Below are 56406 nucleotides of genomic sequence, written 5' to 3'. Positions count from 1 at the left end.
AAGCTAAAGGCTGGGGCAAAACGCTTGGGAATACAGGACTTCAAAACGTCCACCGTAATATGGGAGCCTTTGCGAATACCAAGACTTGTACACAGAAAACTCATCGAAATAATCAAATACAGAATCGCTTCTTCCGCCCAGAAAATCGAATCGTTAAGCGCATAGCGGAAAAAAACTTGGGTAATCGTCAGCACCGAAGCAAGGGCTAGAATACTGGCTATTAAAAAGCCTTCTATGGTGTCTAAGTAGGTATTAATTTTTTCGAACATAGTCTTCTCGGAGGCATTTTTAGAAATACACAAGGTGCAGATTGCGCTGCCTCAGCTTGGCTAACCAAGGCAGCATTAGTCATTAGTTAGACTTAATTTCTGCGTAGACAACGTCTAGTAGATCAGACGTAATGGTTTCACGGAACTCTTCATGAACAGGCTGGCTTGCTTTTACGAAGGCGGCCATTTGCTCTTCCGTTAACTCAGTAACTTGAGTGTACTTTTTGATGTTCTCAAGTGCTGACGCTTCCAATTCATCCGTTAATTTACGAGACAGGTCGCGGGCATTATCGAAGGCTGTGTTCATAACCGCTTGTAGGTCTGCTGGTAAAGACTCCCAAGCTTGCTTGTTCACAATAGCTGCATAGCCGTGGTAAGCATTAGACGTTAGGGTCATGTACTTTTGTACTTCATAAAACTTCTTACTAGTAATGTTGGCGATCGGGTTTTCTTGCCCTTCGATAACACTTTGCTGCAGGCCGTTATAAACCTCTGTGTAAGCCATAGCCGTTGGGTTGGCATCAAAGTTACGGTAAGTACTCAACAGAATCGGTGACTGCATGGTACGCATCTTGATGCCTTTAAGGTCTTCAGGCTTCTCAATTGGGCGAACGTTGTTGGTCATGTGTCGAAAGCCAGCGCCCCAGAAGTTAACAGCGTGCATATCGTGGCTTTCTAAGGTGTCGAGAATTTTACGGCCAGCATCGCCGTCTAGCACCTTCATCATTAAGTCTTTAGAAGGTAGTAGGAAAGGTAGGTCTAGAATTTGAACGCGAGGCTCAAAGTTACCAAGGGTTGCGGTCGGTGGAATCGCGATTTGTACCATGTTCATTTGTAACTGCTCGATGATTTCAACATCACCACCAAGTTGCGCCGCAGGCAAAACATTAATATTAATGCGACCGTCAGACTTTTCTTCCACTTCTTTTTCAAAGGCTAAAGCCGCTTGGCCATTTGGAGTTTCATCGATAAGGACGTGAGCAAAAGTGAAATTATAATCGGCTGCAAAAGTGGTTGAACCAACTAATAATGCTAACGTAGCGAGTAATGGTTTTTTCATCATGAGTTACCTATTTCAAAAAAATGATTGTTTATAGATTCTGATGAACGCTCAGAGGTTCTATGTCGAAGTTAAAAATTAGGCTTGATAAGGTTTAAAAACAATAGCATTTTGATTACATGGGTTGTAAAAAAAATTACAATGAATTGGCGAGTTTAGAATGCGTTCAGCGCTGCTAATCATAGTCAATACCTGTAAGTGCACCTATATTGTGCTCGTTTCGGGATTTCGCCCCATTTTAGTGGTTTTGATAGGCTGTATAAAATATAGGCTAATACTTGTTTTCTGAAATTTTTTTTACAATTTGGTGTTTTTTACTATAATTCGACGCACCAATGATGTGCTAAAGATTTAAACAAGAAACGAGTACTTGGCGATGATGAAATGAGTGGCTACAGATATTGTGAGGACAATCTGTGAATGAAAATTTAGATTTACTCGAAATAAATTGGAACGATTTAAAATATTTTCTGGCCCTGTGGCGATACGGACGCTTGTCATTAGCGGCCAGTAAGCTGGGTTGTACCCATGTAACGATTGCCAATCGGATTGAGCAATTGGAAAAAGCCATTGATACTCGACTTTTTTATCAAAACAGTAAGGGCTTTCACTTAACCAAAGCAGGGGAAAATCTCATTCCTTATGCCGAAAAGTGTGAGCGTACATTACGCTTAGCAAACGAGAATTATCGCAGCGGCAAAGAGATTCGTTCCAAAATTCGCATCGGCGTTACTGAAGGCTTTAGTAACTACTATCTTTCGGACCGACTGCCAGTTTGGGTAAAGGGTAAAGATATTGATATTGAACTGATCTCTCTGGCTGGCGTCACCTTTATTACCAGCGGTGAAGTGGACATTAGTATTACCATAGGCCCTCAAAAAGGCTCGAACATCATTCAAAAAAAGCTGACAGATTATACCTTAGGGCTGTTTGCTGCTAATGAGTACTTGGCGCTGAACAAAGCCATACAAAAGAAATCCGACCTTGAGAAGCATGCCTTTATTGGTTATATCGAAGACCAAGTATTCTCCGATCTATTAAAGTATCAACATGAAATTTCCCCAGATTTGCAGCTGATTTATAAATCCACCACGATTCACACTCAGCGTAAAGCCGTGCGGGCAGGGTTAGGCGTAGGAGTATTGCCGCACTTTGTTGCCTACGGTGACCCTGACTTATCCCCAGTGCTGCCAGACTTTTTGCTGCATAGAGAACTGTGGATATCCACCAGTAAAGATCTACACCAGTTTAAAGATTTAAAGCGCACTTGGGACTTTATCCTCAGTGCTTGCGCAGAAGAAAAGTACCGTTTTATTGAGTGATCCACCATGTATCAGTCTGTATGACAAAATTGTCGTGAGACATTAGGGATGAGAATGCGAAAGACAGATAAAAAATTAGAGCAACAATTACAAAAGGCCCTGACCCAAGTTTGCGAATTGGCGCTAGAGCACTATGAGGGTTTTGAGTGGCTGACTCATAGGGTGAACTATAAGGCCTTTCCTAACAGTTTAAAGATAATTTGTGTATTTGATACCAAGGAACAAGTGCAAGTCTTTCAGCAACAGGAAGGGCCAAAAGCACTAAACGCTGTGATTAAGGCTAAGTTGTTATCCATAGACATAGCGTTACCTAAAATCGATAAGCACATTGTTTATGATAGCGAGGAGCAATGCCGCCTTAGCCATGACGGAAATTGGGCCGCACGTTTATCAGCCTCCCATTAGGCTTGTTTTATCCTACCGCTAGGCTATTTCGCTAAGAAAGCTAAGGGGCGAGTTCAACAAACCAGTAATATGAGTAGCCTGTAATCAAGGCTGGCACGGTGGAATAAAGGGTGGCTAATAATGCTGCTCTAGGGGCTAGAGCGATGGCTGGAAACAGCGCGTCGCCGTCATTGCTGATAGCGTTGGCAAGTTGTGCCGACAGAGGGATAGCTCCTTGCAGATACAAGCCTGTCACCATGATTTGTGGTCCGCAGCCGGGTAATAAGCCAATAATCGTTGCTACTAAGACACTGGTGCTGCCCCAGTTTTTTAGAGCTTCTAAGAAACCATCCCCCATAAAAAATAACGCCAACTCAAAAATCAAGAAGGCCACTACCACCCAGGTGGTCACAAACTGAGTGTCTTGGGCAACTTTTCGAATCCAATGCTTGGGTAGAGCATTATCGTTTTCTTTGGTGATAATCGCATAGCTGTCACCCTTGGCAGAAAGTGCCCAGAGCAATAAACAAATAAAACCGGCGAGGGCTCCGATAAGCTCTACTGTGTTGGCGGGCAAATTTAATAACGCGTTCACCTCCACTTGGAAGGCAATTAGTATTGCTGTGATACCAGCAGGGATTAATAGTAGGCACCAAAAGGATAGGCTCAGGCGATTTACCCACAGATCCATTTGTTCATCTTGCTTTGTGGCTGGGGCTGGCTGAAAGTGGACAGGTTTGGGGTTGTCTTTTTTCGGTGCCGGCAAAAAGTATTCACAAATCAGTCCCGAAATGATGCCCACAAAGACACTAATAGAAAGAATGAGCACGGCATCATCGGGTTTTTGACTAATCAACAAGAAAGCGGCATCCCCCATGGTGCTGGTGAGGACAGCAACCACGGCACCAAAGCCAATTTTTCCTTGAGTGTATTGGGTAATAATGATGATAGCGCCACCGCAGCCCGGTAAAACCCCCATAAAGCCAGCAAAAATAATTTCTCGGTACGACTTATTCTGTAGCCATTGATGCAACGTGCTGGAGTTGAGGTTGTGGCTAATGCTGTAGTAAAGGCTTAGGGTCAACGCGACGAAGGCGGATACCTGTAAAAAAGCTTCCGCTAATACCGTTAGCACTATTTCATTTAAGCTAGGTGTTAGCAGAAATACCAGCAATAACAAAGGAATGGCCATACGCATAGAAACAATGCGCTGTTTAAAAAAAACGGATTGCTTGTTGGGGGAGGTGCTAATTTTGGAAGACACGTCAATCTCTGTATGTAAATGATATTTATTATCGTTCTCATGTGGTGTCTATTGCAAGCACTCTTGCCTAGAAAAGCGAAATTGAATTGGTTAAGCTGGTTTTAACTTTTTAGCCAAGAGATGAGTGATCATGACTAGACCTACATTGGAGCACCTCGTATTCATCGTAATATTTTCCTTGGGCTCTATGGTGTCACTGGCTGATACCCTTCATCATTTAGATTATGCCCAAGTTGAGAAAGTGGTGACTCGCCAAAGTATGCAAACCCAATGGTGTTTTGATGTGCAAGTTCGCCATAGGGATGAGGGCTGGTCTCACTACGCAGATGCTTGGCAGGTATTAGATAGTGAAGGTAAATTATTAGCAGAAAGAGTGCTTTATCACCCTCATGTGGAGGAGCAGCCTTTTACTCGTAGTCTGTGTAACATTGATATTCCAGAGCAAGTTGATCAGGTTCATGTCAGAGCGAAATGCAAACTCCATGGTTTTGGAGAGCCTTATTTGGTTCATCTAAAACGGTCTTGATGAATGAGAAGGCTTTGCTTTTTAGCTGGATAGGAGCGTTAACATGTTGAGCTGTCATGAGTACGATTACATTGAATTGGTGTGTACCTTCCAATATCCCCTACAGGTAACCTTGAAGTCTTCACAAGTTCGTCATGTGAAAGCCTTAGATACTGCCCGCAATGATCAGCATGATGAATGTTTAAAAGCGCTTGAAGAGGGTAAAGTCGTGCTGATCCGTTTAGACGATATCTTAGAAATTCGTTGTGAAGTCAAAAACCCTCACTTTGAAAGCGTCACTTTCGCCTAGTCTTTAATCTCTCGGATCCAGAAAATAATAGGACGTATTATGTTGTGGACAGTCGTGTTAGCGACGCTTTTTGCTGGCTTAGCCATGCCGCTTGGGGCGTCTATTGCCCGTTTTGAAAAAATTGCTGCTGAGTGGCTTGAACAAGAATTTCGTCATTCCGTTATCGCTTTTGGGGGTGGTGCACTGCTTTCAGCGGTGGCGCTGGTGTTGGTTCCAGAGGGTATTGAGCATCTGTCACCTCCTATGGCGTGCTTTTACTTTTTACTCGGCGCTCTGAGCTTTATGGGACTGGATATTTTGCTCTATAAACTCGATACCCCAGCCAGTCAGCTCGCCGCTATGTTGTCTGACTTTATTCCTGAATCCATTGCCTTGGGGGCGGCTTTTGCGATTGGCAGCAGTAGTGCTTTGGTGCTGGCATTACTCATAGCACTACAAAACATACCCGAGGGTTTTAGTGCCTATCGTGAGCTGAGTAGTAAGCCCGCCTTTCGAGCCAATAAACTGATTATGATCTTTTGTATGATGGCCTTACTTGGCCCGATGGCAGGTGCTGCTGGCTATTTTTGGTTAGCAACGCGACCGGAGATTCTTTCCGCCATTATGTTGTTTGCCGCGGGCGGCATTCTGTACTCGATCTTTCAAGATCTTGCCCCACAAGTAAAGCTAGAGAAACATTGGGCACCCCCAATGGGGGCGGTGTTTGGTTTTATGTTGGGCATGCTGGGGTTTATGCTGACCGCCTAGTGTTGAGCTGAATAAGCCTTTTAAAATCCGTTTTCAGACGCGTCGTAAATGAGCGATATAATTGACGCTCAGAACTCCCTTGTTAGCAGAATTCAGGGCATGATAGAGCCTAAAGTGAAATGACCGTTAAATTCTGGAGAAAGCTATTGAAAACCATGGCGCTAATTTTATTCTGGCTATTAGGTGTTGTGTGGGGCAGTAATTTCATCTATATGAAATGGGCCTCTGAATACATCAACGCACAGCAAATTGTATTGCTGAGGGTGGTTTTTGGCTTTCTTCCAGTGTTGCTTTATGCGCTTTTTAAAAGAGAGTTAAAAACAGCCCACATAAAACATGCAGGGCACTTTTTTGTCATGGCCTTAATTGCCACCGTAGTTTATTACTATGGATTCGTTAAAGGCGCTTCTTTACTGCCTTCTGGTATTGCTGGTGTGCTCAGTGGGGCGATTCCGATTTTTGCCTTTTTGATCGCCATGTTGGTATTGCCGGAAGAAAAGGCCACTTGGCGCAGAGTAATAGGGATTGCCACAGGCTTTGTGGGCATCGTTTTGATTGCTAATCCTTTTTCCTCCGACGTAGCCAGTACCAATCTTGAAGGGGTGTTTTACATGGTAGTCGGTTCTTTGAGCGTTGGCGTGTCTTTTATCTATGCAAAAAAATTCATCTCACCTTTGGCGATACCAGGTGCTGCATTGACGACTTACCAGCTGGGTTTTGCTCTAGTGATCTTGCTATTTTTTACCGATCTTAATGGCATCGAAGGTATTTTTGAGTCAACGCATGTGGCGTTAGGGGCAATCATAGGCTTAGGGATTTTAGGTACCGGCTTAGCTTACCTTATTTACTATTATTTGATTGAACAGCTTGGTGCGGTAGCCGCCTCTTCTGTTACTTATATTCCCCCTGTTGTAGCCTTAGCGATTGGGGTCTTGTTGGTGGGGGAAGCCATAAAATTGACCGACTACCTTGCCGTGTGTCTAATTTTTATTGGTGTTATATTGGTAAATAGTAAACAAAAGTCTCATAACAAATGAAAAAAAATGTGAGATAGTTTAGTAAACCTTCATAAATCAGCTTATATCATGTATCGAACTGATTTTTATCTCAAAGAACTGGAACTTGGTAGGAAAGCCTAATGGAAAAATTACGCGCTCAAATAGGAAATATTACTTTGCTGGTGGCTGTGCTCTCGGTTATTGCCGTAGCAATCATGATGCTTGGCGCTCGATTTAATTTATGGTTGCCAATCGTGGGTTTCGGCTTGGTTCGCCAATATATGAACCCATTGGGTTATGCTGTGCTGGCTTTAGGTGCGCTAGGGGTCCTTTACCATTTGTTTTCTGCCAACCGAGCGGGGATGGTGAAAACGGTACTGGCAACGCTAATCGGGATTGGCCTTTTATCGCCAATGATCATAGGTACTATCTCGCCAGCACCACGTATGCCACCAATCCATGACATTACTACTAACATCCAAACGCCACCGGAATTTTTAGTGTTAGATGACACTCGCGAAGGTGCGCGCAACAGTTTGGTATATGGTGGTCCAGAAGTGGCGGCCATGCAGCAGCAGGCATACCCAGATATCGCGCCAATCATGGTGTCTACCACCCCAGAGCAAGCCTTCCAAAAAGCCTTGTCTGTCGCCAAAGATATGAATTGGTCTATCGTGGCGGAAGACTCGCAAGCTTATCGCTTTGAGGCCAGTGCCAAAACCTCACTCTATCAATTTGTTGATGATGTGGTGGTTGTGGTCACACCAACTGAAAATCAGGTGCGAGTCGATATCCGCAGTGTTTCTCGTATTGGTCGTAGTGACCGTGGTGTAAATGCGGCTCGTATTCGTGCATTCGTGAGCGCGTTTCATCAAGGTTAATTGAACTTTGAGTAGGCAAGATAAGAAAGACCCGCTAAGTTAGCGGGCCTTTTGCTTTAGGGTATTAGTAAGCGCCAGCGCTGTAGATCAATTCATAGCTGTGGCTATAAACTTCTAAGATATTGCCGAATGGGTCTTCCATATAAATCATGCGGTAAGGTTTTTCGCCTGGGTAGTAGTAACGTGGCTCAGCCATGCGCTTTTTACCGCCAGCGGCAACGATACGATCGGCTAACTCTTCGACGTTAGGGTCTTGAACGCAGAAGTGGAAAATGCCGGTTTTCCAGTATTCAAAGTTGTTTTCAGGGTTTTCTTGGTTTTTAAACTCAAAAATTTCGACACCAATTCGATCACCGGTAGATAAGTGAGCGATGCGGAACTTTTGCCAGTTGGCACCAAAAACATCGGTACACATTTCGCCAATGGCACTGTCATCTTCGACAATTTCAGTGGGCTCCATAATCAAGTACCAGCCCATTACCTTTGTGTAGAATTTAACAGCGGCTTCGAGATCCGGTACTGAAATACCAATGTGTGAAAAACTTCTTGGGTAAGTTGAACTCATGGTCTAACTCCTTTGTTCGTTGTTGAATATAGAGCTAGGTTACAAGTGGCTATAAATTAAGTAAAATTATCAAATATCATAATAATGAGTATTTTTAGTAATGGTTAATCCGGTTTTCTTACGTAGCTTCTGTACTCTGGTGGAAACGGGGCATTTTACTCGAACCGCTGAGCGATTATTCATGACTCAGTCTGGGGTAAGTCAGCACATACATAAACTGGAAAGCCAATTGGCGACGCCATTGCTGATCCGACAAGGCAAGCAGTTCACCTTGACGGAAGCCGGTGAGCGCTTATACCGAGAATCCCTATCAATTCTTAAAGCCTTATCTGAGTTGGAAGTGCAGGTAGGTAACGACCCAGAATTCGAGGGCGTTGTGCGGGTTGTCTCCCCGGGGAGTATTGGTCTTAAGCTTTACAAACAACTGCTAAGTCTACAGCAGCTGCATCCTCAGCTAGTCATAGACTATAGGTTTGCGCCAAATCATGAGGTCGAACGCTTAATTGCCGACAACAAGGTAGATCTTGGCTTTATGACGTGTCGCCCCACTCGAAGGGATGTGCAGATCCAAACTTTAGCTCAAGAAGAGTTGCTGCTGGTCACTGGGAAACAAACGCCCCACGTAAATTGGCAAGATTTACAGCGGTTAGGTTTTATTGATCATCCAGATGGGGCTCATCACGCGGCCCTATTGTTAGGGGTGAACTTTGCGGAATATGAGCAAGGCCAAGCGTTTCGACACAGTGGTTTTTGCAACCAAATTAGTTTGATCTTGGAGCCTGTTTCTTTGGGGGTAGGTTTTAGTGTGTTGCCTCGCCATGCTGTAGAAGCCTACGGAGGGTTGGATAAGTTATGTATACATCAACTAGATACAAAAGTTTACGAACCAATTTACTCGGCAACGTATCTCAATAAAGTATTAACAAATCGTGTTAAAACTGTACTGAAAGCCGCTGAGCAATGTTTAAAATAGAGCCAACTAGCAAGGTCAGCGCAGCTTAAAAGTAGAAAGCTTCTGTATTGTTGAGTTTTGCTAACAATCATCACTCGTAGCAGAGAAGTACTTTCATGATTTTGGTTCATCGCAAAGAAAAGCAGTTATCAGGCATAGTGAAACGAATAGAAAATAAATCCGCATTACAAAATCAAAGTGACACTATTGAAGCTTTGCATTACTCCTTTATTGATAGTGTTAATGTGGATTACTCCCAAGGTGCGCGTCTATATGGTGTGTATCATCATTATCAAAATGGTCTTCATGGGGACTATTCTATTTTTGTTGGAACTGATACGGATCACATTGAGGAGCCAAAATCTCTGACTCAGATGACCATTCCTGAAGGAAAATATCTGGTCTTCTCAGGTCATGGCGAAATGCCTCTCGTGGTAATGGAGGTTTGGGAAAGTATTTGGCACTATTTTGAACAAGCAGATTGTAAGTTTGAGCGGGCTTTTGAGATGGACTTCGAGTATTACCGTAGTAAAAATACCGTGATCGTCTATGTTTCTGTTAATAATATAGAAGCTTCCTAAGGTGTCTTTGCTCAACAGTCAAACAAGCGTGACTGGTGAGCAAAGAGCTAGAAGCCAAGTGCTAGGAATTAAGAGAAGCAAGTTTATGGGCAATGGCATTTTCAATGCCTGCTGCATCGAGACCAACTCTTTTAAGCATAGCACTGTGGCTGGCGTGCTCTTCGTATTGATCTGGAAGTCCTAGATGCAGTACTGGGACATGAATGTTATTAGCGAGTAAGTATTCGCTTACGGCAGAGCCAGCACCCCCCATAATGGCATTCTCTTCAAGGGTGACGATTAACTTAGCATTCGCTTGCTTATTAAGGGCAACTTCATCCAGCGGTTTAACAAAGCGCATGTCGAGCAAAGTCGCGTCATATTGCTCTGCGGCTTGTAGCGCGTCATAAGTTGGTCGTCCAAATCCACAAATGGTAATACCAGATTGACCTTCGCGAAGCACGCGAGACTCACCTAGGGTTAAAGGTTCTAATGCCTCAGTAATGCTGATGCCACGTCCCGTACCGCGCGGGTAACGTACCGCCGCTGGGCCTTCATAGAGATAGCCTGTGTGCAGCATTTTACGGCACTCGTCTTCATCGGAAGGGGCCATAACCACCATATTTGGAATGCAACGTAAGTAGCTTAAATCGTAGACACCTGCATGGGTAGGGCCGTCTTCACCCACGAGACCGGCACGGTCGATGGCAAATAATACGTCTAGGTTTTGCAAAGCAACATCATGAATCAGTTGATCGTAGGCGCGCTGCAGGAAGGTTGAGTAAATGGCGACGACAGGTTTAAGCCCATCACAGGCCATGCCCGCGGCTAAGGTCACGGCATGTTGCTCGGCGATGGCCACGTCAAAGTAACGTTTCGGAAAGCGTTCGGCAAAAGCGATTAAATCCGAGCCTTCTTTCATAGCAGGGGTGATGGCGACAAGTTTGTCATCTTGTTCGGCGGCATCGCACACCCACTGGCCGAAAATATTGCAATATTTAGGACCGGAATCTTTGCCGCCTTTCGGCTTAGGGTCAGGCTCCACTTTATTGATGGCATGGTAACCAATAGGGTCGCCTTCAGCGGGCTCGAAGCCTTTGCCTTTCTTTGTGATAACGTGTAGGAACTGCGGGCCAGAGCGATCTTTTAAATTGGCAATGGTAGTGAGTAGGTGGTCCATATCATGGCCATCAATCGGGCCAATATAGTTAAAACCTAGCTCTTCAAACATCATGCCTGGAGACACCATGCCTTTCATGTGCTCTTCGGCTTTTCGAGCCAATTCTAGAGCGGAAGGTAGCCCAGAGAATACTTTGCGGCCACCTTCTCGAATATTATCGTAGGTTTTACTTGCCCAGATACGTGCAAAGTAGCTGGACAAAGCACCAACAGGTTTGGAAATAGACATTTCATTGTCATTAAGAATGACCAGCATGTCTGCGTCCACATCACCTGCATGGTTAAGGGCCTCAAAGGCCATGCCTGCCGACATAGCACCATCACCAATAATGGCCACGGCTTTACGGCCTGTGTTGAGCTGGCGAGCCGCTAGGGACATACCCAGTGCGGCGCCAATGGAGGTGCTTGAATGGCCCACCCCAAAGGTGTCGTATTCGCTTTCTTCACGCTTTGGAAAACCAGATATACCTTCTTCTTGGCGAATGCTTAACAGGGCATCGCGACGGCCAGTAAGGATCTTGTGCGGATAAGCTTGGTGGCCCACATCCCACACCAAACGGTCTTCAGGCGTGTTGTATAAGTAATGTAGTGCAACAGTGAGTTCAATAACGCCAAGCCCTGCGCCAAAATGGCCGCCAGTTTGTCCTACGCTATAGAGCATAAACTCTCGTAGTTCACGGACCAGCTTAGGTAGCTGCTCTTTTTTAAAGCGTCGCAGATCGGCCGGTGAATTGACCTGATCAAGTAAAGGCGTATTAGGACGCGTAGTAGGTATCGTTTCGAACATGGGCACCAGTTTGGTCACAAAGATTAAGTCTAAAAGCCAGTAAGTATATCAGTGGTTGCGCCCAATAATATAGTTAGCAAGTTCGACTAATGGTTGAGCCGCTTCACCAAATGGCGAAATGGCGGTAACAGCTTGTTTATGAAGCGCTTTTGCAAGTTCCTGAGCGCCGTCTAAACCGAGCAGTTTTGGGTAGGTTGGTTTGTTGGCATCGGCATCGGAAAACTGAGTTTTACCTAACGTTTGGGTGTCACTGGTAATGTCGATAATGTCGTCTTGTACTTGAAAAGCCAAACCAATGGCGTTTGCATAGGTGTCCAGTGCTTGTAATTGATCTTCTTTCAATTCAGTGTCACTGCTGATCGCACCCATGCGAACGCTGGCACGAATCAAGGCGCCGGTCTTATGCTGATGCATTTGTTCTAGGGTGGCTAAGCTAACATCGACACCAACATTGGCTAAATCGATCATTTGTCCTGTCACCATACCGTGGCGACCTGACGCTAAGCAAAGCTCTTTAATAAGGCGCAGCTGTGTTGCGCTCTGCTGATGCTCTGTTTGACTAAGTAGTTCAAAGGCGAAGGTTTGCAGCGCATCCCCTGCTAGAATGGCGGTCGCTTCGTTAAATTGAATATGGCAGGTCGGCTTACCGCGGCGTAAATCATCATCATCCATGGCTGGAAGGTCATCATGGATAAGAGAGTAGGCGTGAATCGACTCAATGGCGGCAGCACAAGCATCAGTTAGTGCATTGGCTTGGCCAAATAATGAGGCACTGGCGTAAGTAAGCATAGGGCGCACTCGCTTGCCACCGTTGAATAAGCTGTAAACCATGGCTTCTTGTAAACCTTCAGCCGGTGCATACTCGCTCATTTTTAGCTGTAAATATTGATCAACACGTTGTCGAGCGTACGAGGAAAAATCGTCTAGGGTCACAGTTTGGCTTCCGCATCAAAGGGTTCTAAGTGCTCACCATCTTGCTTTTCTAGCAGAATCTGAACTTTTTGCTCGGCTTGAGTGAGCACTGTTTGGCAGTCTTGGCTGAGTTTGACGCCTTTTTCGAAAGCTTTTAGAGCTTCTTCGAGTGACAGCTGATTAGACTCTAATTGGACGACTATGGAGTCGAGCTCATTGAGGTTATCTTCAAAGTGACGAACGCTGGTTTTTCGGGACATTTTGCTCTCTCAATTTATTTGCTCATGTTTTGTATCAGAAATTACTTTCTTGTTCGAGTGTAGTAATGGGAAAGTTACAAAAAATTCGGAGTAAGTTCTTAGCCTTATGCTTAGTTTCGTATAATATTGGTTAAACTCTGTCGTATTATAGCTTTTTTGGTAGGAGACGTGTGTGGATATCGCAACGCTGGTTGGGCTAGTTGGCTCTTTTGTGATTGTCTTAATGGCCATTCTCTTAGGTGGCTCTGCAGGGATGTTCTTGGATCCTGCCTCAGTATTGATTGTATTAATTGGTTCAACCTTTGTTGTTTTGGTGCAATACCCGCTCAAACAATTTCTTGGCGCAGGTAAAATTGTCGCTAAAGCTTTTATGTTTAAAAGTGTGCCTATGGATACCTTGATCGATGAGATCTATGGTCTGGCAGACGAAGCTCGTAAAGGCGGATTACTTTCTCTAGAAGGTAAAGAGGTGAGTCACCCTTTCTTATCGAAAGGCATTCAAATGCTGGTGGATGGACAAGACGGCAACGTGGTGAAAGCACAAATGTCGAAAGACATGAAAATGGCTTTTACCCGACACGAAGACGGCGCCAAAATATTTAAGGCCCTTGGTGATACCGGCCCCGCAATGGGGATGATAGGTACACTGATCGGTCTGGTACAGATGTTGGCAAACATGGATGACCCTAAATCCATCGGTCCTGCGATGGCGGTAGCCTTGTTAACTACCTTGTATGGTGCAGTATTGGCCAACATGGTGGCCCTTCCTCTTGAAGCTAAGCTTAAAAACCGTGCCGTGGAAGAGCTTATGTGTCAGCAACTTATTCTCGATGCTTTATTAGCCATACAAGCAGGCCAAAACCCGCGTGTATTGGATGGTGTACTGAAAACCTACATCGCCGAGAAGAAGCGTATTGAACGCGAATAATATTGAACAAGTAGCCGGATAATCAAATGAGTGATGAAGAAGAATCAGATTGCCCCGAATGTATAGAGGGCTTACCCGCCTATATGGGGACATTTGCCGACTTGATGTCGTTGCTAATGTGTTTCTTTGTACTACTGTTGTCGTTTGCAGAAATGGACGTGCTGAAGTTTAAACAACTGGCCGGCTCCATGCGGGCAGCTTTTGGTGTTCAAAAACAAATCGAAGCAGAATCCATTCCCATGGGGACATCGATTATTGCCCAAGAGTTTAGCCCTGGTAAGCCAGAGCCAACGCCGATTAACGAAGTTCGTCAGAAAACCGATGATGCCCCAGAAAATACTCTAGAGGTGTTGTGTAAACCTGAGTCGGCGGAGTTGAACGAAAAAGACGGTTCTGGATCCCAGTCTCCTGATAGCTTTGTGGATAAATCTTCTGCGGATCTTGCGCGGGAGCAAAAAATCCAACAGACCGAAGAAGATGCGCGACAAATTTCTTCTGTGATGCGTGAAGAAATTTCCAAAGGTACGGTGGAAATTGAAACTCAGGAACAAACCATCACCATACGTCTAAAAGACAAAGGCTCTTTTGAATCGGGTTCAGCAGAATTAAACTATGACTTTATTCCCATTATCGACATGGTGCGGGATGTATTAATAGGCATTCAAGGCACCATTTCAGTGGAAGGTCATACCGATAATGTGCCGATCGACAGTGCGCGTTTCCGTTCTAACTGGCAGTTGTCTTCTGCTCGCGCGATTGCGGTTGCCGAAGAGCTGTTTGCGACCGGTCAGTTGGATCAAGGGCGTTTTGCGGTAACAGGTTATGCGGATACGCGACCTCTAGTACCCAATGACAGCAGCCAAAACCGAGCGACTAACCGTCGAGTGGATATTGTTATCAAGCAAAATGATCTGTCTCGCCCGATCGTGCAACCTGGGGTGAGCGGACAAAACAATGATGACTTATTAGAATTTGGTCAACAAGGATTGGAAGGGTTGAACTTTGACTTGGCACCAAATGAAATTTTCTAATCAAAGAATCATTCCAAGAATAAAAAAATAGGAGCTTTTGCTCCTATTTTTTTATCGGCTAGCGGTTTAAATGCTGAGAAAAAGTCGGTTTTTTGCTATGGTTTGCGCAGATTTTTATAGAGGATAAGACAAAATGCGAGTTGCAGTGATTGGTGCGTCTGGACGCATGGGGAAAAACCTAATTAGTGCTATTGTCGATGAGCAAGGTGTTAGCTTAGGGGCGGCCATTTTAAAACCGGGCAGTAGTTTGCTGGGTGCCGATGCAGGTGAGATTGCTGGCGTCGGTAAATTAGGTGTAAGCGCCGTGGCAAGCCTTGCTGATTGTGTAGACGATTTCGATGTGCTGATTGATTTCACCACACCCGCGCTAACGCTGCAGAATGCCGCATTTTGTGCGCAACACAATAAAGCCATTGTTGTTGGCACCACAGGCCTAAATGATGCGGAGAAAGCGGCCTTAGACACTGCCTCAACAGACTCTGCTGTGGTTTTTGCACCTAACATGAGTGTTGGTGTCAACCTAACCCTTAAGCTCTTAGCCACGGCAGCACAGATCCTTGGTGATGACTACGATGTAGAAATTGTCGAAGCTCACCACAGACATAAAGTTGATTCCCCTTCCGGTACGGCTTTGCGTATGGGCGAAGTGGTAGCAGAAGCGTTAGGCCGTGATCTAAAAGAATGTGCTGTGTACGGTCGTGAAGGTCAAACTGGCGCGCGTACTCAGAAAGAAATTGGCTTCGAAACCATTCGAGCTGGAGATGTGGTGGGTGAGCACAGTGTTTGGTTTGCCACAGAAGGTGAGCGCATAGAAATCGTTCATAAGGCCAGCAGTCGCATGACTTTTGCTAAGGGCGCGGTACGTGCTGCGAAATGGTTAGAAGGTAAGGCCGTTGGCATGTATGACATGCAAGACGTGTTAAACCTGAAGTAGACTTTGCGTCCTAATTTGGGCAAAAGCTACCCATAAAAAAAGCGACTGTATGACTTCTCATACAGTCGCTTTTTTTGGAGCATACATTAGTTATCCAAAACCTTGGCTAACTTATGGGCTTCAATTTGACCTTTTAACTCGCCTTTCTTATTGGTGATAGGCAAAGAGTAAGGTGTCACCAGGGCTACCGGTACAATGTCTTGTAAAGGGCTTGCCGAGTGGAAGGTCTTAAGTGGCGTGAATAGGCTTTCTAGGCTGACATCGTCGGCCGCTTCTGCCACGGCTTGTGCCGGAATAACGCCCTTGTAAATACCTTGTTCAACCACGAACAATTGCTTGTTGCTATCCGTAATCTGCTCTTTAATCTGGCCGACTGTGCTGCCTTCCACCACGTTTTGGCAAGGGCTCATAATCGTGTGGGCCGTCAAAGCGCGGGCTCGGTTAACCCCTTTAGCAAAGGCTTTTACGTAGTCGTCAGTCGGTTTTAAAACAATATCTACCGGCGTGCCAACTTGAATCAATTTACCGTCCTTTAAGACCGCAATACGATCACCAATACGCAAGGCTTCATCCAGATCGTGGGTGATAAAGATGATGGTCTTTTGCAAAGTTTCTTGTAGCTCGATTAGCTGCTCTTGCATCTCATTACGAATGAGTGGGTCTAGGGCCGAAAAGGCTTCGTCCATCAGGAGAATTTCCGCATCCGTACACAAGGCGCGAGCAAGGCCGACACGTTGTTGTTGTCCGCCAGACAGTTGCGATGGGTACTGGTCTTCATAGCCTGCTAAGCCAACCGTTTCGAGCCAAGAGGTAGCTTTCGGCTTCCATTCGGCTTTTTTCTCGCCTTTTATAGCCAAACCATAACCTACGTTATCCAGCACGCAGCGGTGCGGCATTAGGCCAAAGTGTTGGAATACCATGGCCATTTTGTGACGACGGAAGGTCGTCAAATCCTTAAGGGAAAGCTCCATGATGTTTTCGCCATCTACCTTGATTTCCCCAGCGGTTGGGTCAATTAGGCGGTTAAAGTGACGAATTAGCGTGGATTTACCCGAGCCTGAAAGTCCCATGATAACGAAGATTTCACCACGTTTTACTTCCAGGTTGATGTCTTGCAAACCAACCGTGTGGCCAGTTTCTGCCAGAATATCGTCTTTCGATGCGCCGGCTTTTACTTTCGGCAGTACTTTGTCTGGCTGCTCACCAAAGATCTGGTAAAGGCCATTAATTTCAATCAATGTGTCTTTTTCTGTGTTATTCATGTCCAGACCCTTCTAAATGTTTCTGTGCACGTTTTGCATAGGTCTGTGAAACGCGGTCAAAGATGATGGCTAGGGCAACAATCGCCAAACCATTCAGTAAGCCAAGGGTGAAATATTGGTTGGTAATGGATTTAAGTACCGGTTGGCCCAGTCCTTTAACACCTATCATGGAAGCAACCACTACCATGGCCAGTGCCATCATAATTGTTTGGTTAATACCGGCCATAATGGTTGGCATAGCTAGGGGAAGCTGCACACCAAAAAGACGCTGTGTCGGCGTCGCACCATAAGCTGTAGCGGCCTCTAGCGTTTCTTTGTTTACTAGGCGGATACCAAGATTTGTTAGTCGAATAACCGGTGGGATCGCATAGATGATAACTGCGATAACCCCAGGGATTTTACCGATACCCAATAGCATAACCACAGGTATAAGGTATACGAATGCTGGCATGGTCTGCATTATGTCCAGCAGAGGCGTAATCACGGCTCGAGCACGGTCGGACCTGGCCATCCAGATACCTATCGGTATACCAATTATGATCGACATGAGAGTACAGACGGTAATGATACTCAAGGTTCGCATGGTATCTTCCCACATGCCAAAATAACCAATGGCTAAGAGGGAGGCAAATACCCCGGCACAGAGCTTCCAAGAGCGTGACGCAAAGTAAACAAGACCAATAATCGCGCCAAGCACCAGCCACCATGGGGTATCGATGAGTAGGTTTTCAAACCATACTAGAAAGCTGAGCAAAGGATCGAAAAGCGATTCGATCGTATCACCGTACTCACGAGAAAAATCTCGGTAAGCACCATCAAGAGTTTGTTTAACATTTAAAAGTTCCCGACGACTCATGTCGGGAAATTCTGTTAACCATGAAGAATTTGCCATAAATAAAACCGTTATTACAAAAAGAAATAGCCACGCACTAATGCAATAGATCAGGCGTGGCAGATAGTGCGAAGATTATAGGTCGTCTAATGCAGAAAGAAGTTTCTCTTTCACATCTTTGCTAACCCAAGCCGACCAAACAGATTCGTAGTTAAACATAAAGTTTTCAGCAGCGTATTGGCCGTCTGCTTGATTGTCTTCCATCCACGCCAACAAGCTGTTCATTTCACTGTTAGTGAAAGAACGTTTTGATAAGTATTCAAATGCTTGTGGGGCACGTTTTTGGAAATCTGTCGTCGTCACTGTATCCACAGGAGAAGGTGGGTACATAGTCGGTTTTGGATCAAGACAATTTTCTTGTGTTGTACAACCCGTAAATTCTTCTAGATCAATGCCTGAACCAAAATCTACTTTAACCATTTTGTATTTACCCAAAATAGCAGTAGGTGCCCAGTAGTAGCCTAACCATGGCTCTTGGCGTTCGTAAGCACGACTGATAGAACCAGACAGACCGGCAGCAGAACCTGGATCGATCAGTTCAAAACCTGCGTCTTCTAGGTTAAGCGCTCTGAAAAGGTTGCTGGTAGAGATTTGGCAGTTCCAGCCTGCAGGACAACCGTAGAAGCCAGAAACGCTATCATCTTCTGGGTGTGGGAAATCTTTGGCATGTTTAATAACGCCTTCGATTGTTGCCACTTCAGGGAATTCTTCAACCATGTACTCTGGAACCCAGAAGCCTTCTTCACCGCCATCACTTAATGATTGGCCAGCTTTAACTAAGCGGTTTTCAGCAATACCTTTATCCAGTGCATCTTTCAGTGCATTTGACCAAAGTTCAGGGGCAATATCAGGCTCGCCCTTTTCGATCATTGAAGTACCTGTTGGCATAGTGTCGCCTGGTACGAGCTCTGTGTCGCAGTCGTAGCCATGTTCCAAGATGAATTTATCGATGTTGGCAATAAAGGACGCTGAATTCCAGTTCATATCAGCAATTTTTACTGTTCCACAATCGCTATTTGCGGCAAAAGCAGACGTCGCAGAAATCATCATTGCAAACGCAGAGAGAGTCTTCAGGTGCATGTCTCAGTTCCTTATAGATGTGGTAAAAATAGAATGGTTAGTTCTCAAACTATAATCAGTTTATACATCAAATATTTATAGTTCAAATGTTTTAATTATAAATTTTGTGTGAGTGCAAGGTCTGAGTGTGCAAATAAAGACAAAATTAGTGTTAATTACACTGACTTTTAAGGAAGCAAAAAGAAGGCTTTTGTATGACAAAAATGTGTCGATCCAAAGCTTTTTTAAGGGGCTTTAGACCGACGGCAAAGCTAGGCGCTATAAGTGTTTGGGGAGTTTATGTCGAGAAGAGGAGCGGCATCGATTGTCTCAGCGTCCATCATCATGGCGATACGCTGTAGCGACGAGAGCATTTGGGTCTGTTCCCAACCTTCCAGAGACTCAAATTCGTTAATGAATTTTTCATGTAAAAGTGGTGGTGTGGTGTGCAAAATATTGCGGCCAGCTTCCGTTAAACGGGCATTTACAATACGTTTGTCCTTTTGCACCTTTACACGCTCAACAAATTTTCTGTCTTCAAGGCGATTCAAAATAGTGGTCACTGTGGCCTGACTCAACGAAACACTGTCAGAAATTCGACGTACCGTCACATCTCCAAGCTCTTCAATTGATCGTAAAACCATGATTTGTGGAATGGTAAGACCACAAGCTTTAACGACCCGCTTAGATTGAAGGTCGGTGGCGCGAATGATGCGACGCAAATGCACGAGAACATCATGTAAGTGTTGCGGATTAGACATAATAATTAGAACCAAAAAAATTTTGTCGATTATATTCTTTTGCTTAAAAGTAGCAAACTCATTCAGTGAATTTGTTTGAGAACCTAATTATCATAGACCAATTATACTTATAGCTCAAAGTTCTGCTTTGGGGGAAATAGGCTGGTGTTGAAAAGCGTGTTATTTGCCAAGCTTCTTATGGGCAGAAACTTGGCAAATAATGTTTAGAGGTTAGCGAAAGCGTCAATGGCGTATTGGCGTGCGCTTTTGTAGTCAATGACGGGTTCAGGGTAAGTACACGCCTGCCGCTGGGCTGAACTAGGTTCATGTATCGCCTTGTTATCTAAGCCTGCAAGTTCTGGCACAAAACGGCGGATAAAGTCCCCTGATTTGTCATAGGTTTGTGACTGGCGCGTGGGGTTAAAGACACGAAAATAAGGGGCGGCATCGCAACCTGTAGAAGCACTCCACTGCCAGCCACCATTGTTGGCGGCAAACTCTCCATCAATGAGTGTCTGCATAAAGTAGGCTTCACCTTTTCGCCAATCGGCAAACATCAGCTTGCAAAAGAAGCTTGCACATATCATGCGTAAACGATTGTGCATCCAGCCGGTTTGATTTAATTGGCGCATGGCAGCGTCAATAATAGGAAACCCCGTGCGGCCTTGTTGCCAAGCGAGCAAGAGAGACTCATCTGACTGCCAAATTAACCCTTCGGTATTGGTTTTAAAGGCTTTGCCTTTAGAGAGCCTTGGGAAGTGTTTCATTAGCTGTCGATAAAAATCTCGCCACGCTAACTCTTTTAGCCAAACACTGTCCCGCCAGTCTCGCCCCTGTTGCTCGCTCACATATTGTAACGCGAATAGACATTCCCTAGGACCGAGAGCGCCAAGCGCTAAGTAGGGGGACAATAAACTGGTGCCTGGTTCGTTGGGCATATCCCTATGGGCAGAGTAATGCTCTTCTTTAAGGTAACAAAATTGCCATAAGCGCTGGCTGATACTTTGCTGATCCGCGGGCCATAAATCCTCCCGATAGCTAGTCAGCCAGTTTGGTTGGTATGCCTGATAGGGGATTGCCTCAGACTGCTCGGTAGGCGGGCTAAAAGGAATTGGATTTTGCTCGACCAACATACTTAGCCAGCGTTTAAAAAAAGGAGTAAATACTTTAAAAGGAAGCCCTTGCTGATTGAGTACTTCCCTTGGCACTATGAGATCGCAGGCTTGCTTATGGCAATCAATATTCAGCCGTTGTAGCTTTGCGATGACCGCCTCATCTCGGCGCTGTTCATTAACGGGCAGCTCTTCATTAAACCACACAGCTTGTACGCGGTGAGTTTGGCAATAATCTGCAAGTTTATCTGCAATGTCTTTAAAAGTAGGCGCTTCTATTACCTCAGCGCGAATGCCTTTTTGTGCAAGCTGCTCAGCGACACGGTTGAATAAAGCTATGCGTAAGGCCGTTTTAGCCGGGGATTCATTATGCTCTTGCCATTGCTTAGGAGAAACCGTCATAACAACGCGAATATCGCCTTGCAAGGCGGCGTAATACAAAGCGGGGTTATCTTCTAAACGAAGATCATCCCGCAACCAAACTAGGTTGTTAACGTGCATTATAGGCTCCAATCATTAGACGGTGTTACGAATGCCCAATGGGGCTGGGTAAGGCATAAAGTATTGCTGCTTTTTTATGTATTCGCTGCCGTAGCACTTTAAGTAATGATGCAAGAGTGTCATTGGGGTGGCAAGGTTTACCTCTCCACGGCGATATTGCTCAACAACGGCGATGATCTCTTTGCGTATAGATACATCTACAGAGTCTTTTAGGTAACCAATAATGTGCATTAATGCATTGCAGTGGCTGGTGCGTTTTGCGGGTTTCGACAAGGCTTTCATAAGTGCTTCGAAGTATCCGTGACGTAATTCTCTAATAGGTCTTGGATCTTGTCCTGACAGCATTTTGCCAAGGGCTTTGTACATAGGATAGGAATGGGCCATCACCAAGTATTTGTAGCGGCTATGAAAGGCGATAAGGTCTTTCATGGTGGCGTTTTCGCCGACACTGTGACGAAAGTCATGGTGAGTAAAGACTCGTAGAATAAAATTCTCCCGCAATTTAGGATCGTTTAATCGGCCGTCTTCTTCAATTGGCAATAGAGGGTAGCGTTCTTGTAGGGCTTTGGTGAACAAGCCTGCGCTACGTTGCATGTGTGGGTGGCCGTTTTCTTGATAGACCTTAATGCGCTCCATGCCACAGCTAGGAGACTTCTTCATGACAATGTAGCCATCAAGGTGAGAAAGGGTTTCTATATAAGGCTCACTGGCTCGCATAAAGACCTTGGAAACATCGGTTTGTGAATTCTTGGAGAAAACCATGCGCGGCTGTTCAGGGTTGCCTTCCAGTCTTAATGTAGGTCTTGGTGAACCAAAGCCTGCGGCCATTTCTGGGCAAAATTTTTGGTAGTCAAAATAGGCACTTAGTTGGGTGTCGCAAAAGCTGGAGCGGCTATGTCCGCCATTAAAGCGCACCGGATCACCGACTAGACAGGCGCTGATGCCAACAGGGATTTTATTAGCCATTTTGTATTGCTTAGAGTCAGACGTTTTCATAATGGATATCCTCTAATGGTTTACAATGTCGAGCGTATTTTTTGAACAATTTTATGAGCGCTTAATAGCGCACCTTCCGTGTCTCCTGAACTTAGCCAGTCTCCAGCTAAGCCAATATTTAATGCTTCATTCCACTTAAATGCTGTGTTTGATGGATTGGGTAAAAAGCGGCTAAACAACCAGCGATGAGGGGAGCCGTGACGAATAAGCTCTAGTCCTGTGTCTTCACAGAACCCTTTAATCAGCTCAGCCGCGATATGTTCTTTACTTTTTTCTAGATTTAGAGAGGCCCAATCACTGCGGCTGTGTATGACCCAGCGGTCACAACTTGTTCCCTTGTGAGCGTGTTTCTGATTGTCTTTGATCATGCACTCAATCACTGGGTGATTAGGGTAAATAATGCTGTAAAGGTCAGAGTGAGCGGTTTCAAGCCACAAGGCCCATTGGGATGTGCTGCGTTTGCTGGCTTGATTGGCAGTTACCCACAAGTCTTCTGTACCTTGGGTTGCGGCAAGTAAAGCGGCGGCCTGAGGTGCAGGAATGCATAGAATAACTTTCTTACATTGGGTAATCAGTTGAAAGTGGCTATCCCGAATTCGCCAAACCTGCTTGATAGGGTCAAGCTCTAGATGGTGGGCTCTAGTATTGGTCAGTAATCGTGATGCCTGCACCAAGTGTCGACATATGGCACTAAGGCTTGGGGAGCCAATATAAGTTTGGCTGGTGTCTTTATCTTGTTGAGGCCAGCGTAAAGCAATGTTGGCCGAGATGAACTGATCGAGCACCTTAATGGTATCTGGGTGCTTGGTATGAATATAAGGTGAGCCCATATCAACACGAACTTGATCGTTAATACGTTGGTTACCACAGCGCCCGCCGCAACCACGACTCTTTTCAATAACGCACACGGATTGTCCTGCTTCTGTTAACAGGTATGCGCTCATTGACCCAGCTAGACCGGCACCAATGACGGCAACGTCGTAGACAATATTGATTGCTTTCTCTTCTGCTGTTGCTGCGGACATTGCTTGGTACCTTTCTAAGATTAATTTATTGTACATTTTTATATTTGTATAACTATATTTGTACAATATAGTTTCTTGTACAGGATTGTCAAATAAACTATACAAAAAATATTTTGTATAAGTGTTTGCTGCTTGGTACTCTGGCTAGTAGAAATAAGTTTTATGTTTTAAATGAAAGGGTTGGATTGGAATATATGTCAAAGATTGAGCTAGATAGCTTCATAGGGAATGAACAGGACAATTCAGCGATGGCGCTATTTCCCATTCGGGATTTATCTCTTAAAACTGGGGTTAACTCTGTCACCTTAAGAGCTTGGGAAAGGCGTTATGGATTATTAAAGCCCCAAAGAACGGCTAAAGGTCACCGCCTGTACAGCGATGCTGATGTTAAACAAGTTGAGGCCATCTTATATTGGGTGCAGCAAGGGGTAGCGGTCAGTAAAGTTAGGGCCTTAATTGAAAAAGGGGCGGAAGATGAAGCTCCTAATCTGGACAGTGATTGGCAGCGGCTACAAACCGCACTAGTTAAAGCCGCCCAGGGCTTTAATGGAGATAAAATTCGTCAGTTAAGTGCCGAGGTGTTATCCCAATACCCTGCGTCAATAGCGGTACAGAACTGGATCTTACCCAGTTTAGCCTTGTTGGCCAAAGGCGCGGCTGGGAGTTTTTGTGAAGCAGTGCTGAATGAAGAGCTTACGGTACGCTTACATGCTCTGAAAAAACAGGCTAGCGCTGGGCAAAAGGCTTTGGTTTGTGTGTCTGCTGGTGGGCCTAACCTGTGGGGGCTAATGGTGAGTTTTATACTGTCAGATCAAGGCGTTAGCTGTGAATTTGTGTCAAATTTATCGACGGCAGATGATTGTGTAGTCTTGTCTAAAGGTCTCGATGCTTCGGGTTTGATGGTATTTTGTGGTAATGAGCAAGCCAGTCAGGTTGCGGCATTCGTCGCGAAAATTCAGCAGTCTAATGTACCTGTGGTTTTGGTGGGGGCTAAAGTATGGTTAGCCTACCATGAGTCTAAGATGGCTGATGCTGAGAATGTGGCAGTATTTTCTGATCCAATAGAAGGTGTGCAGAGTTTTTTAACTGATATTAGTTAAAAGCTATCGAAGGTATTTCCTTAATTGATTTTCGATTTAGATGCCTCTCATCTAATATAAATAATATATTAAATGAGGAGATCAAAATGACTAAAACTATTACATTCGCCGTTATGCACTTTACTATCGCTTTTACCGTAGCCTATCTAATTACAGGTAGCTTTATTGTTGGCGGCCTTGTGGCCATAGTGGAGCCTGCCATCAATACAGTGGCTTTTTACTTCCACGAAATTATTTGGAATAAGTTATCACAGCGAAAACTAAAAGAAGCTGTTACAGCACCTTTTGTATCCTTGAGTGAGAGCTACGCCCTAAAATCCATGTAAGATCGTTTTTGCTTTATTGATCTTCAAAAAAAATGCCCCGCATCATGGATGCGGGGCATTTTTGGTTCTAAGAGCTAGTACTTTATAGGTTTAGCAATAACACGATAGAGACTGCGATCGGTGAAATAACACAAACCGAAACTTTCCAGCAGACGTGGATGAAATTTGAAGTTTGAACTTCGTCTTTCACAAACTGATCTTTTACAAACCAACCCGCAAAGATAGCAATTAAGATACCGCCTAGTGGCAACATGATGTTGGTAGTCAAGTAATCTAGAGCATCAAAGGTGTTCTTGCCGAAGAAGGTCACGTCACTCATAAAGTTGAAAGAACCCAAACAAGCAATGCCCAACAACCATACCAAGATAGCTAAGCCGATTGATGCAGTAGAGCGTTTTAGTTTGAAACGTTCCACTAAGAAGGCAACAGAAGGTTCAAGCAAGGATATGGCTGAAGTCCATGCGGCGACACCAACAAGAACAAAGAACAAGAAACCAAAGAATTGACCAAAGGCCATTTGCCCAAAAGCAACGGGCAATGAAATAAACATCAAGCCTGGGCCTGCGCCTGGGTTCATGCCATTAGAGAAAATGATCGGGAAAATAGCTAGGCCTGCTACCAGAGCAACCAAGGTGTCTAGTGCACCGACCATTAGTACAGTGCTACCAATTGATGCTTTTTTCGGCATGTAAGAGCCGTAAGCCATGATGGTGCCCATACCTAAAGACAGAGTGAAGAAGGAGTGACCTAGGGCAACCAAGACCGCATCCCAAGATAATTCACTGACATCAAAATGGAACATAAAGTCCCAACCCTGGGAGAAGCCAGGGGTGCTAATGGCGTAGCCAAGTAGCGCGATCAACAAGAAGAATAGCGCTGGCATCATGATGCGAGTGGCTCTTTCAAGGCCTTTGTTTACACCTGCAATGACAACCGCTAATACCATTAAGGTGAACAGTGTATGCCAGCCTAGTAAGGTGGCTGGGTCCGCCAAAAGTTCGTTGAATAAAGCGCCTGCTTGTTCCGAACTAACATTAGCCAGTTCACCTGTTGCCATCGCTTTGATGTAGTGTAGTACCCAGCCTGCGACCACTGAATAAAAAGAGAAGATAAAGATACCGGCCAACATGCCCATTAGGCCAATGATGCCCCATTTCTTAGATTGACCTGACTCTTCAGCTAGATCTTCTAAGGCATTAATCGGGTTTTTGCGTGCTCGGCGGCCAATGAAAACTTCCGCCATCATAATGGGTAGACCAACAAGAGCAATACAAATTAAGTAAACCAGTACGAAAGCTCCACCACCATTTTCGCCGGTAATGTAAGGGAATTTCCAAATGTTACCTAAGCCTACGGCTGAGCCTGTCGCGGCTAAAATGAAAATCCAACGGCTCGCCCATGTGCCTTGGATTGAAGTTTTATTTTTCATGAATATCTCTATTTTTAGTGTTGTTTAAGAGCAGGAAAATGCTGTGACGCTACGGCAAATGCCTAGTGCAGATTTTAAATAAGGGCGGCATTTTCCAGATTTTGACGACTTTTTGCAACAACTAACACGGATTTAAGCCATTTCGCTCCCTGTCAAATGGCTCCAACACTTCCTCTTCAAGCCTGAGAACCTCACTGTAAGTATTATGAAAAAATATTAGAGTTCTAAGTTGTTTTGGTGGACAAAGCAATTTTAACTCGTTAGCATATTTAGAGTTCAAAATAGTTTTTTTGTTGTTTTTAGCTGTATTTGGCGGGTTTTATCTGAAAATCTACTAGATATAGATGGTTTTGTTTTTTTATATTGTTTGTTTTCAAAGGAGATTGAGTGATGGTGACGAGCGATATTCAATTGTCTTCGCCGACTTCGGAAGACGGGATGGCGGTAAATAAGTTGGTGTCTGCATGTCCCCCGCTTGATGGAAACTCCGTGTACTGCAATTTATTGCAAGCCGGTCACTTTAGTGACACCTGCGTGGCGGCAAAGCAAGGTGATGAATTGGTGGGTTTTGTTTCTGGCTACTTGTTGCCAGCCTCGCCTAGCACCTTGTTTGTTTGGCAAGTAGCGGTAGGCGAGCGCGCACGAGGCAAGGGTTTGGCAAAAACCATGCTATTGGCGCTTTTATCGCGGGCCAACTGCGCAACAGTGAGTCATATAGAGACCACTATTACAAAGTCTAATCAGGCATCTTGGGCTTTATTTCGAGCGTTAGCTAAGCAATTAAATGCTCCACTTAATGAGATGCTCATGTTTGATAAAGAGCGTCATTTCGATGGGCTTCACGACAGTGAATACCTAGTTCGAATAGGGCCAATAGCCGCCTAAATTTTCAGGCCATATAGGCCATATAGGCCATGTCTAGAATTGAATCATGATAAAGGAATCCGTAAATGAAAATATTTGAAGAGTTAGAATCAGAAGTTCAATCCTATGCTCGCTCATTTCCTCGCGTCTTTCATCGCGCGCAAGGAGCATTACTTTTTGATGAGCAAGGTAATAAATACATCGACTTTCTGGCTGGGGCCGGCACATTGAACTATGGCCATAACAACCCGGTTTTTAAAGAGAAGCTTTTGGCTTACATCATGGATGATGGCATTACCCACGGCTTGGATTTACATACCAAGGCTAAGGGTGAGTTTATGGAGAGTTTTAACGAACATATTTTAAAGCCGCGTAATCTACAGTATATGATGCAGTTTACTGGTCCTACTGGTACCAATGCTGTGGAAGCCGCGCTTAAATTGGCTCGTAACGTCACAGGTCGTGAAAACATTGTGAGTTTCACAAATGGCTTTCATGGTTGTAGTTTGGGGGCTTTATCCGTCACAGGTAATTCTCATCACCGTGGTGCAGCCGGCACAAGCTTAGGGGCTTCTGTCTCAACTGTACCTTTTGATGGCTATTTAGGCGATGGTATCGAAACCACGGAATATCTGGATAAAGTACTGAGCGATTCCAGCAGTGGTGTCGACCTTCCAGCCGCTGTTATCGTCGAAACCGTGCAAGGTGAAGGTGGTATTAACTCGGCTAGTTATAGCTGGTTGCAGAACCTAGAAACCATTTGTAAAAAGCACGGCGTGCTGCTTATTGTGGATGATATTCAAGCGGGTTGTGGTCGTACTGGTAGCTTTTTCAGCTTTGAAGGTGCAGGCATCACTCCAGATATCGTTACCATGTCGAAATCTCTTAGTGGTTATGGATTACCCTTTGCTGTTGTGCTGATGAAACCAGAGTTAGATGAATGGAAGCCAGGTGAGCACAACGGTACTTTCCGCGGCAATAATCTAGCCTTTGTTACAGCGAAAGCTGCCATTGATCACTACTGGGCAGATGACCAATTTGTAAAAGATATTAAGCGCAAAGGCGACTACATTCACCAGCGCACTCAAAGCATAGTAAACGAGTTTGGTGAGGGTAACTTTACCTTACAAGGGCGTGGCATGATGCGTGGCATTAACTGTGTGAGCGGCGAACTAGCCAGCAAGATTACGCAAAAATGTTTCCAAAACGGTTTGATGATCGAAACCTCTGGGGCGGATGATCAAGTTGTGAAGTTCTTATGTCCTCTAATTATTCCAGACGATGAGTTGGCGGCAGGCATAGATATCCTTGAAAAAGCCATTCGAGAAGTGTGTGCCAAAGAAGACGATATGCCAGAAGCGAAAAGCTATTTCGATGAAGGCTATGACATCGCGGTGTAACCACTCAAATAGGTTTTAGTGTTTAATTTTTAAGGAATAGGGAAAACAATGTTTGCACGTGATCTGAATGAATGTGAAAAAACTGAGCGCCGTGTTGTCTCACCTGATGGTAACTGGGAAAGCACACGACTCATTTTAAAAGAAGATAATATGGGCTTTTCTTTCCATATCACCACCATCTATGCAGGCAAAGATTTTGATATGCATTATCAAAATCATCTTGAGTCTGTGTATTGTATGTCGGGTGAGGGAGAAGTGGAAAGTCGTGAAACCGGTGAAAAGCATCAGATTAAACCTGGGGTTGTGTATGTGCTAGATAAGCATGATGCACACACTTTACGAGCTTTCAAAGAGCTCAAATTGGCCTGTGTGTTTAACCCTCCCATCACAGGTAAAGAAGTCCATAATGCTGATGGTGCCTACGAAATCATAGACTAGCCCTTGGCAAATTAAACGTCGTAAACAGCCCATTATGGGCTGTTTTTGATGGTATTCGCTAGAGGATTATTTGGTTGAAATGGCGCTTCGAAGTGTAACCTTTCATATTCACTGGAATTGTGCATTTGACGCTTAATTTTTAAGCGACCTTATGACACTATAGCCCCAGCGATTATCGATGGCCGAAGTACGCTCTTTGGCCCCTTATTTACAGGTTGAAAATGGGACAACATACAGTTGAGAAAATCGGCGGTACGTCCATGAGTGACTACCAGTCGGTACGAGATAATATAATTTTTAAGCCCGTTCGCGCAGATACTATTTACCAACGTGTATTTGTTGTATCCGCTTACGGTGGCATGACAGATAAACTGCTTGAACATAAGAAAACCGGCGATGCTGGGGTTTATGCTTTGTTCGCTCAAGAGCGTCAGCAAAACCATTGGGCTGCGGCACTGCAGGAAGTTCGTGAATCCATGCTGGCGATAAACGAATCTTTGTTTGGTCCAGGGGAATTGTTAGAGCAAGCGAACCGCTTTTTAAACAGCCGCTTGCAAGATGCTCAGGAATGCTTGGAAGACTTACATCGTCTTTGTCAGCATGGGCACTTCTCTATCAACGAGCACCTGTCTACAGTGCGTGAAATGCTTGCCAGTATTGGTGAAGCCCACAGTGCTTGGAACACAGCGACCTTGTTAAAGCGCGATGGCGTTAATGCCGTGTTTGTGGATTTGACTGGTTGGAATAGCTCAATCCATATGTCTCTGGACGAGCGCATTGTCGATGCCTTCAAAAATGTCGACATGAGTACTGAGTTACCGGTTGCTACAGGTTATGCCCACAGTGAAACTGGCCTAATGTCGACGTTTGACCGTGGCTACAGCGAAATGACCTTTAGTCGTATCGCGGTCTTGACCCAAGCTTATGAAGCTGTGATTCACAAAGAATTCCACTTAAGCAGTGCTGACCCGCGCCTAGTGGGTGAAGACAAAGCTGTGCCAATTGGTCGTACCAACTACGATGTAGCCGATCAATTAGCAAACTTGGGAATGGAAGCTATCCACCCGAAAGCGGCGAAAGGTCTGCGCCAAAGTGGTATTGCCTTGCGCGTCAAGAACACCTTTGAACCAGAACATACCGGTACTTTGATCACAGGTGATTACGTTAGTGATGCCCCTTGTGTGGAAATCATTGCGGGCTGTCGCGGTGTCTTTGCGGTAGAAGTATTTGATCAAGACATGGCCGGTGACATCGATAAATTTGATGGCGCTATTCTTAAAGTTTTGAATCGCTTTAATGCCCACATCATCGCCAAAGATATTAACGCCAATACCATTACTCACTACTTGGCGATTAATCTGAAAACCTTGAAACGCGTTATGAAGCGTTTGCATGAATGTTTCAACGATGCAGAGATTAATCAGCGCAAAGTGGCCATTGTATCGGCCATTGGCAGTGATATGAAAACCACAGGTATGTTAGCGAAAGCGGTAAAAGCGATTGCAGAGCAAGAAGTGAACGTTTTGGCAATGCACCAATCTATGCGTCAGGTGGATATGCAGTTTGTCATTGACGAAGAAGATTACGAAAAAGCTATTTGCAGCCTGCACAAAGAGCTTGTTGAAGTTCATAACCATGGTAGAGCCATCTGCCTAGCGTCATAATGCTTTAAAAGAAGTGTAAAAAGCCCTAAGTCATGACCTTTTTATAGGTGATTGGCTTAGGGTTTTTTTTTGGCTAAAAGGTGTGTTCAAACAATGTCCAATTGTGGGCGAGCATTAAACTCGGCTTCTGGGATAGGACGACTGACCACATAACCTTGACCAAAGTCACAATGGAAATCCGACAGCATTTGCCACTGTTCCATGGTTTCTATACCTTCGGCGATAACTTTAATACCAAGCTTGTGACTCATGGCAATAATGGCCTCGACAATTTTTCTATCGTCCAAGTCGGTTTCTAAATCCATTACAAAACTGCGGTCGATTTTGAGCTGATTAACCGGAAGGTTTTTAAGTTGACCTAGTGAAGAGTAGCCAATACCAAAGTCATCAATGGCGATGTAAATGCCCATAGCCTTAAAGGCATTGAGCAGGGAAATAGCTAATTTGGTATCGCTTAATAGTGCGGTTTCTGTGACTTCAAAGCCTAGGTTGCTGCTATTTACTTGGTATTTCCCGAGCAAGAAAGTAACCTGATCTAATAAATTGGGATCGGCCAATTGGAGAGGGGATAAGTTCACATGCAGCAGAATGTCTGGATGGCCTTCTTGGTGTCGGCGGGCCAAATATTTGATCGCACTTTCAATAACCCAGTAGCCTATGTCGACAATTTGGCCCGTGTCTTCTGCTAAGGTGATGAATTTATCTGGGAAAACTAAACCTTTCTCAGGGTGGTTCCAACGAATGAGGGCCTCAGCGCCAATGATCTTTTTGCTGGATAAATCAAAAATTGGTTGGAAATACAGTTCAAACTCCTGATGCTGCAAAGCATGGGAGATATCCGATTCCACCTGAGCCAAGTTAATGGCCTGTTCCTTCATTTTCTCATCGTAAAATGAACACTGGTTTTTACCCTTAAGCTTGGATTCGTACAGGGCCATATCGGCATTCTGCATAATAGTCACAAGATCGTTCCCGTGTTCTGGGATCATGGCGATGCCCAAAGAGGTGGTTAGGTAAAAGTCACGAATATCAATTTTTAGGGGTGATCGAATGGCGTCCAGTACTTGTCTGGCTACCTCCTCGGCTTCATGAGGGTTGAGCACATTGCTCAGGTAGATACCAAACTCGTCTCCGCCCAAGCGAACCACAGTATCTTCTTCCTTAACGATGCGTACTAGGCGTTGAGCCACAATCTCCAATACTTGGTCACCCACATCATGACCTATGGTGTCATTGATGCGCTTAAAATCATCCAGATCAAAATAAATAAAGGCAGAGGTATTCTGCTTTGCCTGATTATTCAGTAACAATTTAGGTAAGGTGTCCGTGAGGTGTCGTCTATTGTACAGACCCGTTAATGGATCCTTGTACGCCAAATCCTGTAATGCTTGGGTTTTTTCATTGACCAGCTTACGCAATTTGAGAGGCTGTGACGTCACAAAGTAAACGGAGAAGGCCGCTAGTGAGGCAATCAATAAGGTCAGAGAATAGCCAAAACGTAGTCGGTCCATTAATAGTGCACTCATGTCGCGACTTATGCTTAATGACCAGTTGCCAGCGGGCAGAATAAGATCAGTGGAAGCGTAAGTTTCAGAAAGAGGCAACTCGGAGCTAAAGAATATTGTGCTGTTGTTACCGTCTACATGACCACGAGCAAGTTGATAGCTGTAACCCTGGTTTTCCAGTTCTTGCAAATTGGTTGAACGAAATAAGCTGTCCGACATGATCACGGCAGAGGAAAAGCCCCAGAACCTTTCTTCGTTACTGTTATTCGCTAAATAAATAGGTGATCGACTGATGATGGCTTCCCCTCCCTGTACTAGTTGGATAGGGCCAATAATCAGCATTTCTTTGTTCTGGATCGCTTTTAGGGTTTCTTCTTTCAGGGTAGGGTGCTTGATGATGTCTAAGCCAAGGGCTGTTTCATTGCCTGCAAGGGGATAAATTTCACGAATGATACCATCGGGAGCCAATTGTAAGCTGTGTATTCCGCCAATGGTGGCGCGAATATCCTTAGCATAGGACTGAAAGTTTCGTGAGTCGCCATTACTTTTTTCAATATCATGGGCGAGCATTTGCGCTGAGGTAAAGGCTAATGCAAGGCGGCGCTCAACAATGGACGCCTGTGCTCTGGCGATGCCCCCCAATAAAAACTTTTGTTCGGCCTGCGTTGCGTTATTGGACATATGTGCCCAATACACGCCAATGACCGATAAAAACATAAAGGTAATGACAGATAGGGCAATGGCCGGTAATTGTTTTATAGGCTGGCGCAAAGAGTGAGTACCTTAGCGTTTAAATAGAATGAAGTTGCTTAACATTCTCAGCCTTTTTTTAGTATTAGTAAACTACCAAAGCTTTTTTACATGACTTTATTAGTCTTATATCAATAAAAAAAGACTCAAATAACAATGAGTTATCTGAGTCTCTTGTATTTTTTCGATTTGTAACCAGCTTGGTGCTGTTATGCGATAGACATAACCACGCCAGCAATGGCAATGATACTGCCGACTAGACGAGAAATCATTGGTGTTTGTAGACGAGCAAACACTTGTCCAAAGCCAAGACCAACAAGGTGTAGCGCAATCGTAGCAAGTGCGAAGCCTGCGGCATACTCCATGCCGTTAGCGTTTAAAGGCATTTCTAGGCCGTGAGCGGCACCATGGAACAGGGCAAAGACACCCGCAATGGCTGCGCAGATAATCGCAGGGAAGCGTGCAGCACCTACCAACAAAGCCCCCATCACAATCACGGACAACAAGATACCTTGCTCAATGAAAGGCACGGCCATGCCAGCAACTGCTAGGCCACCACCAAGCAACATGGTGGCAACGAAAGCCATAGGCACAGCTAATACAGCGCGACCACCAAGGCTTGCAGCCCAAAGGCCGACAGCAAACATGGCCAATAGGTGATCAAAGCCACCCATTGGGTGCAAGAAACCTGTCATGAAGCTGGACGTGTGATCATGGCCGGCGTGAGCAAATACAAGAGCGGGTAGGGCGGTAATTAAAGCCACAAGGCTTAGTTTTAGCGTATGTAGACGCATGTGTAATCTCCTAAAAATAAATAAAAAAACGTACTTATTTAAACCACCGCTCTTGCGGCTGGAATAGCTTTGGATTCTAACATACCTTCACGGATGATAAATTGAATGATTTGGTCCAAGCCTTCAGCTTTTTTCAGGTTGGAAAAAACAAAAGGGCGATCGCCGCGCATCATTTTTGCATCGCGGTCCATAACCTCTAAGGATGCTCCGACCAAAGGGGCTAGATCTGTTTTGTTGATAATCAATAGATCGGACTTAGTAATACCCGGCCCACCTTTGCGTGGAATCTTGTCCCCCGCTGACACATCGATCACGTAAATGGTGAGATCGGACAGTTCTGGACTAAAGGTCGCGCTGAGGTTATCACCACCACTTTCCACAAACACTACGTCAAGTTCCCCATGACGAGCCAGCAATTGATCGATAGCAGCTAGGTTCATGGAGGCGTCTTCACGAATTGCCGTATGGGGGCAGCCACCTGTCTCGACACCCAGAATGCGGTCTGCATCTAGGGCTTGGTGGGCGGTTAAGAATTTGGCGTCTTCTTGGGTGTAAATATCATTGGTAACCACGGCGATATTATAATAATCGCGTAACGCTGAGCATAAAGAGCGCAACAGGGCGGTTTTTCCTGACCCAACTGGGCCGCCAACGCCAACGCGTAAAGTTTGTTTTGGTTTACTCATAGTGTGTTCCTTATACAAAATTGGGTGTTCGTCGAGACGCATTAAGAGCGAAACAGTCGCGAATATTGTGTTTCATGTAATGAGCTGGCTATCGCAATGCTGGGTAAACCCGCACCGACTCTGTCTTCTGTGATACTTTGCGACAGACTGATCGCCTCATTAATATCAAGTTGTAACGTGCCTAATAACTGTTGGGCTTGGGTTTGACCTAATGGCACCAGTTTGGTGGCGGCAGCTACCTGATTTTCTAACCAAGACCAAGTAAAACCTAGTGCCGCCAATTCAAATGGAATTTGCCAATGGTGGCAAACCAGTGCGAACAGGCAAACAAAGCTGACATCTTGGCTACGGGTGAAGGGTGAAGGTATGTCCAAACTCTGCATGAGTCGAGATAGGGCTTCCCCCATAGCGGTGTCGTTCAAGCGCAGTTCTTTCGTTTCCCGACAGGCTAACACCAGCTGGTTAAGTTCCCCTAGGCGCTCACTTGACTGGCCTTGGCAAGCTTCTAGGCATAACCTCAAAGTGGGCAAATCCACTCGCGCAAGGGATTGATGCAATTGAACGCTAACCCAATCTTCTACCTCTTGCTGATTTTTTACCCAGCCTCGATCAATGGCATATTCCATCCCTTGGGAAAAGGCATAGCCCCCCACGGGCAAGCTCACACTACTAAGCTGTAACAGTCGTAACAGGTTGCTATCCGTGGCTGTGATGACCATGGCTATAGGCTCCTGACTCGGGAATAAAAACAGCTTCTTCGTGGCTAATGACCAAACCTAACAAATGCAGCATTTCTTCCAGCACATGGTCGGGTTTGATGCGCAGCCAACGCTCACCAATTTGAATCTTGGTATGGCGGTTGCCTAAGTGATAGCAGGCTTTGGAAAAGTTTTCCCAATCATCGCAGCTGGCGTGAGCGACACTTTCCACCGCCCCTTCTACTTGGACAATTTTGCCGCATTCAGATTTTAGGTATTCGCCCACCAATAGAGGTTTGCCTCGTTCTAGAAACACTCGCACTTCTTCGTTATTGGTGCCCACCAACTTTAAGCGACCACGCTCTCTTTGTTCATGGCTAAGCACTACCTTGGTGTAAACAGGCTCGTGGCAATGACAGCCCAAGCGCTGGTAAATGTCTAACATAATGTGTCGTCCTAAAATAAAGTGTAAAGCTGAGCCAGAGGTAAGGTCTTGGCGGGTTCACAGGTGAGCAGCTCACCATCGGCACGCACCTCGTAGGTTTGCGGGTCGACACTAATGTTTGGTAGCCAGTTGTTGTGCACCATATCCAATTTAGAAATGTTACGGGTGTTTTTACAGGCCACTAACGTGCGCTCTAAGCCAAGCTTCTCTTTCAAACCATTGTGTAATGCTGCTTCACAGACAAAGGTCAATGAAGTAGCTGCGGCCGCTTTACCAAAAGCCCCAAACATAGGGCGATAATGCACAGGTTGCGGTGTTGGAATAGAGGCGTTTGGGTCACCCATAGGAGCGCTGGCAATCATACCGCCTTTAATGATCATGGAAGGTTTTACCGCGAAAAAAGCGGGTTTCCATAATACTAGATCTGCCAATTTACCCGGTTCAATGGAGCCAATTTCATGGCTCACACCGTGGGCAATGGCTGGGTTAATGGTGTATTTGGCAATGTATCGACGAGCACGGAAGTTATCTGCTCCCAGTTCTTGATCTTCTGCGAGCAGGCCAAATTGCTGCTTCATCTTGTGGGCGGTTTGCCAAGTTCGGGTCACCACTTCTCCCACACGGCCCATAGCTTGAGAGTCGGAAGAAATCATACTGAAAGCACCACGGTCATGGAGAATGTCTTCCGCGGCAATGGTTTCTTTACGGATACGAGAATCTGCAAAGGCCACATCCTCAGGGATATTGCTGTCCAAATGGTGACAGACCATCAACATGTCTAGATGCTCATCCACCGTATTGTGGGTGTAAGGGCGAGTCGGGTTGGTGGAAGATGGCAAGACATTGGGATTAGAACAAGCCTGAATAATGTCTGGCGCATGGCCACCGCCAGCTCCTTCTGTGTGGTAGGTGTGTATTACCCTGTCTTTGAAGGCATCCAGTGTACTGTCCACAAACCCAGATTCATTGAGTGTGTCGGTGTGAATGGCCACTTGTACATCGTATTTTTCTGCCACGCTTAGGCAGCAATCAATTGAGGCGGGCGTGGTGCCCCAATCTTCGTGAAGCTTCAAACCAAACGCACCGGCTTCAAGCTGTTCTTCTAAGGCTTCGGGTAAGCTGGCATTGCCTTTCCCGAGAAAGCCTAGGTTCATGGGCATGCTATCGGTCGCTTGCATCATTTTGCCCAGATACCAGGGACCCGAAGTACAGGTGGTGGCATTAGTACCTGTGGCTGGGCCAGTACCGCCGCCTATCATTGTGGTGACCCCAGAGGTGAGGGCTTCTTCGATCTGTTGTGGGCAAATAAAGTGAATGTGAGCGTCGATACCGCCCGCTGTTAGAATCGATCCCTCACCAGCAATCACTTCTGTACCTGGGCCAATAATAATATCCACATTGTCTTGAACGTCTGGGTTACCGGCTTTACCGACTTTAAAAATGCGGCCATCTTTTACGCCCACATCGCCTTTCACTATGCCCCAATGATCCAGTACCAGGGCATTGGTGATGACCAGATCTACGGCAATATCATTGGTGACTTGGCTTTGTCCCATGCCGTCACGAATCACTTTACCGCCGCCAAACTTTACTTCGTCCCCATAGGTGGTGAAGTCTTTTTCTACCTGAATCCACAGGTCGGTATCTCCAAGACGGACTCGGTCACCTGTGGTGGGGCCAAACATTTGCGCATAACTTTGACGATCCATCTGGGCGCTGTTGGGTTTGTTGGATTCGCTCATTGATCGTCTCCTGTATTAGCGTCGAGTTTGCCCATGATTTCACCACGGAAACCATAGATGGTTTTACTGCCTGCGTATTCGACCAGTTCTACTTCGCGACCTTGGCCGGGTTCAAAACGTACTGCTGTGCCTGAGGCAATGTTTAATCGAAAACCTTTGCTCAGTTCACGGTCAAAAGACAAGGCTGGATTGACTTCATAAAAGTGGTAATGGGAGCCAATTTGTACTGGCCGGTCACCGGTGTTTTCGACTCTGATACGTCGTGTTTCGCGGCCAACATTTAATTCAATAACGCCCTCAGCAACCTGAATTTCACCTGGGGTCATGACTGTCTCCTTGGGCTTAGTTAATAGGGTGGTGGACGGTGACAAGCTTGGTGCCGTCCGGGAAGGTGGCTTCCACTTGAACTTCATGAATAAGATCAGCGACGCCCTCCATGACTTGCTCAGCGCTGAGCAGGGTTTTGCCATAACTCATTAATTCGGCGACGGTTTTACCATCTCGTGCACCTTCGATAATTTCCATGGTGATGTACGCCATGGCTTCTGGGTAGTTCAGTTTCAAGCCGCGATTAAGGCGACGTTCGGCAAGTAGGGCAGCCGTGAAGACCAGTAGTTTATCTTTTTCTCTTGGCAGCAATTCCATAGTATGTACCCTTTTACTTCTCTTAATTTTGGCAATAATTCTGGGGACCTAGGCTGTTATCTAGGTGGCCCAAATTCTCGGTTCGCAAGCTTGTTTATCAATAAGTTTTGGGCGTATTAAGCGCCAACACTGGCTGAACAATTGCTTCATTTGTTCTGAATCACTGTGCAAGCTACGTACCAGTAAATACTCTTCCACCAAGGTCACACCGCATAGAGCGTTATGGACTTGGCAAAGTTCACGTAAGGCGTCGATTAATGGCTCCAAAGCGGCTGGCTCTGCAAAAGGCCCTGCCACCATCAAACCATTGATAGGTAAGCCATTCATGCCCGCTTTACTGTTTAACACCGAGGGCGTAGATTGATCGACGATGAGTCGCTCTCGTACTTTTAATTGACCTTGCTGGCGGATCTCAAAACCTTGCTCAGCTTGGCCTTGGGCAAAATCTAATTGGTTAGCAGGTAGCCCAAAACAGGTGATTTCCCAACCAATAAATTTGGCGCCTGCTGCAAGATTAATACGGTTTTCTAAGCGGGTGTGAGCATTAGGGTACAAGATGGTTTCTTGTGGCAGCCATTCCATAATGGCGTTTTGCTCGACATTTAAACAGGTGATCTGGTGTTGAAGGGTTTTATCTTCTCGGGCTCGGTAAACACGACCCGCGCCTGGGGTGGTGATAAGCGCATGGGTATTGGCGTCAAGGTTCGCCGTAATGGTGAGCTCATCTCCAGACACTAAGCCGCCCGGTGGGTGTAATAAATAAATATGGGCGGTGTCTTTGCCTTCAGGGTAAAAGGCTTTTTGCACGTATAAAGGGCCCTTGTGGTCACAGGTTTTCAGAACACTACCACGAGGTGTTTTGCTGATGCCTAGGGTTAAAAAGGCTTGCCACTGAGAAGGCGAAAGCACGGTTAAAGTACTTTTTGTCGGCTTATCAGTGGCACTTGTGGGCGTCTCTATGGGGCACAGGGCGAGGTTACTTTGGTCTGTCATAGGGGAGCTTTGTTTGCCTCGCAGTGGTTTAATTTGCCATGAATCTCATTAAATTAAACCGCCAAGTATTGTTTAATCAAGTCATCATCGAGCTTTTCCATTTTATCTGAGGCCACAATGCGGCCTTTTTCCATTAAACGGAACTCTTTACCGACACGACGAGCAAAGCCAAGTTTTTGCTCCACTAGGATCACAGTTAGTCCTTCTTCGGCGTTTAATTTCAGAATAACATCGCCAATTTGTTTGACGATATTCGGCTGAATACCTTCATTTGGCTCATCCAAAATCAACACTTTCGGTTCAAGCACTAGCGCTCGGCCAATGGCCAATTGCTGTTGCTGACCACCGGATAAATCACCACCACGACGATGTAGCATATCTTTTAACACTGGGAACAGCTCAAAGATTTTTTCAGGAATCTCTTTGGGTGAATCCTTGGTGCGTTTGCCGCGTACGGGCAAGCCAATACGCAGGTTTTCTTCCACCGTGAGCATAGGGAAAATGTCTCGCCCTTGAGGCACATAACCAATACCAGAGTAGGCGCGTTTTTCCGCACTTTGCTTGTTAAGGGTTTGGCCTTCCATAGTGATTTCACCACTTTTTATCGGCAGCAAGCCCATAATGGCTTTTAGTAGGGTGGTTTTGCCCACCCCGTTACGGCCCATAATGCAAGTAATGGAGCCGGGCTCGATGTCTAAGTCTAAGCCCCATAAAATTTGCGTGCCACCGTACAGTTGGTCGACATTATTGATAGAAATCATGCTTTCGCTCCTTCACTTGCCGCTTCTTCGCCTAGGTAGACTTCAATGACGTCTTTGTTGCTTTGGATTTGATCCATGGTGCCTTCTGCTAGAACGGAACCTTGGTGCAAAACTGTGACAGTACGGGCGATGCTGCGGACAAATTCCATATCGTGCTCCACCACAATCACAGTGCGTTCCCCTGCTAAAGAGGTAAGTAGCTCTGCGGTGCGTTCGGTTTCTTGGGCTGTCATACCTGCCACAGGCTCATCAATCAGTAACAGACGAGGGTCAGCGGCCAGTAGCATGCCAATTTCTAACCACTGTTTTTGACCGTGGGATAACGCCCCTGCCAACATGAAGCGATGGTCTGCCAAACCAATGATTTTCAGTACTTCATCAATGCGATCAATCTGTGTGGGGGTTAAGCGAGAAAACAGAGTGGGTAATACCCCTTTATCGGTTTTCAGTGACAACTCTAAATTATCAAACACGGTTTGTTCTTCAAAAACCGTCGGTTTTTGAAACTTACGGCCAATGCCCAGCTGGGCAATTTCCGCTTCGTCCTTGTTGAGCAAATTATGGTTTTGCCCGAAGAAAACTGTGCCCGAATCACACTGGGTTTTACCGGTAATTACGTCCATTAGGGTGGTTTTACCCGCGCCGTTGGCACCGATAAGACAGCGTAGCTCACCGTCATTAACGTATAGGTTTAAGTTGTTTAGGGCTTTGAAACCATCAAAACTTAAGTTCAAGTCTTCAACGTAGAGGATCATCTGGTTGTCCACGTTGACCGCGCTCTGTGTTGGCGCTAAGAAAGGCCAAACTTGGTCACGACGGAAAGTGGAACGAAAATTTTCAACGGTATTGTTGAGAGTGCTCATGCTTGCGACTCCTTACTGCCTTGTGGACGGCGTTTAGCCATCATTTTTTCATATAAGCCCATGAGTCCTTTGGGTAAGTACAGGGTCACTAGTACAAACATAGCCCCTAATGCGAATAACCAAGCGTCCGGTAAGATCGCAGTGAAACGGGTTTTGGCATAGTTCACTAAGATGGCGCCAATCACAGCTCCGATCAAGGTGCCACGTCCCCCAACAGCCACCCAAATGACCATCTCTATGGAGTTAATCGGGGAGAATTCGCCTGGGTTAATGATGCCAACTTGAGGCACATACAGAGCCCCAGCAATGCCTGCGATGACCGCCGAGTAAACAAACAGCCAGACCTTGTAGCGGTCGGTGCGGTAGCCGATAAAGCGTGAGCGCGCTTCGGCATCACGGATCGCTAACACCACTTTGCCAAAGCGCGATGCCAAGATACGTTGGCTGATGACAAAGATAATCGCCAGTAAGAAAGCTGTGATCATAAACAAGCTGACACGGGTGTTGTCTGCTTGCAGGTCAAAGCCCAAAATCTCTTTAAAGTCGGTTAAGCCATTGTTACCACCAAAGCCCATTTCATTACGGAAGAAAGCCAGTAGTAGGGCATAAGTCAGGGCTTGGGTCATGATGGACAAATACACCCCAGTGACTCGGGAGCGGAACGCCAACCAACCGAACACAAAGGCCAGCAAACCTGGAACGGCAACCGCCATGATCATGGCAAACCAAAATTGATCCATGCCTAGCCAGAACCAAGGCAACTCTTGCCAATCTAAGAACACCATAAAATCTGGTAGTAACGGGTTGCCGTATACACCACGGTCACCGATTTGACGCATTAGGTACATGCCCATGGCATAGCCGCCGAGGGCGAAAAACGCACCATGACCTAGGCTAAGAATGCCGCAATAACCCCAAATAATATCCACCGCTAAGGCCAACATGGCATAACACAGATACTTACCCAAAAGAGTAATGGTATAGGTGCTCACATAAAGTGCTGAGTCAGCGGGTAAAAACAGGTTGGCAGCACTGGCCAATAAGCTGACCGCCAATAAAATAACCACGAATGGCAGGGTATGTTTGCCCGTCGAGCGGCCTTCTGAAAACCATTGAGTGAGACGTGTCATTCTGCCGCCCTCCCTTTTTGTGGAAAGAGTCCTTTAGGACGTTTTTGGATAAAGAGAATAATGAACACCAAGACAATAATGGCGGCCAACACGGCGCCAGTGGTCGGCTCCAAAAATTTCGTCGCAATACCCAGTGAGAATGCGGCTACTAATGTTCCTAATAAGTTACCTACACCACCAAACACCACCACCATGAAAGAATCTATGATGTAGGCTTGGCCTAGGTTGGGTCCCACATTAGTTAGTTGACTAAGGGCCACACCAGCGATACCGGCAATGCCTGATCCTAGACCGAAAGTCATGGCGTCTACCCAATGGGTTTTGACCCCCATGGCTTTGGCCATATTACGGTTTTGCGAGACGGCACGAACGTTAAGGCCCAGTGAGGTTTTCTTAAGGATGATCACCAAGGCGATAAAGACCAATAGCGCGAAGGCTAAAATGTACAAACGGTTTAGGGTAAGTGACAACACAGGGTTGATTTCCCATGAACCACTCATCCAGCTAGGGGTAGACACCTGACGGTTAAGGGGTGAGAAAATGGTGCGCACGAGTTGTTGCAGAATTAAACTGATACCAAAGGTGGCCAGCAGGGTTTCTAGAGGACGACCGTGCAGATGGCGAATCACCAAGCGCTCGATCAACACCCCCATTAAACCAGACACGAGAAAAGCTGCTGGAATGGCGACCCAAATGGAAAGGTCGATGTAATTGGGCATGATTAGCTGAACCACATAAGTGGTGTAGGCCCCAAGCATGATCATTTCACCATGGGCCATGTTGATCACGCCCATAACACCAAAGGTAATCGCCAAGCCAATGGACGCTAACAGCAGTACAGAACCAAGGCTCAAGCCGAAAAATAATTGGTCAATAAAGGCAAAGCGTTCTGCCCGTTGGGCAATTTTTTCAAGTGCTAAGGTCGCACTTTCTACCACATCTGGGTTGTCGTCTTTGACCAGTTTGGTCAAAGCATTACGCACATCCCCTTCTAGGCTGGTGGACAATCGCTCAATAGCGGTTAAGCGCTGAGACACACTCATTTGAGTTGAGCTGGCGGTGTGCATGGCTAAAGCGAGTGCCATGGCATCTTTTACCTTAGCGTTTTGCTCTTTTGGATAAAGGTTTTCTAAAACGGCAACTGTCTTGTCGTCGAGTTTAGACAGCAGCTCTCTCACTGCGGATTCACGCACTAAAGGCGAGGCCGCCGTGAGTTGGATTTGGGCGATGGCATTACGCAAGTAACCACGTAAGGTGTTGTTTACACGTATTTTTTTGACATCCCGCTTGCCAAGATCTGCCACAAGGGTTTGGTTGAAAACATCTCGATACAAGGTAGTGCCCTGATCATCGAACTGCTCCACTAGGCTGTTGTCTTTTCTGATGTAGTAAAGATCACCACCCAGTAAGGTATGGAAAAGCGGCAGGATGGCTTCTCCTTCATTGTTTGCTAGCTGTTCTAAAATGGGGGCCATATCTTTCAGTTTGGCGCCTGCAAGCTCTGTCAGTAAGGTATCTGTCGGGGCTGCATCAGCGCTATGGGCTGAAAAAGATAAGAGTCCAAAAAGACAGCAACAAAGTGCAATTAAATGTCTCAAGGTCATACTCCATGTCGCGAATGAGAGGTTACGCAATTCTTTAAAAGGCGATTTTTAGTCATTACTTGCTATCCATAAATTGCCAAACTTGATGAGCAAGAGGTCACAAAAAGGGTTCTGAAAAGAAGTTATCGTGAATAATCTGGGTTGAGTTTCGTTTTAAAAAACTCCCCCTGCTAGGTGTCAGCAGGGGGTAAATATCAACACTGGGAAAATGCTAAGTTAACAAGCGAAAGCTTGCTAAAAACTTAGTAGTTCTGGCCTGAACACGCTTTCGTTTTGGTATTGTAGTTACCGCACTTAATTGGCGCTGTCCAATCAGAGATAAGGTCTTTCGAGCCTGGCAAGAAGTCAGACCAAGCATCACCTGGTACAACACCATCGGTTTCCCAAACGACTTCAAATTGACCGTCGTCTTGGATTTCACCAATCAGAACTGGCTTGCTCAAGTGGTGGTTTTTGTTCATCACGGCGATGCCGCCAGTTAGGTTAGGGGTTTCTTGACCAATCATGGCTTGTTCAACTGCATCCACATCCGTGGTGCCGGCATCTTTCACCGCATTTACCCACATGTTGAAACCGATGTAAGTCGCTTCCATTGGGTCATTGGTTACACGATCAGGGTTTTTAGTGTAAGCCTTCCATTGGGTGATGAACTCATCGTTAGCATCGCTTTCGACACTTTGGAAGTAGTTCCAAGCAGCAAGGTGACCAACAAGAGGGGTGGTGTCTAAGCCAGAAAGTTCTTCTTCACCAACCGAGAAGGCGACCACTGGAATGTCTTCAGAAGAAATGCCTTGGTTACCAAGCTCTTTGTAGAAAGGTACGTTGGCATCACCATTAATAGTGGAAACAACCGCGGTTTTCTTACCTTCACTACCAAATTTCTTCACATCAGAAACAATCGACTGCCAGTCTGAATGACCAAACGGTGTGTAGTTGATCATGATGTCTTCGCCAGCCACACCTTTCGCTTTCAAGTAAGCTTCAAGGATTTTGTTGGTGGTACGTGGGTAAACATAGTCTGTACCGGCAAGAACGAAACGCTCTACACCTAATTCATCCATTAGGTAATCAACAGCAGGGATGGCTTGTTGGTTTGGCGCTGCGCCAGTGTAGAAAACGTTTTTAGAAGATTCTTCACCTTCATACTGTACTGGGTAGAACATCAAGCCGTTTAGCTCTTCAAGCACTGGCAGTACAGATTTACGAGAAACAGATGTCCAGCTACCAAAGATAACATCTACTTTATCTTGGGTTAGCAACTCACGACCTTTTTCAGCGAACAAAGGCCAGTTAGAAGCAGGGTCAACAACAACCGCTTCAAGTTGTTTACCTAGTAATCCACCTTTTTTGTTTTGCTCTTCAACCATCATCAAGACAGTGTCTTTTAAGGTTGTTTCAGAGATCGCCATGGTGCCTGATAGGGAGTGTAGAACCCCTACTTTAATGGTATCGGCGGCGAAAGATGGTAGGGCAACTAGAGTCGCACCGGATAAAGCAATTGCGGAAACTAACGTCTTTACTTTCATGGTTGAGTCTTCCTATCTGTTATCTAAAGTGAATTTGCTAACGTGGTGCTAGTATTGAATAACGATGCGCAAAAAAGTATTCGCTGAATGACCCTTAGGTATACGTCAAATGACGTATGCCTATAGCGAATACTACTAATGGCGGGGCATAGGAAGCATGAAATGATGGACGAAATATCTGAAAAACTGACCAGTTACCCTGTGCCGATCACTGGAAAGCTGTCTCAGCTTAGGGATTTAATAGGGAAAATTGCACAAGAGAATCAATGTGGGCCAGTCGAAGAGTCCCTAAAGTGGGGGCAGTTAAGTTATGGGGTAAAAACCGGTACCAGTATCAGACTTGACTGGCAGAGTGATCATGAAGATCGACTTTACTTCTATGTGCATTGTCAAACCAAGCTGGTGGCCACCTACCGAGAATTGTATCCCGAGGCGTTTACTTATGAGGGCAATCGAGCCTTGGTTATGCCTCTAGACTATGACTTTAAACGTCCAGAATTAGCTCACTGTATTCAGTTGGCACTGACCTATAAACACCGCAAGCATCTGCCTATGCTGGGGGCATGACATCAAATCACATCTTTTTGTTTTGCATATTGTTGGGCAATGTTAGCGGCTAATAAAGCGCTTTTATGGACGATTTCCGACCTTGGGTCGTTAAGGTATGAAGCAGTAAAGAGTAAATCTTTTGGTCGCCAGCCCGGGTTAAAGGTTTTGATGCGTTTATCCTTGATAAAACGCTGGGCTAACTGAGTCGGCAGTGCGCCAATGCCTATGCCAGATGCCACCATTTCGAAGCTGGTGGACAAGGAGGTGGAGGGAAAAATTTGACCCACAGAACCGTATCTGTGCATGAGCTCAGAGATGAGATTTTGATAAGGGCGAGAAATACGTGAAAAGGACATAATGGGTGAGGTAGAGGGGTGAGGTGAGTCTTCATTGACACTACAGAACCAAGCCAATTTAAAAGTGGGAAGCGCCACATTTTCAACATTTCCTTCTGCCAATGGGCCCATTAAAAAGGCCAAATCCAAATGGTGAGATAACAGTTGGTCTTTTAAATTCACCGTGATATCCACGGAAAGTTCTACCACTAGTTTTGGGTAGAGTTTTCGCAAGGCACTCAGAAAATCGGACAGCCAAGACTGGGCAATTGTTTCTGCCACACCGATACGAATCACCCCTTTTACTTCATCACTCGGGGTGAGTTCGTCTTTTACCTGTTCCATGTAGGACTCTATTTTTTCAGCGTGAGCACGTAGTAAGAGTCCTTCTTTGGTTAAGGCGACACCGGTTTTTTGGCGTTCAAAAAGGGTTACTCCAAGTTCATCTTCCAGCGCGCTAATGCGAGCAGAAATGGCCGGTTGAGAGAGGTTCATCTCACTGGCGGCACGTCGAACACCACCTAATTTGGCGACCCACAAAAAGGTCTTGAGTTGATCAAAGTTCATTACTTTTGTCCTCTTGACCGTGTGAACAGGATTCTATGTGATCAAAAAATATGATCACAATTGATAAAATATTACGAATTGACATTATCATGTTTAAATTCGACACTGAATTCAAGCCCTAAAAATAGGGGCTAATAATTACATTGGGTGAGAGTTGAGACATTAAACAAACTGAAAATTACAGGAAGAGAACATGATGACTAAAATGAATTCGAGAAGTTTTCTAGCCACTTCTGTTTTGGCGGCCACATTGTCTACTCAGGCTAGCGCTAGCGAAATGCTGTCTGTGGTAGGTAGCTGGAGTAGTTTGCCACTGCATAAGCAATTTGAGCAGCCCTTTTGGAATCAGACTATTCCTGCAAAAAGTAATGGTGAGTTTGAAGTCGCGATGACCACCCATGATCAAATGGGCATTGGCGGTGGCGATGTCTTCCGTATGCTAGGAGATGGCGTGTTCGATATCGGTATGACAGTGGCAGATTATGCCGTTGCTGATGCTCCGGCCCTAGAGGGCCTTGATGTACCGTTACTTGCGACCACAGCAGCCGAAGCTAAAACCCTGGTTGAAGCCGCGCGCCCAATGATCGAATCCATCTATCAAGATACTTTCAACGCCAAAGTATTGGCCATCGTGCCTTACCCGCCACAAGTTGTATTTTGTAATGCTCCCGTCAGTAATCTTGATGATTTAGCGGGTTTGAAAATCCGTGCATCAGGTCGTATGACGGCTAAATTCCTTGAAGCCTTGGATGCTCAAAGTGTCAACATTGCTTTTGGTGAAGTACCAGGTGCGCTTCAGCGTGGGGTAATTGACTGTGCCGTAACCGGTGCGGGTTCTGGTTACAGTGCGGGTTGGTGGGAAGTGACCACTCATCTAATGACCTTGCCGCTTGGTGGCTGGGACCCTGTGGTCACTGCGATCAATTTAGACAAGTGGAATGATCTAAGCAGCACCGATCAAGAGCTTATTGCCACCTCAGTGACAGAAGAGTTTGAGGCGCCTGCTTGGGCGGCAGCAGAAGGTGCACTGCAAGAAGACATTGCTTGTTTAACAGGGAATGGCGTTTGTAGCAGAGGCGACAAGCGTAGCCTAGTGTTGGTGGAACCTGCGGCGCAGGATGTCGCTAAGGCGAAAGAAATTTTGAGCAGCAAGGTACTACCTGAATGGGCGGATCGTGCAGGGGAAGAATGGACAAACCGCTGGAATATGAGCGTCGGTAAAGTCGCTGGTTTACAAATCTCGGCTCAATAAGGTTAATTCAAATGACTCGCATTATTTCTATTCTGAAAGGAATAAATAATGGAGTGGCGGTAACCGCAGGTCTAGCTTTGCTAGCCTGCATTGCCATCATTCTTGTTGATATTGTGCTTAGAGAATTTGGTGTCGCCTTCAGTGGCTCCGAAGAAATATCTGGGTACGTGATGGCCGCGGTGACCAGCTGGGGTGTTTGTTTTGCTTTAACGGCTAAGGCTCATGTACGTATTGATTTACTGCGTGAAAAAGGTGGCGATAAAATGCGCTCCCTGTATGACTTAATCGCCCTAGCGTCTCTTTCCTATGTGGCGATTTATGTGGCCTATCGAGCATGGCCTGTATTGACCAAAACCCTTAAGAGCGGAGCCCTATCTAATACAGCATTAGAGGTTCCTTTGTATATTCCGCAAAGTATTTGGTTCGCAGGCTGGATCTGGTTTGCCCTGTCGTCCTCTGTGTTATTGATTCTCTCTGTGTTGCTAGTGTTACAGGGTCGTCATCAGGTTGTGGACGAAACCATAGGTACAGGAGACGAGCAATGATCTTATTTACTTCAATGGGGCTGCTTGGCTTACTGGCGTTATCCATTCCTGTTGGCATAGTGTTATTTTTATTGGCCTTTGGGGTGGACAGTTTTTTCAGTCCTTTTCCTCTCATGCGAGGCTTGGGACAGGTGGTATGGTCATCATCGAATAACCCGACCTTGATCGCAGTGCCATTTTTTGTCTTGATCGGCGAAATCCTACTGCGCAGTGGCGTAGCACAACGCACTTACGGCGCGTTAAATGCTTGGGTATCTTGGCTGCCAGGCGGCTTGATTCATGCCAATATCGCCACTGCGACCATGTTTTCTGCAACCTCAGGCTCGTCCGTTGCGACGGCTGCAACTGTCGCTACTGTAGCAACGCCACAAGCGGAAAAACTGGGCTATGACCCTAGATTATTCACAGGTTCTATCGCGGCAGGGGGCACCCTAGGCATCCTGATTCCTCCTTCGATCAATTTGATTGTTTATGGATTTTTGACCGAAAGCTCCATACCTAAGTTGTTTTTGGCCGGTATTGTGCCGGGCATCATGATGGCTTTGTTGTTTATGTTAGCCACCATAGTCTTGTGTGTTGTTTACCCGAAATTAGGGGGGCCAAAACAGCACAGTAGTTGGCGTCAAAAAATCATCGCGCTGAAATCCTTAACACCGATTTTATTCTTATTTATCAGTGTGGTGGGATCTATCTACATGGGCTGGGCAACCCCGACGGAGGCGGCAGCGATTGGGGTCTTGATCTCCTTAATCATCGCGCTGGCTTACCAAGCCTTGTCGAAAGAAATGCTCATTAGCAGCTTAGTAGGCACAGTGAAGATCACCTCTATGATCATGCTGGTAGTCATCGGCGCTTATGTCCTGAACTTTGCTCTCACCGCAGCGGGTGTGGGCAGAGCATTGCAGGATCTATTGCAAGGGCTTGGTCTGAGCGCCACAGCTACCTTGTTGGTGATCATCCTCACTTACATAGTATTAGGCTTCTTTATTGAAACCTTATCTTTGATGGTGGCCACCATTCCGATTGTGGTGCCGATCATTGCACAAATGGGTTACGACACCATTTGGTTTGGTATTTTGATGATCATATTGGTGGAAATGGCATTGATCACACCACCGGTCGGACTCAATCTTTATGTGGTGAACTCTGCTCGTAAGAATGGCAACATGATGGACGTTATTCTCGGCAGTATTCCTTATGTATTGATCATGTTGTTAATGGTGTTCCTATTGATCGCCTTTCCAAATTTAGCCTTGTATTTACCTGATAATTTTTAAGGAAGAGTATGCTTTTTACAATTAATGGCGTAGCAAAAGAATTTTTGATCAATCACCTTGTGGTTGCGGGTTGGACGGCACGAGATCAGCATGCGGTACAAGAGCATATCGATGAGCTGGCGGAGCTGGGTGTCGCTCCTCCTTCCACTGTCCCCCTGTATTATCGTGCTTCGAATCTGCTGTTGACTCAGCAGCCTATGGTTGAGGTTGTTGGTGGTGATTCTTCTGGTGAGGTCGAGCCATTGATCATTAAAGCAGAAGACGGCTTTTGGTTGGGGTTAGGCTCGGATCATACGGACCGTGAATTGGAAGCTCATTCGGTGGCCTTTTCGAAGCAGGTTTGCCCAAAACCTGTGGCAACCGAGCTATGGCCCTTGGCTGAGGTAGAAGACCATCTAGACCAGATTGAAATGCAATCTTGGGTGGATGAAGGAGAAGGTTGGACACTGTATCAAAGCGGTAAGTTGGCGGCCATTCGCCCTCTTAGCGAACTTATTGAAAAAGCCAAATTGGAAAATGGTAGTGCTATGTTGTGCGGCACCTTCGCGGCCATTGGTGGGGTGCGTAACACGCCAAAATTCCGCATGGCTTTGCATGACCCTGTGCTCAATCGAAGCATTCAAGCCGACTACCAAACCCGCGAGTTACCAGCGGTTAAATAATGGATTTTTGGACAGGAGTGTAAGTATGTCACGCCACCCTGAGTTAGCTTGGCAGGAAAGAGATTTTGAACAACAGCTCGCCCAGAGCCAAGACTTGCTGGACAAAAATGATGGTGTCATTTTAACCCAGCGCTTTACTGGGCAAGATTTGAGTGCTTGTTCTGATGGTGTATTGAGCAAGGCCATTGTAACCATAAAAGACCTGTTTGATGTGCAGGGCTATGTGACCCGAGCAGGTTCGGTGTTTCTAAAGGATAATGAACCAGCGAAAGAAGATGCAGAAGCAGTAAGACGGTTACGCGAAGCGGGCGCTTACTTACTGGGTCATACCAACATGACGGAGTTGGCTTATTCTGGTTTAGGCATGAATCCTCATTATGGTACGCCCCAAAGCCCGTTATACCCAGGTTGTATTGCAGGTGGTTCTACCAGTGGTGGTGCTGTGTCTGTGGCGCTTGGCATGGCAGATATTGCTCTTGGTAGTGATACCGGTGGCTCGTTGCGAATCCCGGCGGCATTTTGTGGTGTGACAGGCTTTAAACCATCTCAGCAAAGCGTTTCGTCTAAAGGGGCGCTTCCTCTTTCGACCACACTCGACAGTATCGGCCCCATTGCGAAAAGTGTGGCAGACTGTGAAGCTGCTTGGCAGGTTTTATCCGGCACAGAGCAAAAGGTCGCGGCCGCTCATCAAGCGCATTTTGTAGTGCCCACCAACTTTGGTTTGGACAACCTAGATGCAGCGGTTGCAGAGGGATTCCGTGCTGCCATTGAAAAGCTGCGTCAAACGCCGGGCGTTGTAATTGAGGAGCGTCCTGTCAATTTCTTGGAAGCCTATAAGGCCTTGCCCGTATGGCAATTCTCGGCTTTTGAAGCGCGTGAGTTTTATCAGCGAACATTTGCTGTGGATTTAGCTCAGTTAGACCCAAGAGTAGCTTCAAGACTACGACGGGCAGATACACTAGATGAGCAAGCCTTTGCGCAGACTTGCCTGCAACGCCAAGGGTTAATTGAGCGTTATCAGCAAGAAGAATCAGGTGTTCAGCTGCTCTTGCCTACTGTGGCAATATTGCCTCCTAAGCTCGCGGATTTAACTAAGGATGAGGATTACGACCGAATTAATCTGTTGTGCCTACGTAATACCACCCTTGCCAATGTGTTAGATGCTTGCAGTGTTTCATTACCTTTTGAGCACCAAGAACATCATATTGGCGTCATGCTAACCGGGACTAATGGCAGTGATGAAGCCCTGCTGGCCGCGGCGAAATTCGTTGAAAAGGCGTTAGCCTAGTTTTTACAAAGTTAAGCTTTTGGTCACTTAAACCCACCTTCAATGACTCAGATTTAGGTCAATGAAGGTGGGTTTTTTAGTATTAGGGATGGCACGACTACTGCTCAATATCCTCAAATATGCTAAGGTTTGCGCCGTTTATAGGCCTGTGCAAACTTGTTGCCCAGCCTGATAGCTTTGTAACTGATTTTAGAAGGATATGCCTGTGTCTGATCTGCAAGCAATACAGATAGCAAAACTTGAAAAGCTGCGCGAAGCTTGGTTACCTGCGGTGACTTTTTTGTTCGGTGAGCCAGCAGAGCAAGCAGAGTTTGGTGGTTTTGAGATCAATCAAGATATCGCCAAGCCAGAGGTGGTGTTTACCAGTAAAGAACAGCCTTACCATTACCGCTTACAGATCCCGGCGCGCAGTTTTACCAATGATGTCATGTTGCTGGCGGATGTTATTCAAGAAATGGTTCGGGGTTTGTATCCTGTGGGCTTTGATACCCCGAAAAGTAATGTGCTCAGCGAAGGTGTGGCCGTGTATGGTGCGGTAACCGCCATCAAACAAGTCTTTGGCGAAGAGACACTAGAGTCCTATTTACAAGCTCTTGAAGAGCAAGCCTTTGCCTATTATGACGCCTTTAATTATGCTGCCATAGTGATGACGGCGGACCCACAAGCCATTAAAAAGCTGCGTACGGTACAGCCATTTTTGCCACAATTAAGCAAAGCAGACTTTGAGCAAGCCCAGGTGGATGTGGAGCGTAAAATGAAAGATATTCTGCTCTTCACCTTCCGTGAATAACCACACAAGCAAGTGTAAAACTAGGTAAGCTTCTTTGCCCTAGGCTAGGGTATTTTTTATGATATAGCCTTTATAGGAGGTTTATTATGAAACAAGTGAAGCGAGTTTTTGGTGTTATTCTTGTGGCGAGCATTTTGGTTGGGGTGACCGCCTGCGCTGGCCCACATGGGCATGGTAATCGTGGCGGACATCAGCATACCCACTAAAATTAGTGAGCCTTTAGAACTAGGCGAGTGGCAGTACTATGATCAATATTTGGTAACGACCACTCGCTTGCTCCTTTCCTTAAATTAAGAATTGCAAGGGCGATAACAGCTCGGTGTACGTGGGCAAACCGCTCCACGAGAGCATATGGTTCTAGCGTCGTTTTCTATGCCTCTTTCTACCCAATTAATGTTGAGAATCTTGGCAACACTCATAAGGTCTTTCTTGATGGCTTTAGGGATGGGGGCGGAGCCACCGTTCCCGACACAGGCCTGTTTTAATTGCTGAGCAATCTCTTGTGCGCTTTTGCCTTGTGCTTCAATGGCAGGGTTAAGATCAATTCCAGAACACAAAACATGGCTGTTGTCGGCTAAATCCGCCACCTTGATGGATTCACATGCGTAAATTCTTGGCTCGTCTCCAACATTCAAAATGGAAATTTGTGACGACGTGCCGGTTAACGGTGCATTGATCATGCGAAATACAGCCCAATGCTGGCAAGGGTCTTCTACCATCCGCATATTTCCCCAAGGTAATGGAATGCCATTGCCACGGTACACCGCCTTGAGTTTACCCGGAGCGTAAGCATCGAAATAATGCCAGTGAGGGTAAGGGGATACCGCGGTCATGCGGCGCATGGCCACTGAGGCTGAAACACCCGCCAGTTGCGCCGTGTTGATTTCATAGCCGTTACGATCAAGCATTTGTCGAAATGGCACTTTTGGACAAAGCAGGGCACCAGCAAAGAAACTGCATTCAAAATCTCGCCAAGCTCGCAGCACATCTTGAGCGTCCATGCCTGTACTTTGAGGTTGCAAATTTTGCTCTTGTAAGGGCGATATTTCATCACGTCCTGTTACCAAAACGTTGCGCATAGTGTCCTTGTCATGCAGTACACAGTGTCCGATATGGACCGCTAAATTGTACTTTAATCGTACAGGCTGAGACTTCATTATCTGGTTGATGTAAAGGCTGTTTGGCGGTTCAAAAAAGGAGGTCACCACCTGTGAATCATCAATGCCCATGCTGTCACGAATACTTTGTGGGGTTTTACGAAACCACTTGATGGTTAAGCCATGGCGTTGGGTTAAGGCAATGATTTCTTCCAAACTTAGAGGCAAACGCTTTTGCCCAACATCCTCGGCAGCTCTTTCTAAATCTGGGAAATGGTTTTGATGATGCTCTTGGTGAGCGCGAATTAAAAGGTGGGCAAATTGACGGCCACTGGTGCCAGTTTGAGACAGCATTTCAGGGATGGCGATCTGCAATATATCGTTAGAAAACAGAAAGTTGGGTTCTAATGCCATGCCATTTATCCCCCCACCAGAACCTTTCGATGGTTTAATGGCTTCTGCTTCAGGAATATCGTCTAAAAACCAGTCTAGATCTTTTTGAAAGACACTGGCAATCACTTCTAATACATCTTCACTGGGGACACGTTTCCCCCTCTCTATCATGGATAAATATGACACCGAAGGGGCGCATTCTGGGTCGACTTTAATGCAGCGAGCGGACAGGTCTTCCATGGTCAAATGGTTGCGTTTACGCAGGTTGCGTATCTTGGTGCCAAGGAAATGGGCTTTGCGAATTAAGCTATTTTTATTTTTCATTTTTGTAAAATTTACACTGTGTAATTCTTATTGTGAAATTTCAATCTAGTTTGTCATAGACTAAAAATCAAGCAACACAGAGTGCTTTTAAATTTGCTTTGACCGTATCAATGTTTGAAAAGGATCTATGCGATGAACATGCCCTTACATAAAAATAACCTAATAGACCAAGGGTTCTACCACTTCATCAATGAAGAAGTATTGCCTTTACATGACTTAAATGCCGATAAGTTTTGGCAGGATTTGCAGCAGCTAGTGGCGGATTTGGCGCCGATTAATCGCCAGCTTTTGGTGACTCGCCAATCCCTGCAAGCGCAGATTGATGAATGGCATTTATGTCATCCTGAGCAACCTATCGACCAACCCAGTTACCAAGAATTTTTGCGTGAAATCGGTTACCTAATATCAGAAGGTGAAGATTTTGCCATCACCACTGAGCATGTGGATGAAGAAATTGCCACCCTGGCCGGACCTCAATTGGTGGTGCCTTTAAAGAATGCTCGCTTCGCCTTGAATGCAGCGAATGCCCGTTGGGGGAGTTTGTACGATGCTTTATATGGCACGGATGCGGTGGCGCCTAAATTAGCCGAAGGCGCGGACGCAGCTGATCAAGCAGCGCGTGAGCAAATGGTAATTCAGCAGGCTAAAGCTTTCTTGGATGAGACCTTTCCACTTGATAGTGGCTCCCATCAGGATGTGACCAGTTATGTGGTGTATTACCACCATTTGTTGGCTTTCTTTGCGGATGGCTCGAAAGCGGGTTTGCAGCAGCCTTGTCAGTTGGTGGCAGTGAATGGTCAGCGCAGTGCTCCTGAATCTATTTTGTTGAAAAACAATGGTTTGCATGTAGAGATTCAGCTGGATCCGAACGGCAAGAATGGTGCCCAAGATAAAGCCAATGTGAATGACATTCTGCTTGAATCTGCCCTAAGCACCATTATGGATTGCGAAGACTCCATTGCCGCAGTAGATGCTGAAGACAAGGTAGAAGTCTACCGAAATTGGCTAGGGCTCATGCAGGGAGACCTGCAAACAAGCTTTGAAAAAGACGGTAAAACCCATACTCGTCGTCTAAACAAAGATCGTCTATTTACGGATCTTGACGGGCAGGAGTATCGCCTACATGGCCGCTCGCTACTCTTGGTTCGTAATGTCGGTCACCTAATGGAGTCGGATTTAATGCAGGATGCCCAAGGGCGTTTTGCCCCGGAAGGCATCATTGATGCGGCCATTACCGCACTGATCGCTGCTCTGGATTTGAAGAAAGATACCGGTATTCGCAATAGCCGTACGGGGAGCATTTATATCGTAAAACCCAAAATGCATGGCCCAGAAGAAGTAGCGTTTAGCTGTCAGCTGTTTTCACGTGTGGAACAAATGCTGGGGTTGGCGTCGAATACTCTGAAAATCGGCATCATGGATGAAGAGCGTCGCACAACGTTGAATTTAAAAGAATGTATCCGCGCCGCCAAAGATAGAGTGGTGTTTATTAACACAGGCTTCTTGGACCGAACGGGTGATGAGATTCATACGGGAATGCAGGCAGGAGCCTTTTTGCCGAAAGATCAAATCAAGAATCAACCTTGGATACAGGCTTACGAAAATCGTAATGTGGATATTGGCTTACAGTGTGGTTTACAGGGCAAAGCGCAAATTGGTAAGGGCATGTGGGCCATGCCAGACGAAATGGCCGCTATGATGAAGGCCAAAAAAGCTCACCCAAAAGCTGGGGCGAATACCGCTTGGGTACCGTCCCCAACGGCGGCTACTTTGCACGCTCTGCATTATCACCAAGTGGATGTATTTGCCGAACAAGAACGCATTAAGCAACGCCCTAAAGCTAAGTTGGATAACTTATTAACGCTACCGCTTATTCCAGAAAACCTGACGCTGTCAGAAAGGGTAATACAAAAAGAAATCGACAATAACGTTCAGGGATTATTGGGCTATGTGGTGCGCTGGGTAGAAGAGGGCGTGGGCTGTTCGAAAGTACCTGATATTAACCATGTTGGGCTGATGGAAGATCGTGCCACCTTGAGAATCTCGAGTCAGCACATTGCCAACTGGCTGCATCACAGCATTTGTTCTGCCGCTTTGGTGGAGTCCACCCTAGAGCGCATGGCAAAAGTGGTGGATGAGCAGAACCGCTATTTAAAGGGTTACCGCCCACTGCTGCAGGCGGGGCAAAAAAGTCAGGCATTTAAGGCCGCCCATGATTTGATCTTTAAAGGGGTGGGCCAGCCAAATGGCTACACGGAACCTTTATTACATGCTCACCGAGTGATTGTGAAGCAAGCTCAACAGTTCTAAGAGTGTTAACAGTTTAACCACAATAAAAGGCTTACTTCCCATTGGGCTCTGAGCCGCATAATGAAAAACAGAGGAAAACGCGATGAATACTTATAACAATAAAATGCAACAAGCCAACGCTAGCCTAGCGCAACAAGGTCCTACTTGGGCGGCGATCAACCCTGAATACATTGTGCGAATGCAATTGCAGAATCGTTTTAATACTGGGTTAGACATTGC

General features: G+C 45.8%; 58 protein-coding genes (2 of these 58 running past the window's edge). 27 read left to right on the top strand and 31 right to left on the bottom strand.

The window, feature by feature from the left end; translation table 11 throughout:
* Positions 1 to 269, bottom strand: partial view of a TRAP transporter small permease gene (locus ACUM5Y_RS13660; RefSeq protein WP_445977436.1) — the 5' portion only. 229 nt of this gene lie to the left of the window's left edge; only the first 269 of its 498 coding nucleotides appear in the window; its start codon is at positions 267 to 269; the stop codon falls past the left edge of the window.
* Between the two features lie 82 nt (positions 270 to 351).
* Positions 352 to 1332: a TRAP transporter substrate-binding protein gene (locus ACUM5Y_RS13655; protein ID WP_445977435.1), complete on the bottom strand. Its 981-nt coding sequence runs from the start codon at positions 1330 to 1332 to the stop codon at positions 352 to 354.
* Between the two features lie 413 nt (positions 1333 to 1745).
* Between ACUM5Y_RS13655 and ACUM5Y_RS13650 the strand changes: the two genes are divergently transcribed.
* Positions 1746 to 2651: a LysR family transcriptional regulator gene (locus ACUM5Y_RS13650; protein ID WP_445977434.1), complete on the top strand. Its 906-nt coding sequence runs from the start codon at positions 1746 to 1748 to the stop codon at positions 2649 to 2651.
* A 54-nt stretch (positions 2652 to 2705) separates the two neighbouring features.
* The gene (locus ACUM5Y_RS13645; RefSeq protein ID WP_445977433.1) at positions 2706 to 3056 is read left to right on the top strand and encodes a Fis family transcriptional regulator; all 351 of its coding nucleotides are present in this window, start codon (positions 2706 to 2708) and stop codon (positions 3054 to 3056) included.
* A 40-nt stretch (positions 3057 to 3096) separates the two neighbouring features.
* Here the strand turns inward: ACUM5Y_RS13645 and ACUM5Y_RS13640 are convergent, their stop codons facing one another.
* Entirely contained in the window at positions 3097 to 4299 is a 1203-nt protein-coding gene (locus ACUM5Y_RS13640) for a putative manganese transporter (protein WP_445977432.1), read from the bottom strand.
* Positions 4300 to 4429: 130 nt separating this feature from the next.
* Here ACUM5Y_RS13640 and ACUM5Y_RS13635 point away from each other — a divergent pair, with 130 nt between their 5' ends.
* The 5 genes from ACUM5Y_RS13635 (at position 4430) to ACUM5Y_RS13615 (ending at position 7740) form a co-directional block, all read left to right on the top strand.
* Positions 4430 to 4825 carry a hypothetical protein gene (locus ACUM5Y_RS13635; protein WP_445977431.1) on the top strand — a complete coding sequence of 132 codons (396 nt, stop codon included), beginning with the start codon at positions 4430 to 4432 and terminating at the stop codon, positions 4823 to 4825.
* Positions 4826 to 4868: 43 nt separating this feature from the next.
* Positions 4869 to 5114, top strand: a complete 246-nt coding sequence (locus ACUM5Y_RS13630; protein WP_445977430.1) for a Rho-binding antiterminator — start codon at positions 4869 to 4871, stop codon at positions 5112 to 5114.
* A gap of 39 nt (positions 5115 to 5153) precedes the next feature.
* Entirely contained in the window at positions 5154 to 5861 is a 708-nt protein-coding gene (locus tag ACUM5Y_RS13625; protein WP_445977429.1) for a ZIP family metal transporter, read from the top strand.
* 155 nt (positions 5862 to 6016) lie between these two features.
* Positions 6017 to 6898 (top strand): DMT family transporter, encoded by an 882-nt coding sequence (locus ACUM5Y_RS13620; RefSeq protein WP_445977499.1) that lies wholly within the window; start codon positions 6017 to 6019, stop codon positions 6896 to 6898.
* A gap of 101 nt (positions 6899 to 6999) precedes the next feature.
* A complete protein-coding gene (locus tag ACUM5Y_RS13615) occupies positions 7000 to 7740 on the top strand; it encodes a DUF1499 domain-containing protein (protein ID WP_445977428.1) in 741 nt (246 codons plus the stop codon).
* A gap of 64 nt (positions 7741 to 7804) precedes the next feature.
* Here ACUM5Y_RS13615 and ACUM5Y_RS13610 read toward each other — a convergent pair whose 3' ends face one another.
* On the bottom strand, positions 7805 to 8305 hold the full coding sequence (locus tag ACUM5Y_RS13610; protein ID WP_445977427.1) for a lactoylglutathione lyase family protein: 501 nt from the start codon (positions 8303 to 8305) through the stop codon (positions 7805 to 7807).
* Between the two features lie 100 nt (positions 8306 to 8405).
* On the opposite strand from ACUM5Y_RS13610, the gene ACUM5Y_RS13605 reads away from it, so the two are divergent.
* On the top strand, positions 8406 to 9278 hold the full coding sequence (locus tag ACUM5Y_RS13605) for a LysR family transcriptional regulator (protein ID WP_445977426.1): 873 nt from the start codon (positions 8406 to 8408) through the stop codon (positions 9276 to 9278).
* Positions 9279 to 9373: 95 nt separating this feature from the next.
* The gene (locus ACUM5Y_RS13600) at positions 9374 to 9838 is read left to right on the top strand and encodes a GyrI-like domain-containing protein (RefSeq protein ID WP_445977425.1); all 465 of its coding nucleotides are present in this window, start codon (positions 9374 to 9376) and stop codon (positions 9836 to 9838) included.
* Between the two features lie 61 nt (positions 9839 to 9899).
* Here the strand turns inward: ACUM5Y_RS13600 and dxs are convergent, their stop codons facing one another.
* From dxs to ACUM5Y_RS13585, 3 genes are read right to left on the bottom strand one after another with little or no spacing between them, the layout of a single operon-like run.
* On the bottom strand, positions 9900 to 11783 hold the full coding sequence (gene dxs / locus ACUM5Y_RS13595) for a 1-deoxy-D-xylulose-5-phosphate synthase (RefSeq protein WP_445977424.1): 1884 nt from the start codon (positions 11781 to 11783) through the stop codon (positions 9900 to 9902).
* A 48-nt stretch (positions 11784 to 11831) separates the two neighbouring features.
* Positions 11832 to 12716, bottom strand: coding sequence for a polyprenyl synthetase family protein (locus ACUM5Y_RS13590; protein WP_445977423.1), 885 nt, complete (start codon positions 12714 to 12716; stop codon positions 11832 to 11834).
* Positions 12713 to 12955: an exodeoxyribonuclease VII small subunit gene (locus ACUM5Y_RS13585; RefSeq protein WP_445977422.1), complete on the bottom strand. Its 243-nt coding sequence runs from the start codon at positions 12953 to 12955 to the stop codon at positions 12713 to 12715. The genes ACUM5Y_RS13590 and ACUM5Y_RS13585 overlap by 4 nt, the downstream gene beginning before the upstream one ends.
* Positions 12956 to 13127: 172 nt before the next feature.
* On the opposite strand from ACUM5Y_RS13585, the gene pomA reads away from it, so the two are divergent.
* The 3 genes from pomA to dapB all read left to right on the top strand — a co-directional run bounded on the left by pomA (position 13128) and on the right by dapB (position 15848).
* Complete coding sequence (gene pomA, locus ACUM5Y_RS13580; protein WP_445977421.1) at positions 13128 to 13883, top strand: flagellar motor protein PomA; 756 nt, start codon at positions 13128 to 13130, stop codon at positions 13881 to 13883.
* A gap of 26 nt (positions 13884 to 13909) precedes the next feature.
* The gene (locus tag ACUM5Y_RS13575) at positions 13910 to 14914 is read left to right on the top strand and encodes a flagellar motor protein MotB (RefSeq protein ID WP_445977420.1); all 1005 of its coding nucleotides are present in this window, start codon (positions 13910 to 13912) and stop codon (positions 14912 to 14914) included.
* Between the two features lie 133 nt (positions 14915 to 15047).
* Positions 15048 to 15848 (top strand): 4-hydroxy-tetrahydrodipicolinate reductase, encoded by an 801-nt coding sequence (gene dapB / locus ACUM5Y_RS13570; protein ID WP_445977419.1) that lies wholly within the window; start codon positions 15048 to 15050, stop codon positions 15846 to 15848.
* 86 nt (positions 15849 to 15934) lie between these two features.
* On the opposite strand, the gene ACUM5Y_RS13565 is transcribed toward dapB, so the two are convergent.
* The 7 genes from ACUM5Y_RS13565 to ACUM5Y_RS13535 form a co-directional block, all read right to left on the bottom strand.
* On the bottom strand, positions 15935 to 17110 hold the full coding sequence (locus ACUM5Y_RS13565; protein WP_445977418.1) for a quaternary amine ABC transporter ATP-binding protein: 1176 nt from the start codon (positions 17108 to 17110) through the stop codon (positions 15935 to 15937).
* Complete coding sequence (locus tag ACUM5Y_RS13560) at positions 17103 to 18002, bottom strand: ABC transporter permease (protein WP_445977417.1); 900 nt, start codon at positions 18000 to 18002, stop codon at positions 17103 to 17105. The genes ACUM5Y_RS13565 and ACUM5Y_RS13560 overlap by 8 nt, the downstream gene beginning before the upstream one ends.
* Positions 18003 to 18077: 75 nt before the next feature.
* Positions 18078 to 19082, bottom strand: coding sequence for an ABC transporter substrate-binding protein (locus tag ACUM5Y_RS13555; RefSeq protein WP_445977416.1), 1005 nt, complete (start codon positions 19080 to 19082; stop codon positions 18078 to 18080).
* Positions 19083 to 19333: 251 nt separating this feature from the next.
* Positions 19334 to 19822 (bottom strand): MarR family winged helix-turn-helix transcriptional regulator, encoded by a 489-nt coding sequence (locus ACUM5Y_RS13550; RefSeq protein WP_445977415.1) that lies wholly within the window; start codon positions 19820 to 19822, stop codon positions 19334 to 19336.
* Positions 19823 to 20025: 203 nt separating this feature from the next.
* Positions 20026 to 21414: a cryptochrome/photolyase family protein gene (locus ACUM5Y_RS13545; RefSeq protein WP_445977414.1), complete on the bottom strand. Its 1389-nt coding sequence runs from the start codon at positions 21412 to 21414 to the stop codon at positions 20026 to 20028.
* Positions 21415 to 21429: 15 nt separating this feature from the next.
* A complete protein-coding gene (locus ACUM5Y_RS13540) occupies positions 21430 to 22410 on the bottom strand; it encodes a YbgA family protein (protein WP_445977413.1) in 981 nt (326 codons plus the stop codon).
* Between the two features lie 20 nt (positions 22411 to 22430).
* A complete protein-coding gene (locus tag ACUM5Y_RS13535; RefSeq protein ID WP_445977412.1) occupies positions 22431 to 23435 on the bottom strand; it encodes an NAD(P)/FAD-dependent oxidoreductase in 1005 nt (334 codons plus the stop codon).
* 194 nt (positions 23436 to 23629) lie between these two features.
* Here ACUM5Y_RS13535 and ACUM5Y_RS13530 point away from each other — a divergent pair, with 194 nt between their 5' ends.
* Both ACUM5Y_RS13530 and ACUM5Y_RS13525 read left to right on the top strand, forming a co-directional pair.
* Entirely contained in the window at positions 23630 to 24535 is a 906-nt protein-coding gene (locus tag ACUM5Y_RS13530) for a MerR family transcriptional regulator (RefSeq protein ID WP_445977411.1), read from the top strand.
* Positions 24536 to 24621: 86 nt separating this feature from the next.
* The gene (locus ACUM5Y_RS13525; RefSeq protein WP_445977410.1) at positions 24622 to 24861 is read left to right on the top strand and encodes a DUF2061 domain-containing protein; all 240 of its coding nucleotides are present in this window, start codon (positions 24622 to 24624) and stop codon (positions 24859 to 24861) included.
* 82 nt (positions 24862 to 24943) lie between these two features.
* Here the strand turns inward: ACUM5Y_RS13525 and ACUM5Y_RS13520 are convergent, their stop codons facing one another.
* Positions 24944 to 26290: a sodium-dependent transporter gene (locus ACUM5Y_RS13520; protein ID WP_445977409.1), complete on the bottom strand. Its 1347-nt coding sequence runs from the start codon at positions 26288 to 26290 to the stop codon at positions 24944 to 24946.
* A 390-nt stretch (positions 26291 to 26680) separates the two neighbouring features.
* Here ACUM5Y_RS13520 and ectA point away from each other — a divergent pair, with 390 nt between their 5' ends.
* The 4 genes from ectA (at position 26681) to ACUM5Y_RS13500 (ending at position 30656) form a co-directional block, all read left to right on the top strand.
* Positions 26681 to 27175 carry a diaminobutyrate acetyltransferase gene (gene ectA, locus ACUM5Y_RS13515; RefSeq protein WP_445977498.1) on the top strand — a complete coding sequence of 165 codons (495 nt, stop codon included), beginning with the start codon at positions 26681 to 26683 and terminating at the stop codon, positions 27173 to 27175.
* 65 nt (positions 27176 to 27240) lie between these two features.
* Positions 27241 to 28554 (top strand): diaminobutyrate--2-oxoglutarate transaminase, encoded by a 1314-nt coding sequence (ectB, locus tag ACUM5Y_RS13510; protein WP_445977408.1) that lies wholly within the window; start codon positions 27241 to 27243, stop codon positions 28552 to 28554.
* Positions 28555 to 28602: 48 nt separating this feature from the next.
* On the top strand, positions 28603 to 28992 hold the full coding sequence (locus ACUM5Y_RS13505) for an ectoine synthase (protein ID WP_445977407.1): 390 nt from the start codon (positions 28603 to 28605) through the stop codon (positions 28990 to 28992).
* 221 nt (positions 28993 to 29213) lie between these two features.
* Positions 29214 to 30656 carry an aspartate kinase gene (locus tag ACUM5Y_RS13500; protein WP_445977406.1) on the top strand — a complete coding sequence of 481 codons (1443 nt, stop codon included), beginning with the start codon at positions 29214 to 29216 and terminating at the stop codon, positions 30654 to 30656.
* Positions 30657 to 30742: 86 nt separating this feature from the next.
* On the opposite strand, the gene ACUM5Y_RS13495 is transcribed toward ACUM5Y_RS13500, so the two are convergent.
* The 14 genes from ACUM5Y_RS13495 to urtA all read right to left on the bottom strand — a co-directional run bounded on the left by ACUM5Y_RS13495 (position 30743) and on the right by urtA (position 44798).
* Positions 30743 to 32932: a bifunctional diguanylate cyclase/phosphodiesterase gene (locus ACUM5Y_RS13495; RefSeq protein WP_445977405.1), complete on the bottom strand. Its 2190-nt coding sequence runs from the start codon at positions 32930 to 32932 to the stop codon at positions 30743 to 30745.
* A gap of 188 nt (positions 32933 to 33120) precedes the next feature.
* Entirely contained in the window at positions 33121 to 33705 is a 585-nt protein-coding gene (locus tag ACUM5Y_RS13490) for a HupE/UreJ family protein (RefSeq protein WP_445977404.1), read from the bottom strand.
* Between the two features lie 38 nt (positions 33706 to 33743).
* Positions 33744 to 34391, bottom strand: a complete 648-nt coding sequence (gene ureG / locus ACUM5Y_RS13485) for an urease accessory protein UreG (protein ID WP_445977403.1) — start codon at positions 34389 to 34391, stop codon at positions 33744 to 33746.
* A gap of 41 nt (positions 34392 to 34432) precedes the next feature.
* Positions 34433 to 35110, bottom strand: a complete 678-nt coding sequence (locus ACUM5Y_RS13480) for an urease accessory protein UreF (protein WP_445977402.1) — start codon at positions 35108 to 35110, stop codon at positions 34433 to 34435.
* Complete coding sequence (locus ACUM5Y_RS13475; protein ID WP_445977401.1) at positions 35088 to 35534, bottom strand: urease accessory protein UreE; 447 nt, start codon at positions 35532 to 35534, stop codon at positions 35088 to 35090. Before ACUM5Y_RS13475 ends, ACUM5Y_RS13480 begins: the two co-directional genes overlap by 23 nt.
* 11 nt (positions 35535 to 35545) lie before the next feature.
* On the bottom strand, positions 35546 to 37276 hold the full coding sequence (gene ureC / locus ACUM5Y_RS13470) for an urease subunit alpha (RefSeq protein ID WP_445977400.1): 1731 nt from the start codon (positions 37274 to 37276) through the stop codon (positions 35546 to 35548).
* Positions 37273 to 37602 carry an urease subunit beta gene (locus ACUM5Y_RS13465; protein WP_445977399.1) on the bottom strand — a complete coding sequence of 110 codons (330 nt, stop codon included), beginning with the start codon at positions 37600 to 37602 and terminating at the stop codon, positions 37273 to 37275. Before ACUM5Y_RS13465 ends, ureC begins: the two co-directional genes overlap by 4 nt.
* Positions 37603 to 37618: 16 nt before the next feature.
* Complete coding sequence (locus ACUM5Y_RS13460) at positions 37619 to 37921, bottom strand: urease subunit gamma (RefSeq protein ID WP_445977398.1); 303 nt, start codon at positions 37919 to 37921, stop codon at positions 37619 to 37621.
* Positions 37922 to 37981: 60 nt separating this feature from the next.
* Positions 37982 to 38914, bottom strand: a complete 933-nt coding sequence (locus ACUM5Y_RS13455; protein WP_445977397.1) for an urease accessory protein UreD — start codon at positions 38912 to 38914, stop codon at positions 37982 to 37984.
* A gap of 53 nt (positions 38915 to 38967) precedes the next feature.
* The gene (gene urtE, locus ACUM5Y_RS13450) at positions 38968 to 39675 is read right to left on the bottom strand and encodes an urea ABC transporter ATP-binding subunit UrtE (protein WP_445977396.1); all 708 of its coding nucleotides are present in this window, start codon (positions 39673 to 39675) and stop codon (positions 38968 to 38970) included.
* Positions 39672 to 40538 (bottom strand): urea ABC transporter ATP-binding protein UrtD, encoded by an 867-nt coding sequence (gene urtD, locus ACUM5Y_RS13445; RefSeq protein WP_445977395.1) that lies wholly within the window; start codon positions 40536 to 40538, stop codon positions 39672 to 39674. The genes urtE and urtD overlap by 4 nt, the downstream gene beginning before the upstream one ends.
* Positions 40535 to 41668 carry an urea ABC transporter permease subunit UrtC gene (gene urtC / locus ACUM5Y_RS13440; protein WP_445977394.1) on the bottom strand — a complete coding sequence of 378 codons (1134 nt, stop codon included), beginning with the start codon at positions 41666 to 41668 and terminating at the stop codon, positions 40535 to 40537. Before urtC ends, urtD begins: the two co-directional genes overlap by 4 nt.
* Complete coding sequence (gene urtB / locus ACUM5Y_RS13435) at positions 41665 to 43272, bottom strand: urea ABC transporter permease subunit UrtB (protein WP_445977393.1); 1608 nt, start codon at positions 43270 to 43272, stop codon at positions 41665 to 41667. Before urtB ends, urtC begins: the two co-directional genes overlap by 4 nt.
* A gap of 242 nt (positions 43273 to 43514) precedes the next feature.
* Positions 43515 to 44798, bottom strand: a complete 1284-nt coding sequence (gene urtA / locus ACUM5Y_RS13430) for an urea ABC transporter substrate-binding protein (RefSeq protein WP_445977392.1) — start codon at positions 44796 to 44798, stop codon at positions 43515 to 43517.
* A 162-nt stretch (positions 44799 to 44960) separates the two neighbouring features.
* Between urtA and ACUM5Y_RS13425 the strand changes: the two genes are divergently transcribed.
* Complete coding sequence (locus ACUM5Y_RS13425; protein ID WP_445977391.1) at positions 44961 to 45365, top strand: DUF1801 domain-containing protein; 405 nt, start codon at positions 44961 to 44963, stop codon at positions 45363 to 45365.
* Positions 45366 to 45367: 2 nt separating this feature from the next.
* On the opposite strand, the gene ACUM5Y_RS13420 is transcribed toward ACUM5Y_RS13425, so the two are convergent.
* A complete protein-coding gene (locus tag ACUM5Y_RS13420) occupies positions 45368 to 46249 on the bottom strand; it encodes a LysR family transcriptional regulator (protein WP_445977390.1) in 882 nt (293 codons plus the stop codon).
* 193 nt (positions 46250 to 46442) lie between these two features.
* On the opposite strand from ACUM5Y_RS13420, the gene ACUM5Y_RS13415 reads away from it, so the two are divergent.
* From ACUM5Y_RS13415 to ACUM5Y_RS13390, 6 genes are all read left to right on the top strand, one after another.
* The gene (locus ACUM5Y_RS13415) at positions 46443 to 47501 is read left to right on the top strand and encodes a TRAP transporter substrate-binding protein (RefSeq protein WP_445977389.1); all 1059 of its coding nucleotides are present in this window, start codon (positions 46443 to 46445) and stop codon (positions 47499 to 47501) included.
* Positions 47502 to 47512: 11 nt separating this feature from the next.
* Positions 47513 to 48046: a TRAP transporter small permease subunit gene (locus tag ACUM5Y_RS13410; protein ID WP_445977388.1), complete on the top strand. Its 534-nt coding sequence runs from the start codon at positions 47513 to 47515 to the stop codon at positions 48044 to 48046.
* Positions 48043 to 49323: a TRAP transporter large permease gene (locus ACUM5Y_RS13405; RefSeq protein ID WP_445977387.1), complete on the top strand. Its 1281-nt coding sequence runs from the start codon at positions 48043 to 48045 to the stop codon at positions 49321 to 49323. Before ACUM5Y_RS13410 ends, ACUM5Y_RS13405 begins: the two co-directional genes overlap by 4 nt.
* 8 nt (positions 49324 to 49331) lie before the next feature.
* Positions 49332 to 49985 carry a DUF2848 domain-containing protein gene (locus ACUM5Y_RS13400; protein ID WP_445977386.1) on the top strand — a complete coding sequence of 218 codons (654 nt, stop codon included), beginning with the start codon at positions 49332 to 49334 and terminating at the stop codon, positions 49983 to 49985.
* A gap of 25 nt (positions 49986 to 50010) precedes the next feature.
* Complete coding sequence (locus ACUM5Y_RS13395; RefSeq protein WP_445977385.1) at positions 50011 to 51273, top strand: amidase family protein; 1263 nt, start codon at positions 50011 to 50013, stop codon at positions 51271 to 51273.
* A gap of 205 nt (positions 51274 to 51478) precedes the next feature.
* On the top strand, positions 51479 to 52063 hold the full coding sequence (locus ACUM5Y_RS13390) for a hypothetical protein (RefSeq protein ID WP_445977384.1): 585 nt from the start codon (positions 51479 to 51481) through the stop codon (positions 52061 to 52063).
* Between the two features lie 290 nt (positions 52064 to 52353).
* Here ACUM5Y_RS13390 and ACUM5Y_RS13385 read toward each other — a convergent pair whose 3' ends face one another.
* Positions 52354 to 53877, bottom strand: coding sequence for a DUF3612 domain-containing protein (locus ACUM5Y_RS13385; RefSeq protein ID WP_445977383.1), 1524 nt, complete (start codon positions 53875 to 53877; stop codon positions 52354 to 52356).
* A gap of 132 nt (positions 53878 to 54009) precedes the next feature.
* Between ACUM5Y_RS13385 and ACUM5Y_RS13380 the strand changes: the two genes are divergently transcribed.
* Positions 54010 to 56187, top strand: a complete 2178-nt coding sequence (locus tag ACUM5Y_RS13380) for a malate synthase G (RefSeq protein WP_445977382.1) — start codon at positions 54010 to 54012, stop codon at positions 56185 to 56187.
* An 82-nt stretch (positions 56188 to 56269) separates the two neighbouring features.
* On the top strand, positions 56270 to 56406 hold the beginning of the coding sequence (locus ACUM5Y_RS13375; RefSeq protein ID WP_445977381.1) for an isocitrate lyase. Its footprint extends 1468 nt past the window's final position; only the first 137 of its 1605 coding nucleotides appear in the window; its start codon is at positions 56270 to 56272; its stop codon lies beyond the right edge, outside the window.

Source organism: Marinomonas dokdonensis, from assembly GCF_052747885.1.
The sequence above is the reverse complement of the archived record's forward strand: the minus strand, read 5'-3'. Positions and strand labels throughout refer to the sequence as shown.

Bases quoted from the DNA above. Each gene is read 5' to 3' on its own strand.
- ACUM5Y_RS13655 (WP_445977435.1), bottom strand. From the start codon at position 1,332: ATGATGAAAAAACCATTACTCGCTACGTTAGCATTATTAGTTGGTTCA.
- ACUM5Y_RS13645 (WP_445977433.1), top strand. From the start codon at position 2,706: ATGCGAAAGACAGATAAAAAATTAGAGCAACAATTACAAAAGGCCCTG.
- ACUM5Y_RS13635 (WP_445977431.1), top strand. From the start codon at position 4,430: ATGACTAGACCTACATTGGAGCACCTCGTATTCATCGTAATATTTTCC.
- ACUM5Y_RS13630 (WP_445977430.1), top strand. From the start codon at position 4,869: ATGTTGAGCTGTCATGAGTACGATTACATTGAATTGGTGTGTACCTTC.
- ACUM5Y_RS13625 (WP_445977429.1), top strand. From the start codon at position 5,154: ATGTTGTGGACAGTCGTGTTAGCGACGCTTTTTGCTGGCTTAGCCATG.
- ACUM5Y_RS13620 (WP_445977499.1), top strand. From the start codon at position 6,017: ATGGCGCTAATTTTATTCTGGCTATTAGGTGTTGTGTGGGGCAGTAAT.
- ACUM5Y_RS13615 (WP_445977428.1), top strand. From the start codon at position 7,000: ATGGAAAAATTACGCGCTCAAATAGGAAATATTACTTTGCTGGTGGCT.
- ACUM5Y_RS13610 (WP_445977427.1), bottom strand. From the start codon at position 8,305: ATGAGTTCAACTTACCCAAGAAGTTTTTCACACATTGGTATTTCAGTA.
- ACUM5Y_RS13605 (WP_445977426.1), top strand. From the start codon at position 8,406: ATGGTTAATCCGGTTTTCTTACGTAGCTTCTGTACTCTGGTGGAAACG.
- ACUM5Y_RS13600 (WP_445977425.1), top strand. From the start codon at position 9,374: ATGATTTTGGTTCATCGCAAAGAAAAGCAGTTATCAGGCATAGTGAAA.
- dxs (WP_445977424.1), bottom strand. From the start codon at position 11,783: ATGTTCGAAACGATACCTACTACGCGTCCTAATACGCCTTTACTTGAT.
- ACUM5Y_RS13585 (WP_445977422.1), bottom strand. From the start codon at position 12,955: ATGTCCCGAAAAACCAGCGTTCGTCACTTTGAAGATAACCTCAATGAG.
- ACUM5Y_RS13575 (WP_445977420.1), top strand. From the start codon at position 13,910: ATGAGTGATGAAGAAGAATCAGATTGCCCCGAATGTATAGAGGGCTTA.
- dapB (WP_445977419.1), top strand. From the start codon at position 15,048: ATGCGAGTTGCAGTGATTGGTGCGTCTGGACGCATGGGGAAAAACCTA.
- ACUM5Y_RS13565 (WP_445977418.1), bottom strand. From the start codon at position 17,110: ATGAATAACACAGAAAAAGACACATTGATTGAAATTAATGGCCTTTAC.
- ACUM5Y_RS13560 (WP_445977417.1), bottom strand. From the start codon at position 18,002: ATGGCAAATTCTTCATGGTTAACAGAATTTCCCGACATGAGTCGTCGG.
- ACUM5Y_RS13555 (WP_445977416.1), bottom strand. From the start codon at position 19,082: ATGCACCTGAAGACTCTCTCTGCGTTTGCAATGATGATTTCTGCGACG.
- ACUM5Y_RS13550 (WP_445977415.1), bottom strand. From the start codon at position 19,822: ATGTCTAATCCGCAACACTTACATGATGTTCTCGTGCATTTGCGTCGC.
- ACUM5Y_RS13545 (WP_445977414.1), bottom strand. From the start codon at position 21,414: ATGCACGTTAACAACCTAGTTTGGTTGCGGGATGATCTTCGTTTAGAA.
- ACUM5Y_RS13540 (WP_445977413.1), bottom strand. From the start codon at position 22,410: ATGAAAACGTCTGACTCTAAGCAATACAAAATGGCTAATAAAATCCCT.
- ACUM5Y_RS13535 (WP_445977412.1), bottom strand. From the start codon at position 23,435: ATGTCCGCAGCAACAGCAGAAGAGAAAGCAATCAATATTGTCTACGAC.
- ACUM5Y_RS13530 (WP_445977411.1), top strand. From the start codon at position 23,630: ATGTCAAAGATTGAGCTAGATAGCTTCATAGGGAATGAACAGGACAAT.
- ACUM5Y_RS13525 (WP_445977410.1), top strand. From the start codon at position 24,622: ATGACTAAAACTATTACATTCGCCGTTATGCACTTTACTATCGCTTTT.
- ACUM5Y_RS13520 (WP_445977409.1), bottom strand. From the start codon at position 26,290: ATGAAAAATAAAACTTCAATCCAAGGCACATGGGCGAGCCGTTGGATT.
- ectA (WP_445977498.1), top strand. From the start codon at position 26,681: ATGGTGACGAGCGATATTCAATTGTCTTCGCCGACTTCGGAAGACGGG.
- ectB (WP_445977408.1), top strand. From the start codon at position 27,241: ATGAAAATATTTGAAGAGTTAGAATCAGAAGTTCAATCCTATGCTCGC.
- ACUM5Y_RS13505 (WP_445977407.1), top strand. From the start codon at position 28,603: ATGTTTGCACGTGATCTGAATGAATGTGAAAAAACTGAGCGCCGTGTT.
- ACUM5Y_RS13500 (WP_445977406.1), top strand. From the start codon at position 29,214: ATGGGACAACATACAGTTGAGAAAATCGGCGGTACGTCCATGAGTGAC.
- ACUM5Y_RS13490 (WP_445977404.1), bottom strand. From the start codon at position 33,705: ATGCGTCTACATACGCTAAAACTAAGCCTTGTGGCTTTAATTACCGCC.
- ureG (WP_445977403.1), bottom strand. From the start codon at position 34,391: ATGAGTAAACCAAAACAAACTTTACGCGTTGGCGTTGGCGGCCCAGTT.
- ACUM5Y_RS13480 (WP_445977402.1), bottom strand. From the start codon at position 35,110: ATGGTCATCACAGCCACGGATAGCAACCTGTTACGACTGTTACAGCTT.
- ACUM5Y_RS13475 (WP_445977401.1), bottom strand. From the start codon at position 35,534: ATGTTAGACATTTACCAGCGCTTGGGCTGTCATTGCCACGAGCCTGTT.
- ureC (WP_445977400.1), bottom strand. From the start codon at position 37,276: ATGAGCGAATCCAACAAACCCAACAGCGCCCAGATGGATCGTCAAAGT.
- ACUM5Y_RS13465 (WP_445977399.1), bottom strand. From the start codon at position 37,602: ATGACCCCAGGTGAAATTCAGGTTGCTGAGGGCGTTATTGAATTAAAT.
- ACUM5Y_RS13460 (WP_445977398.1), bottom strand. From the start codon at position 37,921: ATGGAATTGCTGCCAAGAGAAAAAGATAAACTACTGGTCTTCACGGCT.
- ACUM5Y_RS13455 (WP_445977397.1), bottom strand. From the start codon at position 38,914: ATGACAGACCAAAGTAACCTCGCCCTGTGCCCCATAGAGACGCCCACA.
- urtE (WP_445977396.1), bottom strand. From the start codon at position 39,675: ATGATTTCTATCAATAATGTCGACCAACTGTACGGTGGCACGCAAATT.
- urtD (WP_445977395.1), bottom strand. From the start codon at position 40,538: ATGAGCACTCTCAACAATACCGTTGAAAATTTTCGTTCCACTTTCCGT.
- urtC (WP_445977394.1), bottom strand. From the start codon at position 41,668: ATGACACGTCTCACTCAATGGTTTTCAGAAGGCCGCTCGACGGGCAAA.
- urtB (WP_445977393.1), bottom strand. From the start codon at position 43,272: ATGACCTTGAGACATTTAATTGCACTTTGTTGCTGTCTTTTTGGACTC.
- urtA (WP_445977392.1), bottom strand. From the start codon at position 44,798: ATGAAAGTAAAGACGTTAGTTTCCGCAATTGCTTTATCCGGTGCGACT.
- ACUM5Y_RS13425 (WP_445977391.1), top strand. From the start codon at position 44,961: ATGATGGACGAAATATCTGAAAAACTGACCAGTTACCCTGTGCCGATC.
- ACUM5Y_RS13420 (WP_445977390.1), bottom strand. From the start codon at position 46,249: ATGAACTTTGATCAACTCAAGACCTTTTTGTGGGTCGCCAAATTAGGT.
- ACUM5Y_RS13415 (WP_445977389.1), top strand. From the start codon at position 46,443: ATGATGACTAAAATGAATTCGAGAAGTTTTCTAGCCACTTCTGTTTTG.
- ACUM5Y_RS13410 (WP_445977388.1), top strand. From the start codon at position 47,513: ATGACTCGCATTATTTCTATTCTGAAAGGAATAAATAATGGAGTGGCG.
- ACUM5Y_RS13405 (WP_445977387.1), top strand. From the start codon at position 48,043: ATGATCTTATTTACTTCAATGGGGCTGCTTGGCTTACTGGCGTTATCC.
- ACUM5Y_RS13400 (WP_445977386.1), top strand. From the start codon at position 49,332: ATGCTTTTTACAATTAATGGCGTAGCAAAAGAATTTTTGATCAATCAC.
- ACUM5Y_RS13395 (WP_445977385.1), top strand. From the start codon at position 50,011: ATGTCACGCCACCCTGAGTTAGCTTGGCAGGAAAGAGATTTTGAACAA.
- ACUM5Y_RS13385 (WP_445977383.1), bottom strand. From the start codon at position 53,877: ATGAAAAATAAAAATAGCTTAATTCGCAAAGCCCATTTCCTTGGCACC.
- ACUM5Y_RS13380 (WP_445977382.1), top strand. From the start codon at position 54,010: ATGAACATGCCCTTACATAAAAATAACCTAATAGACCAAGGGTTCTAC.